Here is a 57,671-nt window from a genome sequence, read left to right as displayed (position 1 = left end):
TCCAAATGAAAATTTACTTCGTTTAGGTAAAAATACCGACATTTTGATTAATGAAGTGATGGATGTAAATGCAGCTGTAGCAGTGTTTGCAGGCACACCTTTAGAAAAAACCATGACGACTCAGATTCTAGATGGTCATACAGCGATTATTTCAGGAACAGATCCTCGTAATCATAAAGCAACTTTAGGTGTGGGTGCCTTTGCTACGAAAATGGGGGCTAAGGGATTGGTATTAAACCATATTTGGCCCGATAATGAAAAAATTAATAGTGAATATTTACAAACCACAGCAGGGCGTGAGTTTAAAGGTCCTGTTCATGCGAGTGAGGATCTTGATGTAATTAATATTGCTGAATTTATTCAGAATCAAGGGAATATTCATAAAAAATAGTTTGATGACGATATGCAATCTAAAACCGAATTGGTTATCCATTTCGGTTTTTTTGAAAAGAATAAACCAAGAGGAATTTGGTGATTAATAGCACATAAAATCGATGAGATGATCCTAAAGTCGTATTAATATATTTTTCTAAAATTTCTAATAAATGTGATATTAGGTTTTAATAATCCGCACATTAATAGGGAATTGTCGAATAAATTATTAAAAACACTCTAGTAGTATAAGTAATTCTAAAATATTGATGCTTTGAATATTTTGCCGTAAATGTGATTGTAATATTATGTTTGTTGAAGTTCTGACTTAAATGAATAAAAATTTCAGAAAATTTTAATCATAATTTAAATATTACATTGAAATATACGGATAATATTTAATTGTTATAAATTTCATCATGGTTAGAAAGGATAATCTAACGATTTAAATCTGAATAACAAGGATGTAGAAATGTTAAAAAATACATTAAAAATTGCTTGTTTCACATGGGTAATACTAAATGCAACAACAGTATTTGCTGAAGTTGAGCTGATTCATCAAGATCAAATTTTTTCTGATCAAGATAGTTTAACAGTTAAAACACATGGCAGCATGCGCTTACAAGCTTTAAACTTTGATCAATATAATGCGAATAATCAAAGTCAAAAATATCGTAGAAATGGTTATAGTGCTGCCAGCCGTATGTATTTAGATCTTGATTATAAATTGGATGAAAAAACACATTTAATTGCAGGGTATCAAAATTATTTTAATTTGCCAAAAATCTTGGATTGGGATGGTCATTATGCGAAGAATGATGAAGAGTTCACAACGATTCAAGCCTATGTGGGTATGGAAAATTCTCAATATGGCACATTCAAGTTTGGCAAAATGTATAGCATTTACCATGATGTCGTTGGAGTAAAAACAGATCTTTGGGATTACGATATGTTGGGCCAAGTTTCTACGTGGAGTCCTTTTTCATTTTTTGATGGAACCTTAGTTTCAAGTAAAACATTGCGTTATGAAAAGAAAAATCAATATGTTGATTTTTATGCAGCGTATTTATTTGGAGATGAAACCTCATTGAACAACTTCCACTATAAATTGAAATCAGGTGAAGAGATCGCAACGGATGTTCATTTGAGCAAAAATTTAAATTGGGGAACTTCTTATAAACATAATCAAGTCAGTTTATCTGATTCACAAGATAATCATGATCTATCTCAACATGTAATCGCTACAGCTTTATATTATTTTGATGGCCAGTGGATGTGGGGAGTGGGAGCAGGATGGTATAAGAACTTAGTGCCGAATAATCTTGCGCGCAATCAGCCAGCGCCTTATGGTGTAGAACATTATTTGGATACTGAAGCCTATGGTATTGAATACTATGCAGGATATAAGTTTAAAGTACAAAATTATGGCATTCAATCGATACAGCCTTATGTTATGGGAGATCACATTAAATATACTCAAGGTGAAGATTTTTCAAGGCGTGATTTCGGAGTAGGCGTGGCTTTGCGCTTTAATTATGGTATTGGTTTTGACTATGAACGATTATATACCAGTGATAGTAAAGCAACGCCTGATCTGCATTTATTTAGGCTTCGTTATCAATGGTAATTATCAGCTATTTTGTTACATAAGTTCTTTTAAAGCATAAATCTATATTAAACCTATCATTCTAGCCTTCTTCAAAGTGGAGAAGGCACTTTGAATAGCAGTATGATTTTCTTAACATGCTTATTTTTTGATTTATTCAATAGAGGTCGAATTATTTTAAATAATTTTGAGTATTAGATGTAAGCTTTAATAAATAATGATAAGTATTGCAGGTTATATTGAGTATCGCTACAAGTTAAGGTGAATTAGAGTCAATAGCCTCATAATTTTTCATTATGTTGAAGATAGCTTAAATAAACAATATAGATGATGGGAATTCTGGTTTTTTGGATATCTTAATATCTATGCTTATATTTTTAATCACAAGCTAAAAAAAATAATATTTTTTACGTTGTAGTCAGATTTTAAAATGCTGGAGAATTTTTGCAAGGGGACTTATTTTAGTAATAATTTCATACTCAAATAGTATATAAGTTCTCAATTAAATTTGTTATAAAGAAAGATACAAAATTGATTTTGTAAATTGTTTATGAATGGACATAGCTTAATATTTTAAGTGAAGGAATTGGCACGTAATTTGCCCCCTTAACAAGTATTGAGCGTTAGCTAGGTGAAAAGAATATGTTATCACTAAGCCAAGAGATGGATCTAAATCACTATTCCCGTCAGGCAGAATTTGCACACAGTTTAATGTCCTCAATATGTGGGGAGCATTACTTAGATACATGCGGTCGAAATGTCTTAGATTTTCATTATGAAGGGATTCGATTACCCCACAAGCGTATGGCGATCGGTAAGATCAGCTATGGCGCAAATGTACTGATTAACACGTCTAATTTAAGGGCATATAGTATTAGCTTGCCGATTCAAGGTAAGCAGACTTTAGCAATCAATGGCACCAATTATATTTCCAGTGCTGATAAAGGCCTAATTTTATCTAATGCAGATTTACAAGATTTAGCGATTGATAAAGATTGTAAAAAATATCAAGTGGTTATTCCTGAAAAAAGTATGCAGAAGGTGTTAGGCGAATTACTACGTCAGTCTGTTGAAGAACCCGTGGTTTTTAATCCTGAAATGAGTTTGAAAATTGATCAGGGTATCGGGATGTGGTGGCAAAATATTGATCATTTTTTGTTGCTTCGATCTCAATACAAAAGTATGCAGGGCTTACAACTTTGGTCAGAGGATTATGAAAATTTTCTGATTAAAGCTTTATTACTCTCGCAAGAAAATAATTATTCGAGCTTGTTAAGATCCTTATCTGATCAACAAGCGCCAGAATACTTACGTAAGGTGTGCGACTATATTCAGAAGTATGCCCATGAAGAGATTCGTGCAGAAGATCTGTTAAGATTAGCTGGCGTATCAAAGTCTAAATTATATGCTGAATTTCAACAGTACTATGGAACAAGTCCTTTGACTTTTTTACGTAGATATCGTTTACAACAAGTTTATAAGACTTTAAGTACCTCTATGGATAAAAATATTTCCATTTCAAAATTAGCTTTTGATTGGGGATTTAATCACTTGGGCCGTTTTTCACATGAATATCGTGAAGAATTTGGAGAGAATCCAAGTGAAACCAAGAATCGAGTAAAAATATAATCTGTGAATATATTCGCGCTTTTAACCTGATTCTTTCCAAAATGGGAAAGCGTTTAATAAACTACTTTAGTCTCTTGCTTAAAGTGCGAGTCGTTGATTATTTTAAAATGGAATTACACAGCATTATTTACAAGCACGTGCTTTGATCATCCGTTTTAAACTTGTCATATCAAGAGGCAATTTTTCTCTATTTATTCGCTGTATTGGGTCATGATCTAACAAATTAACAACAACCTATACTCGCCATCCTTTTCAACGGGTGCTCGATGAACGCAAGGTAAAACCTGTTGTGTTGGATGATCTACCGCTAAGCGCCAAAGATGTCCTGAGCCTAAATTTACAGGTTCTGAGTTGGGTTTCGGCTGGTAATGCAGATCAAAAAAATACTCTTGCAGAAAGGTTTCAAATTCTGCTTCAGGACCGTCATGTAATGCTTTAAGCTGTTCCCTGATTTCTGGGATCAAAATCTTTTGTTCCACTTGATCATTGGAGATGATGTCACTGGCAGCGCCATGATAGGTACATAAAAAAGTATCTGTTTCAATGGGCGAACGATCAACATGATATGAATATACATCTGTAGAAATGAAATCCAGATCTTGATCCCGTTCATAATGTTTAAGTAAGTTCAGTGAAGGTGATGCACCGAAATCAGTTAGAAGCTGCATATCCCTTAAGATGATATCTCTTGCCAAAATGCCTTTTTCTGAAAGTTGTAGTGCTAAAAGATCTGCAGTGGAAACTTCGGTAATATTTTCTTTTAACTCAAGTTTAGACACAATTTCTTTAAAATCACCCAGCAAATCTCTGTTCCAACAAATGGCATTTATCTCGCCATGAAATGTCGTATTTACAAGTTCAGAGAAAGTCGTTACAACACGAACTTGATTGTTGTCAGAAAATGCAGGCTGCATATTAGAATTTAATAAATCAGAAACCATGTCTAATATATTCACTCAGCTTGGTGGAATCAGCTTTATAGAAGTTGGGACGAATCGCACAGAAGCGTGCATTACATGTAGCGTTAGACATAGCTTACTGAACAACAGGGTATTGTTGCAATGTATTGCTGAGAGAGTTGGTTTTAATAATGAGTTCAATTGAGAACTTTTGCAAAATTGCAGGTTTACTTATTTAACTATGGCTTACTGATGTGGTGAGCAAAATCTTGTTTAAGATAGTGTTGTTCAGAATAGTCGGTGCCAACATATTTATAAAAAGTGGCAATCGGCTTCTATCATAAGTCCTTATTAAAACCATAATTCAACATAAAAGCCCTCTCATCCTCGCCTCAGCCCAAAGGCAATTTCAATATCAAAATGATTCGCTCAATATACTCATTTTTTTTTATGAAAAAGATCTAATGATTTCTAAAATAAATTTTATGCATTGAATTTTCATCTTTCACAGTATTCCGCACTGATTGGATAATCCTCGCAGATTTTGGACAGACGTTAAATACCTTTCACAGACATGATAACGCTAACGGTTAGGTCGGGAGTGGATGAAATGTCAGGTCAATATATTGAAGTAAAAACACAAACAGGGAAGTCATTTGCTGGGTATTTGGCAATTGCAGAAGGCGGAAAAGGGCCTGGAATTGTACTGTGTCAGGAAATTTTTGGTGTGAATGCAGCAATGCGTATCAAGGCTGATTTTTTGGCTGAGGAAGGTTATACCGTATTGGTACCAGATTTATTCTGGCGTACTGCACCTCGCATTGAACTGGGTTATACCGAGCAAGATTTTCAAAAAGCCTTCGAGCTTTATCAACACTATGATGAAGATCAAGGTGTCGAAGATATTCAAGATAGCTTGAATTTTCTCAAAGCTTTAGAGAGTTGCGATGCCAGTGCTGGATTGGGTGTCGTCGGATATTGTCTGGGTGGAAAACTGGCGTATCTGGCAGGTTGTCGTATTCCTGAAGTGGCCTGTGCTGTGGGGTATTACGGGGTAGGAATCGAGAAGACACTCGATGAACTTGAAAATGCCCAAGGGCGAGTAGTTTTACATATTGCTGAATTAGACAAGTTTACACCGCCAGAGGCACGCCAAAAGATATTGAATGCTGCCGCCCAATATAGCAATGTTCAGGCTTATGTCTATGAGGGTGTAGATCATGCCTTTGCCCGACCAAACAGCGAACATTATCACAAACCTTCCGCACGTTTTGCTCATGAACGCAGTATTACCGCACTGCATCAAAGTATCGGACCAGTCTATGATTTGGTTGCACTTTGGGAAGCGCATATCCGTTATGAATTTGATACACGCGATGTACCTGCCACTATGGCAACCATGGTAGCACAACCCTATGTTAATCATATTCCAACATTGACAGGCGGTGTGGGATATAGCCAACTTGCCCGCTTTTATCAATATCACTTCGTTCATCAAAATCCAAAAGATATGAAGATCACGTCGATCTCACGCACTGTCGGCTCAACACAGGTGGTGGATGAATTCATTATGAGTTTTACCCATGACAGTGAAATTGACTGGTTACTGCCGGGTGTCGCGCCAACAGGAAAGTATGTTGAGATTCCAATGTTGGGTGTGATTCAGTTCCGTGGCCCAAAACTCTGCCATGAACATATCTACTGGGATCAGGCATCCGTTCTGGTTCAAATTGGATTACTCAATCCTAAAGGACTACCTGTTGCTGGTGTAGAAACTGCTCAAAAACTACTGGATGAAGATCTGCCATCCAATACCCTCATGCCGTCTTGGTCAAGCAGCGAAGGCAAATCGTTTTAACTATCAGGAGTGGATTATGGATATTCAATTGAATCAGAAAATCGCTGTGGTCAGTGGCGGCGCAACCCTGATTGGTCAGGCCGTGGTTCAAGCATTGGTCGATGCAGGTGCAAAAGTCATTATTCTGGATATTGACCAACAAGGGCAGCAAGTGGCAGATGCCATGCACGGGCAGGCGCAATTTATTCAAACTGATTTAAGCAGTGATGTGGCGATTTTAAACGCAGTGAAAACAATTAACGACAGCTTTGGCAAAGTTGATTACTTGGTCAATCTGGCCTGTACCTATCTGGATGATGGCTTTAAATCCTCACGTGAAGACTGGTTACAAGCATTGAATATTAATCTGCTTTCGGCAGTCGAATTGACCCGTGCGTTTTATGAGGATTTAAAAACCAAGCATGGTGCGATAGTCAATTTCACCTCGATCTCTGCCAAATTTGCGCAAACAGGACGCTGGCTTTATCCCGTTTCAAAAGCAGCGATGCGACAACTCACCCAGTCCATGGCAATGGATTTTGCAGCAGATGGGGTGCGGGTTAATTCGGTATCACCTGGTTGGACATGGTCACGGGTGATTGCCGATGTCAGTGGCAATAACCGAAGCAAAGCTGATGCCGTAGCAGCTGACTACCATTTACTGGGACGTCTAGGTCATCCCGAAGAGGTGGCCAATGTGGTGCTGTTTTTACTCTCGCCAGCCGCAAGTTTTGTGACAGGCGCAGACTATGCCGTCGATGGTGGTTACTCCGTCATGGGGCCTGAAGGGAATCAACCAGCTATTCCACGTTTAGCTGATGAAGCGTGATAGCAAATCAAACATTTAAAACACTCAATGAATTAAAAAATATGGGAGAACCATGATGCGTCGTATAGCTATAGTAGGAGCGGGTCAATCTGGATTGCAGCTCGGTTTAGGATTATTAGACACAGGTTATGAGGTGACGATTGTCACCAACCGTACTGGTGATGAAATTCGTCAGGGCAAGGTCATGTCGAGTCAGTGTATGTTTCACACGGCCTTGCAAACAGAGCGTGATGTTGGACTTAATTTTTGGGAAGAGCAATGTCCAGCGGTTGAAGGGATTGGATTTACACTGGTCAACCCAGAAACAAAACAGCCTGCCTTTGCATGGAGTGCGCGATTGGAGCGTTATGCACAATCGGTAGATCAGCGCGTCAAGATGCCGTACTGGATGGAAATGTTTGAGCGTCGTGGTGGTCAGTTGATTATTCAAGATGTTGGAATAGATGAACTGGAACAGCTCACTGCTGAATATGAGCTGGTCTTACTGGCCGCAGGTAAGGGGGAAGTGGTTAAACAGTTCGAGCGTGATGAAGCGCGTAGTTGTTTTGATAAGCCACAACGCGCGCTTGCTTTGACCTATGTAACAGGTATGAAGCAAATGTCGCCGTATTCTCGTGTGACTTTTAACGTGATTCCAGAAGTGGGTGAATATTTCTGTTTTCCTGCGCTTACAGTTACAGGTGCTTGTGAAATTATGGTGTTTGAAGGCATTCCCGGTGGGCCGATGGATTGCTGGCAAGATGCAAAAACACCAGAACAGCATTTGCAAATGAGTAAAGATATTTTAAACAAATATGTGCCTTGGGAAGCAGCACGTTGTGAAAATATTGAATTAACCGACGCTGGTGGCTATCTATCTGGACGTTTTCCACCGGGAGTGCGTAAACCGATATTAACCCTGCCATCTGGTCGTAAAGTTTTTGGTATGGCCGATGCGTTAGTGGTGAACGACCCAATCACTGGGCAAGGTTCAAACAATGCCGCCAAGTGTAGCAAAATTTATTTCGATGCCATTTTAGCGCATGACAATCAAACATTTACAGATGAATGGATGCAACAGACATTTGAACGTTATTGGGCATATGCCGAAAAAGTCGTGGCTTGGACCAACAGTTTATTGTTGCCACCACAACCGCACATGATTGAGCTTTTGGCGGCGGCTGAGCAGAACCATGCCATTGCTTCGAGTATTGCCAATAATTTTGATAATCCACGCAATTTTGCTCCATGGTGGTTTGATCCAGAACAGGCGCAACGTTTTATCGAATCGAAAAGCTGTCAAAAAGTGGCTTAATAGGGAAGCAAAGTCAAAGGTGAATGGTATGAATATCAACACATCGCAGGAACTGGATTTAAAACCAATTGATACGGAAAATCCAAGAGAAATCCGCAACCTGTTAGGGCAGTTTGCTACAGGGGTTACGGTGATTACAACCCGTGGACGAGATGGACGAAAAATTGGGATGACAGCCAACTCGTTTTCTTCACTATCACTCGATCCGCCGCTGATTTTATGGAGTTTGTCAAAGACTGCACCAAGTTTATTGGATTTTACTGAGGCCGAATATTTTGCGATTCATATGCTGGCACAAGAACATCACTCACTTTCAGGGCATTTTGCTCGTGGTTCAGAGGATAAGTTTGCCAACATTGCACATCGTGAGTGTGAGCGCGGTTTACCGTTACTAGAAGATGTATTGGCAACATTGGTATGTAAAAACGTAAATCAATATGAAGGTGGGGATCATCTGATTTTTATTGGTCAGATTGAACATTATCAACATCGTATTGGTGAGCCTTTGGTGTTTCATGCGGGCAAGTATCGTATTGCTGCAGCACATCCAGAACTGAGTATTTAACAGCAACAATCACGATCAATTTTGATCGTGATTTTTTTCGGGGATCGAAAATGAAAAATAATGTGATCAAAAGAGGTTTTCTTGCTGGAACAGTGGTCTTAACAGCGGTTGCAGCACAAGCCTATGATTTGCCGACAGTGAATCTGGGCATGACCAGCTTTCTGGATGGTGGGCTGCCTGCTGGGCCGGGGTGGTATTCTCAAACATATCTGCAAAATTATGATTCGAGCAAGTTAAAAGACAATCAAGCTCATCGGTTAGCTTTACCCAAGACTGATTTAAATTATCAAGTCATTGTTGAACAAGTCAGTTATCTGTCCAATGTGCGTGTAGGTGAACACGCATCGTTAGGATTGAATGTGCTGATTCCATTTGTCAGTAAAATGGATATGGATGATGGTTTAAATAATGCCGCGATTAAAGCCCAAGGGGGTTTTGGTGATCTGATGATTGGGCCATTTATCCAGTTTGACCCAGTCATGGGCAAAGATGGGCCCAAATTCGTACAACGTTTTGAATTTCAGGTCAATCTACCGACAGGGAAATATGATCAGAATAAAAATATTAATCCGGGCAATAATGCCGTCTCATTTGATCCATACTGGGCAGCAACTTATTGGTTTAATCCAAAGTGGACGGTTTCTACACGTCTGCACTATTTGTACAATTTTAAAAATGATGATCCAAATTATAGCTTTGGTCTTGCAGATGATATTCAGGCAGGGCAAGCGATCCATGCCAATTTTGCAACAGACTATGCGCTTACACCACAATTACGCTTAGGGATCAATGGTTACTGGCTCAAGCAAATGACTGACACGGAAGTAGAGGGTGAAAAATTAACAGGCACACGTGAACAAGTGTGGGCGATTGGACCGGGGGCGATGTATAGCTTTTCTAAACATGATCATATCGTGACAAATGCCTATTTTGAACAGGATGCAAAAAATCGTCCTGAAGGAACTCGTTTGCAATTACGCTATATTCATCACTTCTAATTTGAAACGCTATGGCAACATACTGACAGATATACTTGACCTATTTAGATACTTCTAAATAGGTTTTTTAATTTTTTATAATGAATAAAATCTCTTTAACTAAAAATCATCGGTTGTTTAAGAATACGGCTTAAACCTAAGATCTTGCTGTTCAAGGGTGCTACGGCGTGTACAAGAGGGTAATTCACCATAACGACGTTTATATTCCTGAGAAAAACGCCCAAGATGACTAAAGCCCCATTTAAACGCGACATCTGTGACTGAGACATGCTCATTTTGTAGCAGTTCCATATGCGCTTGTTCAAAACGCAACTCTTTTAAATATGACATTGGCGTGGTGTTTAAAAAGCTTTTAAATCCTGCAAACAACGTACGTACGCTTACGCCTGCTTGTTCAGCCAATTGTTCAATAGTTAAATTTGCGTGTAGATTTTCACGCATATAGGCTTCAGTACGTTTGACAAAATAAGGTGAAATGGCTTTTTCTCTGTACTGATCGATTTGATGCAATAAGCTGTTGGCTTGGCCGTAAATCAGGGCATTAAATAGACTGGATTCAAATTGCTTAAATGCCATTGGGTGATGCAAAGGATGCTGTTCACAAGCAAGCGCATCCATCAATGTACGCATCAATTGGAAAAAATAAGCACCGCCTTGGGTAGAAAGATCAAGCTTGGGTTCAAAAATAGGAGGGTGCTGCTGTGCGTCTGGAAGATGCTGGCGGCAGTGCTGTAAAAGGTCATCTTTATCAATTTTGAGAATCAGCTGTGGTGAGTTGGCATGCCAGCGCATTTTTAGCGATTGTTCGGGTGAAATTAGAGAGGCAACCTGTGGATAAGAAATAAATTTTTGTTGATTCATTTCAATTTCTGCATATCCCTGTGTTGGGATTTGAATCAGATAAAATTTTTCTAAATGGTCAGGTTCAATATAGACATCGGCACTGTATTCCAGACGACTGATGGATAATCGTCCTGCTTTAAGATGGTGCATGGATGAGTGAAAATCGTTTTGTTGTTGTACGATTTTTAATAGATGTGGTTTGAAGATTTGCCCAACACTTTTGCAGGTTTCGCCCAAGTCTTGATGCTGAAAGACTAAGTTTTGTGATGAAAAAATGGGGCATTGCTGTAAATGACGTCCATTGAATTCCATAGTAGGATCGACCTGACTCATAAATATTCCTTTTGGCTGGCTTGTTTATTACAGCTAATCTTTATGTCACATGATGACCTGATTAAAAATGCACTAAACAATACTTAAAACTTTAAGTGGCTGGCAGTGATATAAAGAGTTAAGCAAAAAATAGACCAAATAAAATACCTCGATACAACATATTTTTAGTCTAGTTTGGCGTGATCAAATCAATAAAAACGTCATGGTATTTTAAAAAAAATAAAGGATAGCGTTGATCATGCTTTGTACTCTTTATATGATCCTATTCCTTAAGATCTATCTCTATGTATAGCAAATCTGACTAAAATGATCAATTTATTTTTAGTTGTTTTTAATGGTATAACTTATTGAATAATATAATTATATTAAAACACCTCATATTATTGCAAATATCAGGATATCACCAAACTGAAATATTCAGACGACGTAGAAAAAATATCCAAATTCCATCAATAAATCATTCTATGATTTCTCTATTTAATAAGTTTTGTTGCCCAATTAAGATTTGAATCATCTTGAGCTTAACCCTGCTGTGAGTTAGTGTCATATCTTAAGATATGACACGCATTTTGTTGTTAAAACTAAGTTCTAACCGTATTGCTCTGTAAGAATTTCTCACTGTAAATCGAACAATCTTCGATAGACTGCTCATCTAGCCAAGATTTGACGGCTTCGATCATCGGTGGCGGGCCACATAAGTACATATCAAAGCACTGTTGTTGAAGTTGTTGTTTATCCAGATGTTGATGGATATAGCCTGATTTTCCTTGCCATAGTTCTGAGGCGCTTGAAATGATCGGATGATAACTAAAGTCTTTGATCTTTTCTGCATAGGCGATCAAACGCTTTTGTTCACATAGATCGGCTTCTGTATTGACACCATAATAGAGTTGGACTGAGGGTTGATTTGGTTGATCGGCAATATTATCGAGCATACCTAAAAAAGCCGATAAACCTGTACCACCTGCAATAAAGATCAGAGGGCGTTCAGCTTCACGTAGATAAAAACTACCTAAAGGCGCTTCCATCATCAGGCTTTGTCCAATCTGACAACGTTCTCTGAGATAATTACTCATTACACCATCTGGCAGCAGACGAATTAAAAACTGAAGTTGATTGTTGGCATTGGGACGATTGGCAAATGAATAAGAACGCCAATCGTCAGTCTCTGGAATTTGTAAACGTGCATATTGACCTGGTAAAAAATTCAGTTCCTTGTCAAAACTACTGGCATCCAGATGCAAGATCGCGGTGGTTTCTGAAACCAATTCAACAGCAGTAACCACCGTGGTGATTTTTAAAGCCTCACCCGCATTACAGATTTCGGAACTATGATCGAAATAAAAAGCGGCATTAGATTTAACCCGTGTCTGGCAAGCCAGCATTTTACGTTCAGCCAAATCACGTTCGCTTAATGCATCCTCATCAACATATTCTTGTTCATAAATACCCGTTTCACATTTCCCCTGACAGGTTCCACAAACACCTTCACGGCAATCGAGCGGGAGGTGGATTCCTTGACGAACTGCTGCATCTAACAGCAATTCGTCTTCCTGTACCGCGATAAAAAATGTTCTACCATCGGCAAAGTTGAGTGCAACAGAATGACTCATTGTATTTCTCCTTAAACGTGATAGAAATCGAGAACCGAATCTATCTTGTCATTAAGCAATACGCTGTGTTGACGACGAATACGGAAGCTATCTTCAGTTGGACGGAGCAAATAAGTGGCATGACCATAAAAGCATCCTTCAAGGCCCTGACGATTATAAAGCGTGCGCCAGCTTACCTTTGCCTCGACCAAACCATCTTCTTGAGTCTTTACTTGTACATTGTGAATATTATGTTGAGTGCGCGGTAAAGGCATTGCAGAAGCTGCTTTTCCAGTGCGGATACGGAACACACGATCTTCAAGTCCTGAACGATCGGGGTAATAAATATAGGACAAGCCTTGATTGGGATCCTCAACGTAGTGATGGTCATCAATCCATTGTGGGATATGATATTCGCTGTCTTCATCATAGAGTTCGAGATAAGCATCCCAATCATAGCGATCACACAGTTCCGCTTTTTTATAAAGAAATTGAGAAACTGCAAAATGAAGTTCTTGAGACATGGTTACACCTCATCCGTAACAGATTGATTTAAAAAAGTGACTTCTTGCATCTTAAGTGCTTTTTTATTGAGTCCATTGAGGAGCAGGCGTTGCCAGTGACCATGCTGGTTGACATATAGTCCTTCATGGGTAATTTCACGTCCTGTGATCACCGGTTCAATACCAAGGTCTTGTGAGTTTTGTGATGGACCATAATTCCATTGATGATAACCGCGTGAGATATCACTCCAGCGTTCTAAACGGCCCTGAAAGCCTTTTTGTTGTTCGCGGAATTCCACCAGATCATCTGGTGTACCCAATCCAGATACATTGAAAAAGTCTTCAAACTGACGAATACGGTTACGACGTGCCTCCGCTGATTCACCTTTGACACCAATACATTGGCTGATGACTTCAGTTTTATTCCACGCCACTGGGCGGACAATACGCAGTTGTGAACTGATCTGATCCATAAAGAACAGGCTTGGATAAAGGTTGAGGTTACGTAAACGATGCATGGCCCATTTAGCGCGTTTTTCCCCAAATCTTTCCAGCAGATATGGCATCACCACATCATAACCAGGACGTACTGCTGAATTTGGCATATCGCTGAACAACACACTATGCCCATTTTTAAAGCTAAACCAGCCATCGTCAGTTTCGGCATCACCCGCACCTAATTTACTGTAATCGAGTGTGTCGAGTTCACTGCCATTGGCTGCGTTGACTTGCTGGCGATGTTGAACGGTGGAAACATAGTTATAATGCACGGTACTAACGTGATAGCCATCCAGACCATTTTCATTTTGTAGTTTCCAGTTGCCTGCAAAAGTATAAGCAGATTTACCTTGTAATACTTCAAGCTCACCTGTTGGTGATTGATCAACCATCAAGTCAAGAAACACTTTAGTATCACCTAAAAAGTCTTCCAGTGAATCTGTAGCCTGAGTATCCAGACTGACAAAAACAAATCCACGATAGCTGGCAATACGGCCTTGTTTTAAACCACGGCTGGATTTATCAAAATCTTCACAATATTCATTTGGCGCTTTGACCTTGACTAAACGGCCATCCGACTTATAACACCAAGCATGAAACGGGCAGGTGAATACAGACTGATTGCCTTTGGCCACACGGGTCAAGGTTGCACCACGATGCTCACAGGCATTGACCATGGCATGTAGTTCGCCTTTACCATCACGGCTGATAATGATCGGTTGTCGGCCAATCTGTACTGTAATGAAATCATTGTTATTGGCAATTTCACTTTCATGGCAAGCATAAATCCAGACCTTTTCAAAAATGAGCTCCATTTCGAGATCAAACAGTTCTGGTTCGGTAAACATATCGCGAGCAATCCGATAAACACCATCATTTGGTCGAAAATCGATACAGCTGTGTACAAAATTTTGCCATTCGGCGAGGTTACGTGCAGTCATGGGCTCTTCCTCTATCCAATCAGTCCTTTGTTTGATTGAACCGCGATTTAAAGAAGGGCTCTATCCAGATTTTCCATGTGTTTATCCACTTTATGCAGATTAAATGCTTGGATACATTTTTGTTGAGGAGATTGCGATAGGATTGTTGAATCAGTTTTATAAATCAAAGCATGTACACTTTTGAAATAAATAATATTTTTTAAGTGAGCTTCGCCGTAATTTTGTTTTTAAGTAAAATTTTAATGATGGGGATGAAAATGGACAAAGTGTTTGCGAAAAACGGGGGACTCAGCTTTAAGTCGCAACTCAATCATTTATATTCTAAATTGATATCTTATTGAACTTAAAGCGTTGCATTGAATAATGGAGTTATTATGACTGACCACTATTTAAGGTAAAAAGGTTTCCTGTAAATAACTCCACTGCATTTTTCCTTGAATTTCTTCAATCAGCGCACAAGAACGTCGAACTAGAATTCCTGATTCCTTAGTGTGTTTTTCAGTATAGGTGAGAACAATGCTTTGTTCGCTTTGCATCAAAATTTGTTCATCATAAATTTCGATCTGTAGATTTGGCATCTTGCCCTGATTATTGCTAAACAGACCTTTGACATCGGCTAAGGAAAAGCGCTTTCCAGCTGCGCCGACCATCTCAAAATGATCCGAAAAATATTCAATAAGTAGGGGAAGATCTTGTTCTGTATGTTTCCCGTTAAAAATACGTTCAATCAGTACGTGCATGCTATGTATACTTTCAATTGCATCTTGTTTTGACAGCGGCATATCCATTTCCTATGAGGGGAGTATTTTCTATATTATGTAAAAATAAATGTAAAATTCAATATTATTTTAAAATTAAATTTTTAGCGTATGTTTCGAGAATGCTCCCAAAAGTAATTTACAATTTAGAAAACAGAGTATCTTATTGATATATAGTATTTTAAATAAAATAAATTTGTTCGAGTTGAGCATTGTGAAGTAAAAGGTATAACTATATACTTAAAATAACATGGAAAATTCCATGTAAAAATAACTATAGTGGGTTAAGCTTTTATCAAGAAGGTGGATAGGAAATGGATATTTCCTTAAATACGCGACATCTTCTTAAAGATACCAATCATAAAAATGCATGGACAAGGAAGAAAAATGGATACTCATTCACCAGAGTCAACAGGCTCTCATTCAAATACATATGCATGGTATGTTGTTTCACTTTGCATGTTGGCTTATATATTTTCATTTATAGATCGGCAAATACTGGCACTGATGATTGAACCGATTAAGGCTGATCTAGGTTTGTCAGATACCCAATTTAGTCTATTACATGGTCTCGCCTTTTCGTTGTTTTACGCCTTTATGGGGTTGCCACTGGCCTATTTGGCAGACCGATTTTCTCGACCAAAAATTATTGCAGTCGGGGTAGTGTTTTGGAGCATTGCAACTGCATTCTGTGGCTTAAGTAAAAACTTTATTCAACTGTTTTTAAGCCGTATGGGGGTTGGAGTGGGCGAAGCTGCTTTATCTCCAGCAGCGTATTCAATGTTTAGTGATATGTTCAGTAAGGACAAATTAGGCCGTGCTGTTGCAGTATATTCAATTGGTTCATTTGTCGGTGGAGGGATTGCTTTTCTGGTCGGCGGTTATGTGATTGGCTTGCTTAAAAATATGGACACCATTCAGGTTCCTTTATTTGGTGCATTAAGAGCATGGCAGGCGGCATTTATTATCGTGGGCTTACCTGGAGTGTTTATTGGCTTACTGGTGTTGCTTACGGTGAGAGAACCGCAACGTAAAGGTCAGCGTTTAAATGCACAAGGTCAAGTTGAAAAGACCAATATGAAAGATGCGTTTAAGTTTATCAAAAAACATAGTCGTACTTTTACTTGCCATTATTTAGGTTTTACTTTCTATGCAATGGCACTGTATTGCTTGATTAGTTGGTCACCAGCATTTTACATGCGTAAGTTTGGCCTTACACCGACAGAAGCAGGCTATATGCTAGGCACGGTGTTATTGGTGGCAAATATTCTTGGCGTATTCTGTGCAGGCTGGCTTAATGACTGGTTTATTCAAAAAGGACGTAAGGACGCGCCAATGATTACCGGCGTGATCGGAATCGTGGGATTAATTTTACCAATTATGGTGTTTACCCAAGTCAATGAGCTGTGGCTTTCTGTGGTATTTCTGGTCCCTGCCATGTTTTTTGCCTCTTTCCCAATGCCAATTTCAACCACAGCAATGCAAATGCTGGCACCGAATCAGTTGCGTGCACAAATCTCAGCCGTATTTTTGCTGATCAGTAATTTGGTTGCAGTTGGAATCGGTACCACGTTGGTGGCATTGATTACAGATAAAATCTTTGAAAATCCACTGATGGTGGGGATGTCTTTGTCTATCGTGGGTACGATTTCATGTGTGTTGGCATTTATCTTATTGAAAAAGGGCTGTAAGGCATTTAGCGCCAGTATGCAGCAGGAACATGCCTCTTAATTTAATGGTGTTCTCAATCAGTCACAACGCCCATTCTTTGTAATGGGCTTTGTGACTTGTTTGTTCAATCCATAATCAGGGAGTGAAAGGATGGAACAGTTTTTCAAGTTGGATTATCTAAATGAGCTGTTGTTGTTTAAATCGGATGATTATCAAACCATTAAAGATCAGGTCAGCTATTATTTAAGCCCTCATCGTTTTGAGGTGGAAGTGCGTGAACCGCTAAATACCCGTTTAAATGGTTTTCGCTTTGGAAATTGTGCCTTGTATGATCTTAAATATAGTGCCCCTGTGATAATCACCATTGATGAGGTTTCTGATTTTTATTTATTTCGTTTGACACTGGAAGGCCAATGCAAAGTCGGTATAGAAGACCAACAGGTGCTACAGTCAGTCGGGATAATGTCGATTACGCATCCGCATACTCAACAGCAAATCCAGACCAATCAGCATTGCCGAAATATTATTTTAAAACTTGCTCAACATGATGTAGAAACCCAATTGTTTAAAATGTTGGGGCATACCAGTCATGAACCAGTTATCTTTGATTTGAGTCTGTCCTGTACCGAGGAAGGCATAGACTCGATTATTGAAACCCTCAATTATTTGTGCCATGCCTATTATCATATTCAAAATTGGAGCTTTATCTCTGCGAGTTTTACCCAGTATTTAATTGAACTGATTTTATTAAAGATCCCAAATAACTATAGTGAACAGCTCAATTTGCAAAGACAGCATATTTTGCCCGGCTATCTAAAAAAAGCACAAAAATATATTCACAATCATTTAGAACAACCGATTTCATTAGCAGATTTAAGTCAGTGTTGTGAGGTGTCGATCCGCACATTGCAAAAAGGCTTTAGCCAGTATTTACAACAAACCCCAGTCGAGTATATCCGCGATCAGCGACTTGAACGGGTACATTTGGCTTTACAGCATGCTCAAACCAATGAAACAGTGACGGATATTGTGTTGCGTCATGGCTTCCAAAGTTTAGGGCATTTTTCTACGCTGTATAAAAAACGTTATGGGTGTTTGCCTTCTAAAACTTTAAAAATGAGTCCTGTTCAAATGAGTACAATGCTTTCGTAAACTGAACAGGTGTTGCGTGTTTGGATAAGCCAGCAGGTTATTGCGCTTCTATGATGAATTGAAATAAATCAGGAAGAGCAATGATGAAAATTACAGTTTTAGGTGGCGGTCATGGATGTTATGCAGCTGCGGCAGAAATGGCTGAAAAAGGGCATGAGGTGCTGTTATGGCGCCGTGATTCAGATGCTTTACAACAACTTGCTGCCACTGGGCAATTAAAGATTAAAGATTATCAGGGCGATCGCACTGTGACGGTGGGTTTTGAAAAGAGTCAGATTAATTTGTCTGATGATTTGCAACGCGCCATTGAACATGCTGAGTTGATTATTATTCCATTACCTGCGACCACACATGATGATTTAGCCCGTCAAGCAGCGCCATTTTTTAAAGCAGGGCAAGTGGTGTACTTGCCACCAGCGACATTTGGTAGTTTTATCTTTGCCAAGGCGATGCAACAAGCAGGCAACACTGCGCAAGTGGCATTTGCAGAAACGGGAACTTTGCCTTATTTGGTGCGTAAACATGGGGTGAATCAAATTGTGATTAGTGGTTATGCAACCCGTTTACCCACAGGCGTATTTCCAAGTGTATTGTCACAACATGCATTTCACGTGCTTAAACAGGCATATCCTAGCGTTGAACCCGTTGAGGACAGCTTAAGTGGTGCATTGATGAATGCTGGACCGATTATTCATCCACCTCTGATTTTGATGAATGCGGGTCCACTTGAACATTTTGAAGCGTGGGATATTCATAACGAAGGTACTCAACCCTCAATTCGCCGTGTCACCAATCAACTCGATGCGGAACGAATGCAAGTACGTGAAGCATTGGGATATGCCGCACCACATTTTCCTTTGGCGGATCATTATAATCATGAAGGTGAGGGTGATGAATGGATGTATGGACGTGGGGCACATGGAAAATTAACCGACAGCGGTGACTGGCGTGAGGATATCGACTTAGATTCACATCGCTATATGTTAGAAGACACTCGTTTAGGATTATCTTTTTTAGTTTCTGTGGGACGTTGGGCAGGTGTTGCAACCCCTGTTGCTGAGGGCTTATTGAATATCGCGTCAGCAGTCACGGGTAAGGATTTATATCAACAAGGACGTACTTTTGAGCGTTTAGGTCTTGCGGATAAAAGCCCAGCAGAACTGCAAGCGATTTTGCAACAAGGAGTCTAAAATGCAGATGATCGAAAAAATTGCGGTGCTTGGTGCTGGACGTATGGGCAAAGCCATTGCGGTTGCATTTGCCTATGCAGGACTAAACGTTGATTTGATTGATGCAAAACAACGTAGTGAAGCTGAATTTGAACAATATCAAACTCAAATTCGTGCTGATTTACAGCAAGAGTTACAGTTGCTTGAGAAAATTCAGTTTATTCAAGCGGAGCAGCAAGTTTTTATTTTGGATAAGATTGCGATTTTATCTAAACAGGCGGCTACAGGCATATTGCCAAACTGTGCGTTGATTCTTGAGGCTGTACCAGAAGTAAAACAAGCCAAACAAGAAATTTTTGCTTGGCTGGATCAATATCTTTCACAGCAGTGTATTGTGGCTTCGACCACATCGACATTTTTAGTGACGGATATTGCGCAAATGATTTCGCATCCTGAGCGAGTGGTCAATGCACATTGGCTAAATCCTGCTTATCTCATGCCTTTGGTGGAGTTAAGCCGTTCTGACCAGACCTCAAATGAGGTGCTGACTCAGCTTAAGCAATTTCTACAGGCGATTGGTAAGGTACCTGTGGTTTGTAATGCCAAGGCGGGTTATATCGTGCCAAGGATTCAGGCCTTGGCAATGAATGAAGCGGCACGTATGGTTGAAGATGGAGTCGCTTCGGCAGAAGATATTGATATTGCTATTCGTACCGGTTTTGGTTTGCGTTTTTCTGTTTTAGGCTTATTGGAGTTTATTGATTGGGGCGGTGGCGATATTTTGTATTATGCCTCGCAATATTTGCAAAAAGAGCTGGGTGAGCGTTTTCGTACACCTGAAATTATTGCGGAAAATATGCGGCAGCAGCGTAATGGCCTTCGTGAAAAGCAGGGCTTTTATAATTATGCGGATGTGGATATTCATCAATATAAACAAGATGTCTTACGAACCTTTTCAGATCGAATTGAAAAAAGTAAGTTAAAACCACCGTTTAATATTTTACAGTCCACAACGTGATGAACCGAACAATTCGCCCATTGCATTCAGCTAATGGGCGTTTATTTACAGCTTTTAGCTTGATGGCATCAAATTGAATAGCTTTTTCAACTGTGCATTTAACTGATGCAATTCTTCATCTTCAAAGGCATTTAAAATCCCAGATAAAGTCACTTGGCTGATTTGATTGATCTGCTCCACCAATTCTTTACCTTTGTCTGTCAACTTGACCATCGAGATACGTTCATCAGACTCTGAAGAAAAAACCTGCACAATATCATCTTCAACTAGGCGATAAATGGCTTTGGTTGCTGTGGTCAATTTAAGGGTAGAGAGGTTGGCAATTTCGGTAATACTGGCTTGTTGCAAAGCATTGGTACTTAAAATGATTTTACGACGCGTATTGTCGATACCTAGTTTTTTTATTGATTTTTCAATAAGTTGTGTGTATTTACCATTCACTTGAGAAATCCAAAAGAAAGGATAGCTTTGTAAACTGCTAGGTTCATTATTAGGTAGAAATTGTTCTAAATGAGTAAGCATAGCAAAGTGATAACTTTATAAAGATGAATATTCATCATTATACAAAAATTAAAGAAAAAATCTTTGCTCTTTCTGATAAAAACATCTTGACAATTACATTACTTTTTCCGATATTGGTATTAAGTACAAAAATACATGGAAAAGTGAATGAATATTGTTGTACAAGACGTACAAATAGGACGCGGTGCTTTAAAAGTCATGGTGAAAGATTCCATTGATATTCAAGGTCTAAAGACCATGATCGGGAGCAAAGCCTTGATGGATAAGCCTTCTGCAACAAAAAATGCAGAAGTGGTAGAGCGTATTTTGGCAGCGGATTGCCAAATTACTGCAAAAACCAATCTACATGAGTTGGCTTTTGGTATTACCGGGATCAATCCTGTTTTTGGCACTGCAATCAATCCTCAATATCCTGATCTTATCCCAGGTGGTTCATCAAGTGGGTCTGCTGCTGCCGTAGCCGCGGGTCTGGCTGATTTCACTTTAGGTACCGATACTGGTGGTTCAATTCGTATGCCAGCGGCATGTTGTGGCGTGTATGGTTTTAAACCGACATTCAATCGCGTCAGTCGTCAAGGGATACATCCAGCCATGAGTTCGTTGGATTGCGTGGGACCATTTGCCGCTTCGGTTGCAATGATTGAAACCGCGATGCAGATAATTGACCCAAGTTTCCATGCTTTGGAAAAATTAGCGCATACGCCAAAACTGGCTTGGCTTGAGGTAAACGCGAATCCGACGGTATTGAACTGCATTCAGCAATTTCTTGCTCAGGCGAATCTGTCAGCTACACCAGTGAAATCTGAATGGTTTGAACCTGCTTATGATGCAGGGATGCAGATCATTAATTATGAAAATTGGCAGGCGTATGGCGAGTTAACCAAAACCGATTTATTGGGTGACGATATCCATGCTCGCTTGCTCAAATCTGCGCAAACCACTGCGCAACAAGTAAAAGAGGCGGAAGCGGTCAAAGCACAATTTATCAATGAAATTGACAGCTTATTGGAAAAATATGATGCCGTGTTACTGCCAACCCTTCCGCAAATCCCACCCAAATTAATCGATGCAGAACATATGGTTGCACTGTTGAACTTAACTTCATTGGTGCGTCCATTCAATTTATCTGGACATCCGGCAATTTCAATACCGCTCAAAACCAGCGAAGGGCAACCCGTGGGTTTACAAATCGTGGCGAAACGAAATTCGGATGAACTGCTGTGTGCAATTGCGAAATATATCGTGGATGCAGCGCAATAAATGACAAGGAGTTGGGTAATGAATAATTTATCGACAAAGGAATTTGTAATGGACACAACAATAACGGAATTAGAAGCACTCTGTCAGGAGATTCGAGAACGTGCTTGTACAGGCGAGTTCGATAACCAAGCGTATGTGAGTCAAGATATCATCGATAAGTTAAAGCAGATTGGTGTCTATCGTGCATTGGTACCGAAACGTTTTGGCGGCAATGAATGGTCACCTCAACAGTTTTGTGAGTTGATTGAACGCTTGTCTAAAGCAGATGGGTCCGTGGGATGGGTTGCGAGTTTTGGGATGAGCCCTGCTTATTTGGGTAGCCTGCCTGAAGCAACACTTGAAGAATTATATAAAGAGAGCCCAGATATTGTATTTGCAGCAGGTATTTTTCCACCGCAACCCGCAGATTTAAGAGCTGACGGCGTGGTGGTAAAAGGTCGATGGAAATTTTCAAGTGGTTGTATGGGGGCCGATATTATTGGGGTGGGGATTAGTCCACAGGTCAATAACACCACACAAGGTCTGCCACGTTTAGCAATTATCCCTGCAAAACAAGCGCAAATCGAAATGACTTGGGATACGGTCGGTTTAAAGGGAACAGGCAGTCATGATCTGTTGGTGGATAATGTCTTTGTAAACAATGACTGGACTTTTATCCGTGGTGAACCGTCCAAACTTTCGGAACCATTTTTTAAATATCCATCACTGTCATTGGCAACACAGGTGTTAACTGTGGTCGGGATCGGTGTTGCAGCAGCAGCGTTGGAAGAATTCCAAAAGTTAGCACCTGGCAAATCATCTATCACAGGTGGTGCTGAAATTGCCAGTCGTCCAGTCACCCAATACGAATTTGCCCAAGTCGAAGCTGAGTTTAAAGCAGCACGTGTTTGGTTCTACGACACTATGCAAATCGTTTGGAATGAGATTATTGCAGGTAGTACGCCAACGCCAGAACAGATCAGTGAGATGCGTTTGTCTTGTACCCATGTTGCTCGAGTTTGCGCACGTGTAACGCGCAAAATTCAAATGCTGGCGGGCATGACTGCAATTTATACCCATAATCCATTTAGCCGTTTTGTGAATGATACCAATGTGGTGACTCAGCATGCCTTTATGGGTGATGCCACTTTACAAAATGCCGCTTTGGTGAGCTTTGGTATGCAGCCAGCACCCGGTTATTTATAAGCCAAATTTAAATAATCACGAGATGTCCAAGGATGAATATGACATGAATAGCCAGATGGATTTGACCGTTATCTTACAACGCTTAGAGCAGCTCGAAGCGCAAAACGCGATACGTAATTGTATTCATCGTTATATGGAAATTTGTGATGGATTAAATGCCAAGACTGACCTCAATGAATTAATGGATTTATTTGATCAGGACAGTATTTGGGAAGGAATTGGTGAGAAATATGCGCAATCTTTTGGTCGCTATGCTTCATGGCAAGCCATTTTTGACATGTTTAAAAGCTATACCCAAACCGAATCACATTTTGTGATGAATGCGCATTTTGTCAGTTCAGAACAAATTTATATTGCAGGCGATCAGGCCAATGCAAGCTGGTTGATGTTGCAAACCTCGACCTTTCTCAATGGAGATAGCCATTTAAATGCCGCAAAACTCAGTGTGAAATTTAAACAGCAAACCGATGGTCTATGGAAGATCAAACATTTTCAGACTGAAAATATTTTTAGTCGCCCCGTGTCTCACTGGAACAGTACAGCGATATTGCCAGTACCGTCTCAGCAATAAGTTATGGATAAATTGAAAAGGATAATGGATATGAACAGTATTATTCCAATGCAGAATATTAACATTGATTACAGCGAGTTAGTTCAAAGTGATCGTGCGCATACCTCTTTATATAAAGATGCGCGTGTCTTTGATGATGAAATGGAAAAGATTTATTACAGCACTTGGGTTTGGGTGGCACATGCCAGCGAAATTCCAGATGGTGGTAGCTATAAAACCATTAATATTGGTAAGCAACCTGTGGTCGTTGTACGTGACCGTAAGAAAAAAGTCCATGTATTGCTCAATCGTTGCCGCCATCGTGCAGCAACTGTATGTGAACATAAAAAAGGCAAAACCAACAGTTTTGTTTGCCCATATCACGGATGGAGCTATGCACTGGATGGTTCATTGCGTGGTGTACCTTCGCCTGAAAGTTACGGTGAGTGTCTGGATAAATCAGAGTTTCCATTGATTAGCCTACGTGTTGAAGAATACAACGGTATGATTTTCGCCACCTTTAAAGATGATATTGAGCCTTTAGCGGATTTCTTGGGCGCTGCGAAAAAATGGATTGATTTGTTTATGAAACAAGGCGCAGGTTATCCAATTAAAGTATTGGGTGAACATCGTTTCCGTTTCCCAGGCAATTGGAAAATCCAGCTGGAAAATACCACCGATGCTTATCATTTCCCCTTGGTACATAAGTCATTCTTAAGTTCAGTCGATGAGAAGACTGAAGAATTGTTTAATTTTGAAAATCAACCTGGCTATGTTGAAGACTTAGGCAATGGTCACAGTGTCATGGTGATGATTCCTGAGCTGGTGGATTTAGATGAAGAGTTGATGGAACGCCCAATTCAGGAACGTTTTGAAGAGCTTGCTCAAGCGTTACGTGATGACGGACATGAAGAACTTGAAGTACGCCGTATTGTACGTGCTGTGGGTGGTTCTGGTTTTAACTTAAACCTGTTCCCGAACATTGCCTGTTCAATGGCGTTCTTCCGTGTTATGCAACCGATTTCAGTCAATGAAACTGAAATTCACCATTCTGTGATTACGATGGATGGTGGTCCACAGATTGCCAATCAATATCGCTTACGTCTACATGAACATTTCCAAGGTCCATTTGGTTTCGGTACGCCTGATGACTCAGAAGCGTGGGAACGTGTGCAACATGGTGCCAATGCTGGTCATGATTTATGGATCATGTTGAACCGTGGTTTACCCGGCGAAGTAAAAACTGAAGATGGCTTAAAGAGCGATGTCAGTGCAGAAACTGGAATGCGCGCTGCTTATCAGCAGTGGAAAAAGATGATGACAGCTTAAGGAGAGTAGCATGAACATGAATTTGCAATTATTAAATGAAGTGACTGCTTTTGTTTGGGCTGAAGCTGACATGTTAGATCACAGTGAATACCGTGAATGGCTCAATCTCTGGAATGAAAAAGGCGTGTATATCATTCCGATTGATCCGACACTCAAGGATTATGAAAATAATTTGAACTATGCCTATGACAACAATCATATGCGTACATTACGGGTAGAACGTTTGGAAAATGGTGAAGCGATTTCGACTGCACCCAAAGCCAATACCGTCCGTAGCGTGTCACGTATCCGTGTCGTAAAAGATGAGGATGGTGAAATCATTTTACGCTGTGCACAAAACCTCCGTGAATTCCGTAAGGAAAGCTTAAAACATTACACCGCAGATGTGATTTTTCATTTGGTTCGTGATCCAGAACAAGGCTTTAAGATCAATCGTAAAATTATCAACTTAGTCAACTCGACCGATACTTTGGCGGGTATCAGTTACATCCTCTAGGAGCGCAAAAAATGAAACAGGTTGTTTTAGTCACGGGCGCAGCATCTGGTTTAGGGAATGTGATCGCCGAATATTTTGCAGCACAGGGGCATCAAGTGATTGTCTCTGCTAGCAGCTTAGAAAAGGCTGAAAATGCCAAAGCACGTAGTCCTAATGCCGAGAATATGTTTGCGTTAAAACTGGATATTTCAGTTGAGCAAGATTTTCATGCTGCAGTGCAGTGGATTCAACAAAAATTCAGCAAATTGGATGTGTTGATTAATAATGCGACGGTCACCAAGGCAACCCCTGTTTTAGAGATTACTGCAGCTGACTTTGACTGGATCACTCAAGTGAATCAGCGAGGAACCTTTCAAGCGTGTCAGATTATTGGCAAATATATGGCAGATCAAGGCTATGGCCGTATCGTCAATATGGCTTCATTGGCAGGGCAAAATGGAGGCACTGCAACAGGAGCACACTATGCTGCAACCAAAGGTGCAATTGTGACTTTGACCAAAATCTTTGCCAAAGAGTTTGCTGCTAAAGGCGTGACTGTAAACGCCATAGCACCTGGGCCAATGGAATCACCGATTGTACACAGTGTGGTATCTGACGAAAAAATGGCGCAATTTATTCAAAATATCCCAGTCAAAGCATTAGGTAGTATGGAATTTATTGCTGAAACCTGTGCCTTGTTGGCAAGCCCAAGCGCTGCATTTGTCACTGGGGCGACGTGGGATATTAACGGTGGATTATTTATGCGTTAAGCCTTGGGCGAGATGCATAAAAGGGAGATAAATCATGGCTACACTCTATAACGTGGTTGTCAGAAACCGTCATGTAGAAGGTGGGAATGTTGCAGTCATGGAGTTTGAATCTGCAAATTCTGCCACATTACCAAAAATTGAAGCAGGTGCGCATATTGATGTGCACTTACCCAATGGTATGGTGCGTCAGTACTCACTATGCCAAAACCCAAAAGATGTTGGCATATTCAGACTGGGGATTTTACGTGATCCAGAATCGCGTGGTGGTTCAGTCTCGGCTTTTGAGGATTTAAAAGATGGTATGCAAATACAGGTCAGTGAACCGAAAAACCTGTTTCCATTAGTCAAAGCCAATCATGTTGTACTGGTGGGTGGGGGGATTGGAATTACTCCTTTGATCACTATGGCCTATCAATTGGTACAAGAAAATGCATCTTTTGAACTGCATTATTGCGGGGCAAGCCCAGAGCAATGTGCCTTTGTTGATGAAATTAGAAATAGTGTATTGGCGCCCTTTACCACCTTTCATTTTAAATCGGAAGGGGCCAGCCATCGCGAGTTTTTTCAATCTGCCATTCAGGACATAGACAAAGCAAGCCATATCTATACCTGTGGTCCCAATGGATTTATGGATTGGGTGATTAATTTGGCATTGACGCAAAATTTTCCTGAGCAACAGATTCATAAGGAATATTTTCAGGTTGAGGTTGAAACCAACGGTGATGCATTTGAAGTTGTTGCTGAGCGTAGCGGCAAGATCATCATGGTCAATGCCGAAGAAACCATTCTGCAAGCACTGGCACGTGAAGGGATTGAGATTGAAATGTCTTGCGAACAGGGCGTCTGCGGAACCTGTATGTGCGATGTGATCGAAGGTGAGCCTGATCATCGTGATGTGTATTTTACTGATGAAGAAAAAGCCAGTAATGAACAAATACTGGTGTGCTGTTCCCGTGCAAAGTCAGCACGATTGGTACTGGATATTTAATTGCTTTTAACAGGACTAAGCAATTTCAGATACCGAGCTAAATAGGATAAAAGATTCAGGAGAGAATAATGAATTCATTAAAATCAATGGATGAAATCAAAATAGATCCAATGCAATTTAGACGGGCATTGGGTAATTTTGCTACAGGTGTGACCATTGTGACGGCACAAAATGAGCAAGGCGAGAAGGTTGGAGTCACTGCAAATAGTTTTAACTCAGTGTCTTTAGACCCACCACTCATTTTATGGAGTATCGATAAAAAATCATCGAGTTTTTCTGTATTTGAGCAAGCTACACACTTTGCGGTAAATATTTTATCGGGTTCTCAAATTGAGTTATCCAATAAGTTTTCCCGTCGCAATATCGATAAGTATGAAGGTACAAGTTATCAGGTTGGTGCAGGTCAATCACCAGTTCTAGACCATTGTTCAGCAGTGTTTGAATGTGAGCGACATGAAATTATTGAAGGTGGTGATCACTGGATTATTATTGGCAAAGTCGTTAAGTTTCATGATCAAGGGCGTAGTCCGTTGGTGTATCACCAAGGCGCGTATTCAGGTGTGATTCCTCATCCATTATTACAGCTTAAAGATACTGTAGAAGCAGAAGACTTAGGCGAATTACATCAAGGGCATTTATATAGTAATGTCTGTTATTTAATGAGTCGGGCGTTTAAATTTTATCAGACTGATTATATTCCGAAGCAGTTAATCACTGGATTTCGCACCAGTGAAGCAAGATTATTATTGGTGTTGGGCAGTGGTACCGCATCCAATAAAGCAGATTTACCACGTGATATTGCCATGCCGATGCGTGAGATCGAACAAGCTGCGCTTATCTTAAAAAAAGATGGTTTATTGATTGAAACGGAAGGTTTTTTTAAGTTAACGGAAAAGGGCAAGAAAACCGCACATTATCTGTTTGATATTGCCGATAGCCATCAAAATGAAGTTTTTGAAAAATATCCTGAAAATGAAAAGGAAATTTTTATTAAAATTTTAAAGGATATTGCGGGGATTGTATAAGGCTTAATAAGCTGATAGGTTGAAAGGGTCTATCAGCTTTAGACTATTCGCTATTTATATAATAAACAAAAGAATTTATGAGCGAGAAGTATATTTAATATCGATTTTTGAACAGTTTAAACCGTAAAACAAGGAAGTGAGCGGATGAACCAATATGTACGTGATGCACTAATAACTTGGACGCGTAATATCAAAAATGTTTGCGGTAATTTTGAAACAGATTTTGATGGTACACGTGATTTGTTCATTGGCGAAGTCGAATGTTTTTTATTGGGCGATACTGAGATCGCTTTTATTAAAAATAATGCAAACAAAATTGTCCGAAAAGCGGATGAAATCGATCGAGTAAATAATCGTTTTTGTTTTTTGATTTTGCAGTATTCGGGCAAAATACAGTTGAACTATAAAAATGAAACCTTGAGTCTCAATGAGGGCGATATTGTATTACTCGACCCAGTTGAAACAATTTCTATGTTTCCACAAGGCTTAGTCAGTCAAATTTCTGTGCATCTGTCGCGGGAAAAATTGTTGAAAGAAAATATTAGTTCTGAATATTTTGGCAAACTCATTACGCAAAATATGAGTGGTTTTTTACTTAAAAATATTATGAAAAATATGTCTGCTGAAAACATTAAACTTTGGTATGCAACTGAAGATGGCAATGCTTTTGAAGATGCCTTGATTGCTTTAATCAAACCGACAATTAATTATAAAAATATGCATGATTCAAATAATCTTATGGAAAAAGCAGAGCGCTATATTATTGAAAATTTAGCCAAACCTGATCTGACGCCTAAGCTGATTGCTGAGCATATTGGTGTATCATTACGGCATCTTTATCGATTATTTCTGCAAGAAAATTTATCGATTAACAAGTATATACAGCTCAAACGCTTAGAAAAAATTAAAGCAGATTTGCTTGATAAAAAAAATAAGCAAAGCTCGATTACCCAAATTGCCTTGAAATGGGGATTTTGGGATGGCGCGCATTTTTCAAAAATCTTTAAAAAGAATTATGGCGTCTCTCCTAAAGAATTTAGAGAGCATGTCTTGACTTAAGTCTTTTGTTTTTTTGATGTCACTTCTAGACAAGTTCGAGGTCATTCCTGAACAAGCTAGCCCCATGCAAGTGTGTTGAAATTAAATCGATGAGAACAGTTAGGAACGACTGAATAAACTTAAAAATATTCAGTTTATCTCACGAATTTCACACATAGGAACGTGCATTTAACTATCTGTCTTAGATAGTTTAGGGATAGATGAAAAGGATGAAACTGATGCGTAAACAACGATTATTCAATGATATACAAAAAATATTGGCGCTTAACTTATCTATAGCTGCGAGCTTTTGGGGACTGAACACACAAGCTTATGCGCATGGTGGACAGGCAGAATTAGTCCCTTTATATCAAAACATGAGCGAGCAAGGCGCTAAAGTTGTAAAAGATGATTTTACCAATACGTATATGATCAGCAAAGGCTCTATAGTGGTGAGAGCTAAACCAAATTCAGATCAGGTTTTAGTCAATGGTAAACCGTTAAAGTTAAGTGTGCCATTAGTTATTAAAGAGGGTAAGCCTGTTATTGGCAAAGACTTTTTCAATGAAGTATTTCAGTCTGGCTTAGATCAAACATTTAAAATTGAAAACACGTTTCACCCACTCAATAGTTTAAGTACAGAAGAAATCAAAAAAACATTTGAAAGTATTAATCGCTCAAAATATGCCTATAAAAATATGCGTTTTGCCGAGTTAAAGCTGAAAGAACCTGAAAAAGCCAAAGTGTGGGATTATTTTATTAACCACAAAGACTATAAAGAAGACCGTATAGCATCTTTTATTTTATTAAAAGGTAATCAAGCGATTGAAGGTGAGGTGAATCTTCATACTCAGCAAGTTACAAAATGGAATGTATTAAAAGATACACATGGAATGATCCTGCTAGATAACTTCGAGACAGTCCAGCGTGTGATTGAGTCAAGCAAAGAATATCAGGAAGCTTTACGTAAACGAGGTGTAACGGATGTTAAAAAGGTCATTACCAATCCTCTAACTGTTGGATATTTTGGCGGTAAGGATGGTTTAGACAAACAACTGAACGTTTTAAAAGTCGTATCATATCTAGATACAGGCGATGGCAATTATTGGGCACATCCTATTGAAAATTTAGTTGCTGTGGTTGATCTAGATAAAGAAAAAATTATTAAAATTGAAGAAGGGGCAATGATTCCCGTTCCGATGGCAGATCGGCCTTATGCGACTAAAAATACGCAACCCCCGAAAATTAAACCACTGAACATTATTGAACCTGAAGGTAAAAACTTCACAATTACTGGACAGACTGTACATTGGGGAAACTGGTGTTTCCATGTTGGACTGGATTCTCGTGTTGGCCTACAGCTTTCAACCGTGACTTATAAAGATAAGGGTGTAAAGCGTAAAGTCATGTATGAGGGTAACCTTGGTGGAATGGTTGTTCCATATGGTGACCCAGATATGGGATGGTACTTTAAATCTTATCTAGACTCAGGTGAGTATGGTATGGGAACACTCACTTCATCGATTCAACTGGGTACAGATGCGCCAGAAAATGCGGTTTTACTGGATGCCGTGATTGCTGACTATAAAGGGCAGCCTCAAGTTATTCCAAATGCGATCGCAATTTTTGAGCGATACGCTGGACCTGAGTATAAACATCAAGAAATTTTTGGTGATCAGGATGCAAGTGAAGCCCGCCGTGAGCTTGTGGTGCGCTGGATTAGTACGGTTGGAAATTACGATTATATGTTTGATTGGGTATTTGCTCAAAATGGCGTCATTGGAATTAATGCTGGTGCAACAGGAATTGAAGCTGTTAAAGGGGTTAAAGCGCGAACTATGCATGACAGTACTGCCAAAGAAGACACTAAATACGGCACGTTAATTGACCATAATATTGTTGGTACCACGCATCAACATATCTATAACTTCCGTTTAGATCTGGATGTCGATGGGGAAAATAATAGCTTTATGCATATGGACCCTGTCGTGAAGGTAAATGACAGAGGTGGTGTTCGTACAAGTACGATGCAAATTGACAGTCAGGTGATTAGCAATGAGCAAAACGCTGCTGAAAAGTTTGATCCGTCGACTATTCGTTTGCTAACCAACTTTAATAAAGAAAATAAACTCGGTAACCCAGTTTCTTATCAGCTGATTCCGTTTGCTGGCGGTACACACCCTGTGGCGAAGGGGGCAAATTTTGCCAAAGATGAATGGTTATTTAAACGTCTGAATTTTATGGATAAGCAAATTTGGGTGACGCAGTACAATGCTGATGAACGCTACCCTGAAGGTAAATATTCAAATCGCTCAACGCATGATACTGGTTTAGGACAGTTTATTCGTAACAATGACAATATTGAGAATAAAGACCTTGTGGTCTGGATGACGACAGGAACAACCCATGTAGCACGTGCTGAAGAATGGCCAATTATGCCAACCGAATGGGTTTATACCTTAATCAAACCGTGGAATTTCTTTGATAATACACCAACCTTGAATTTGGGTGATGAAAAAGAAAATACCCAGCATGAGCATCACTAAAGATGCCAATCAGCAAGTATGGGTAACCAATAAGTTACCCAAAACTTAGCATCTTGTAGACCGTTCACAAAAAGGAATTTTGTATGAAAACGCTACTTTCTCAAGTGATGAGAGGGACTTTCTTTGTCTCAATTTTTTCAACTGTCTATGCAAGTGAAATAGAAATTAAACCGATTTTTGAAGTCACCTTGGGTGCTTTTAGCAGTGGGAAAAGTTATAACGGTGAAAATATAGCTGAGCAAAGAATAAATTGGCAAGAAGGGCATCTTAAATATGGTGCAAAAGGACAATACACATTGAATAACAACCAACTCTACGCAGGTTTGAGTGGGATTAGCTCAGCCACATTTGGAGAGGGGGATGCAGGACAAAATAGTAATGGTAAAGAACGTAAAACTGATGTGAATGAATGGGTTATTGGTTTTAAAGATGGTACTCATAAAGATCAATTGACCACATATGATTTAAGTATTGGTCGACAAAATATAATGATTGGAGACGGTTTTTTTATTGCTGGTGATGCATTAAACCTCGGAAAACTACCCGCAGATGGCGCATTAGACCGTGGAGGGGCCTATTATCTGGCGGCACGACGCAGTTTTGATTTTACCAGTCTGCTGCAATATAAATTGCAAGATCATACAACCTTAAAACTGGCCTATTTAAAATCGAATAATAAAGCACAATTTTCATCAGAACTCTTTGTAACTGATCTGATGTATCAACTTAATGATAAAGGTATCGGATTTACTTACTTAAATGTATTAGATCTTGATGATGCCGAGCATATTTCAGGGCGGAAAGATCTTACAAATTATGCTTTACGTTTGAATTATCAACTTTTACCAGAGTTACAAATTAAATCTGAATTTGTTGTTCAAGACAAAAAGGAACACCAAGAAAATGCAGGTTATTTAGGACTGAACTATAACTTTTTATCTTCAAAATATACGCCTTCGCTAGGCTATCGCTTTAGTCGTTTTTCAGACCAATATGATCCCATGTTTTATGGAAATACCGTGGGATTTGGAACATGGTTTCAGGGGGAGGTTGCTGGAAACTATGCGGGTCCTTTCAATAAAAATGCCGATATTCATCAAATATCTTACATGATGAATTTAAAAGAAAATTTTATATTAGGTGCTTTGGCACATAAGTTTAAAACAGTAAATAAAGCTTTAACAAATGTTGATGGACATGAGTTGGATGTGTTTTCGGTCTGGTCTGTAAATAAAAACGTTACCGTTATTCCGCTCATTGGGCTGTATAAACCGAAGCAAGATATCCATAGTGGCGGTACTCAAAACTATGATGATAAGACCAATCTATATGCTCAATTGATTTTGCAATATATCTATTAATTAAGCCTTTTAAAGTTAAACGTGAGGAATAAAAATGAATGAAGTCAAAATATTAGATAGCGTACAGACTTTTTTGAATAGAGCGCATGGACATTTTATTGATGGGAAGTGGGTTGCTGCTCAACATTCAAATAAAGTTGATATTGTGAATCCCTCTACCGAACAAGTCATTGCTCAGATCAGTATCGCGAGTCAACAAGATGTTGTAGATGCAGTATCCAGTGCAGATCATGCTTTTCAAAATGCTTGGGCTGAAACGACACCGTATCAACGTGGTGTAAAACTGAATAAATTGGCAGATTTAATTGAGCAATATGCTGAGGAACTTGCGCAACTAGAGTCTTTGTCTACTGGAAAGTTAATTCATATTTCCCGTCATCTTGAAGTGGCGCAATCTATTATTTTTTTAAGATATTTTGCTGGTTGGGCCACCAAGATTCATGGTCAAACGATGCAACCTTCTATTCCTTCTACACAAGGTGAAAAATATACCGCATTTACCTTGAGGCAGCCTGTTGGGGTCGTCGCGGGTATTGTTCCGTGGAATTTTTCACTCATGATTGGCATTTGGAAAATTGGTTCAGCTTTAACAACAGGCTGTAGCATTGTGCTGAAACCCAGTGAATTTGCCAGTTTGTCATTGCTACGTTTAGCTGAGTTAGCAATTGAAGCGGGTATTCCAGCAGGTGTGATCAATGTTGTGACGGGTAAAGGCGAAACTGGGCAATATCTGATTGAGTCACCCTTGGTTAAAAAGGTTTCTTTCACAGGCTCAGTACCTACGGGGATTGCTATTGGTAAGCTTGCGATGAGCAGTGATTTAACTCGTGTTAGCTTGGAGTTGGGGGGTAAAAATGCGATTGCTATTTTGGCTGATGCAAATATAGATGAGATTTTACCTACCTTGATACAAGCAACTTTTGTGCATCAAGGCCAAGTATGTGCATCGCCAGAGCGATTTTTTGTGCATCAGACAAAATATGATGAGCTTGTTGCAAAGTTTTCTAAAGCATTATCTCAATTTAAAATTGGATCGGCGATGGATGAAAGCAGTATGTTTGGTCCGCTGTCTAACCGGCCTCACTTTGATAAAGTAAAGCATTATTTAGATTTGGCTAAAGCCAATAATCAAATTATTGCTGGTGGAGATACTTTGCAACAAACAGGCTATTTTGTCGAACCGACTTTAATTTCTTTAAAAGCGATTGATGATCCATTATTTTTAGAAGAGACCTTTGGTCCAATTGTAGGATTAATGCCATTTGAAACGGATGAAGAACTCATTCAGCTGATGAATCATTCTCGATTTGGTTTAACCGCAAGTATTTGGACCAATGATTTGTCCAAAGCTTTGCGTTTAATACCGAAAATTGAAGCGGGTACTTTATGGGTCAATATGCATACTTTTTTAGATCCGTCGGTTCCATTTGGTGGTGTGAAAGCTTCAGGAACTGGTCGAGAGTTTTCAGATGCATTTATTGAAGATTTTACTGAATTAAAATCAGTGATGATTCGCTATTAAAAATGTGCATAGATATTTAAAAGCAAGTAGCACAGTCTAAAAAGAGTGGTATCGCTTCCAGTGATCTACTGATTGTGAATATAGGCTTGATACGTTCTGAAAATATATAAGCTGAACAAGCTTTAAAATCCAAACAGCCCAATATATGCATATATTGGGCTGTTTCGAGTAAAAATTAATAGGTTAAAGTCATACTTTGCTGTGTTGCTTGATCAATTTGCTTTTGGCTTACCGCATCATCCTTACATTGATAGTTCTCAAATAATGGCAGCTGATCGGCAAAGTGTGGATCAGTCTTTCCATTGCGATGAATAAATCCACTTTGACCAGGTGCAAGAATTGAACACATGCTGACTTGATTGGGATTAAGTACCACTCTAAAGGTTGCACTCCCTGTATTCCCATAGGTGCTCAGCTGTTGTTGATGTGCCTGATCAGCCCATGGAATACCCACTGAGTTTTTGTTGGAGAATCCCATTGTGGCAACAGGAATTTTCCAATCATTGGGTTGGTCTGAATGATATTGTTTTGAAAGCTGAATTAAGGTGTTTTCTAAGGCAGTTAACACCACATCATCTGCTGATTGTCCTTTTAAGAAATCAACGGTTTGAACAACGCTGGCTTGTTTGCCTTGCAGTGCATTCCAGATTAGTTTGGATGCATTGGCAGGTTGTGTACTCCGTGGGTCATTATTTACTGGGTAAAGGGTATCTGTGTAACGTGCATAAATATTTTCGGATAGATTTGGTTTAAGCACCAATTCAATCATTTGATTGAGCCATGTACGCATAATGACAGGTGCTGCGCCTTGATAGAATTTAGCCTCACTGTCAGGACGAAGTTTGAAGTCCCAACTCGCCAATATCGGTGCGATTTTCTTTGCTAAAGGTGATGCGTTCGGGCTTTGCGCAGCTTTGACCATATAGGGAATAAAATAACGCGCATTCAGATCCGACCAAGCGCCCATTTTATTGATATCCCAAATGTCTTGTTGGCTTAATTTTGCTTTACTTTCTAGGGGTTCAATCAGTTCATTGACACGGTCAACATGAGAGAAGTTGGAGGAATCGGAACGTAAATCCGCATAAGCTTTATTGTTCCAACTGCTAATATAGCCTTTTTCAGGGTTATAGGCTTTGGGATTATCTGAGAAATCATAGAAACCCTGCCATTCCATTGAGCCATCACCTTGAGCAGGCAGTTGAATATGCTGGTTTTCAGGGCGGATCGGTAAACGACCCAATGCAGCGACACCAATATTATTTTGGGTATCGGCATAAAACCATGTAATCGAAGCCGCGACACGTTTGGCTTGATCTAGGAATTCTTGCCAGTTGCTCGCTTTTGCTGCATTGGCCCAGCCCAATAAAGTTTCAATCTCTACACCTTCCCAGCTACGTTTTTGTGCATAGGCGGTATGATTTTTTTCATCCCATGTGCTGACAAAGCCTTGTTTACTTTGATACACATCTAAAACGTGGTCTGGTTGATTACGGACTTTAATCTTGATCTGTTGATGTTCAAAGGGAATATAACTGCCTTGATAACGGTACTGTTTTGGATTGCTCGGATTTAAGCTAAGTTGATAGACGTCATTGGTATCAAGCGAACCGACAGTTGAACCCCAAGCAATTTTTCCATTGGTTCCAAATAGAATTGCAGGTAGACCGACAGGGGTAATCCCAGTGAGATTATAGCCAGCACCATGTAACCCAACCGCATAAGTAATTGCAGGCGTGTACCAGCCTTGTTGAGGCCCATTATATAAAACCGTTTGGCCTTCTACCGTTTTATCTCCTTTGACCACCCAAGCATTACTGGCTGTAGGGACGCCATCAACCACACTTTTACCCAATGCAATACGCGCTTGAGCTAAATAGTTTTTGGCTGCTTGGTTTGAGATAGGCGCTATACCTTTTAACATGTGTTGCTGATGTGCTGAAACTTGTGGTTTTACTTTAGATTGAATAATTGTGGGAGCGCTCGGATCATCTAGCCAACGTAATTGCTGATAAACTTTTAATCCTGTTTCTGGACCTTTTTCTTTTTGTAGTTGAGTCAGTAAATCTAAGTTTGAAACTTCTGAACTGGCTGAAAAAAACCGATTGAGAATTAAGCCGACCCAGACCATTGCGATATCTTCTGGCTGCCATGTTGATGGTTTAAAATCGTAATCAACAAACTCTTTAGGCATCAGCTCTGGATTGGCTAAGACCTCTTGGACACGCTTATTAAAACCAGCGGCATAGCCATCGAAAATGGCACGATCTTCAGGAGAAAGTCGGGCAATTTGTTGTTTAATCTGTTCAGGATTAAAACGACTATGGGTTGCAATATCATACTGTAGATAGTCAGGACCGAGCACTTCAGCAACAGTGCCTAAACCTGTACGTTTTGACATTTCCATTTGAAATAAACGATCAGTTGCGACTGCATAGGCATAACCATAAAAAAGACCATAAGTATCCTTGGCATAGACATGCGGTGTGCCAAAATTGTCACGTTGAATCGTGACCTGTTTTTGCACTGGGTTTGATTCTAAACGAGAGGATGAACTACATCCTGCAAGCAATAAACAACTTAAAACACCTAATTTGATTAAGTGGTGTTTATCGCTCAGTTGATTATTTGAGGGGCTTTTTTTCAATTGAAATATCCTTTTCATTATTGTTGAGAAATAGAGTGTTGGGAAAGAAATGCTTTTAGATGTTTTCTAAAAACAACAGATTTATCGATATGCAGGTCCTGATTAAATAAAATGATTGTTATTTTTATATGTAATTTTCTATTACTTTGTGGGTATATATTTATACTTTTAAATAAATACACTTAATTTTATCTCAACATTTTATTTTAAATATGCTTTATCAAGTCTTGGTGAAATGCCAAAAAATAAAGGGATATGTTCTATCCCTTTATGCTGCTTCAAAAATTAAGTGTCAAAGATAAAGTGTCAAAGTTCAGTCGCAAAAATTGCTGAGAGAAATTTTTCAAGTACAGCATTGAAAGCTTCAGGACATTCAATATTTGAAATATGCGATGCTTGAATTTCCACAAGTTGGGATTCTGGAATGTGCTGTTGCATAAATTGCCCATCTGCGACTGTAGTTACAGGGTCTTGCGTCCCTGCAATGACCAAAACTGGAATCGTGATATCTTTGAGTTGATTGCGGACATCCGCTTTAGCCAAAGCCTCACAACAATTGGCATAACCTATTGCGCTGCCAGCACTTAAGTCGTTACACAGATTATTGACAATTGCAGGATGACTTTGGATAAAGGGATCTGTAAACCAACGTGATGCAGCGGTTGCTGCGATGTTGGTTAAACCTTGTTCTCGGACAAGTTGGGCACGATCTAGCCATGCTTGTTCTTGTCCAATTTTTGCTGCGGTATTACTGATAACAACAGCATTAAATCGTTGTGGATAATGGATGGCTAACCATTGACCTGTTAACCCCCCCATAGAAATGCCACAGAAACTGGCTTTTTCAATATTTAAATGATCCAGTAATCGAATCACATCTTCAGCCAATTGGGGCAAGGTATAAGGACCTTGTGGCGCAGATGAAGAACCATGTCCACGGGTGTCATAGCAAATGACAAAAAAACGTTCTTTAAAATAATTGAACTGCTTTTGCCACATGCCATAGTTGGTCCCTAAGGAATTTGAAAAGACCAGTGCAGGGGAGTTAGGGTTTCCAAAACTTTGATAATTAATTTGTGCATCCGCTGATTGAAAAGTTGGCATTGCTCGTTCCTTAATTTTGATCAACACGTTGAATAATGAGTGCGATACCTTGTCCCACCCCAATACACATTGAACATAAGGCATATTCACCCTTGATTTGTTCAAGTTGATTTAAGGCTGTGGTCACCAGTCTGGCACCTGATGCGCCTAAAGGATGACCTAAAGCAATCGCACCACCATTAGGATTGACACGTGCATCATCATCTGCCAAACCTAAATCACGGGTTACGGCCAAAGCTTGGGCGGCAAAAGCTTCATTTAGCTCAATCACATCCATTTGCGCTAAACTAAGATCGGCTTGTTTAAGCAGTTTCTTAATCGCAGGCGCTGGCGCAAAGCCCATAATTCGTGGCTCAACACCTACAGTAGTTGCTGCAATAATTTTGCCACGTGGTTTTAATTGGTATTTTTCTACGGCTTCATCTGAGGCGATCAATAATGCTGCTGCACCATCATTAATCCCAGACGCATTTCCCGCCGTGACCGTACCATCAGCTTTGACCACACCTTTAAGTTTTGTCAGTGCAGCTAAAGTGGTTGATGCACGTGGATGTTCATCTGTATCCACAAGCACAGCATCGCCTTTACGCTGTGGAATAGTGACAGGCACAATCTCATTTTGGAAAAAGCCTTGAGCTTGTGCTGCCGCAGTACGTTGTTGGCTATTCAGCGCAAACTGATCTTGATCCGCACGGTTAATATTGAATTGTTCTGCCACGTTTTCAGCGGTTTGTGGCATGCTGTCCACACCATACAATTCTTTGAGTTTTGGGTTGATAAAGCGCCAGCCCATGGTGGTGTCTTCAATCTTTTGACTGCGTCCAAAAGCACTGTCCGACTTACCCATCACATAGGGCGCACGGCTCATGCTTTCTACGCCACCGGCAATGATTAAATCTGCTTCATTGGCTTTAATGGCACGAGCTGCCATGGCAATCGCATCCAGTGATGAACCACATAGACGGTTCACAGTGGTTGCTGGCACTTGGTATGGCACACCCGCCAATAATGCTGACATACGCCCAACATTACGATTGTCTTCACCAGCCTGATTAGCACAGCCATAAATCACATCATCAACTTGCTGCCAATCTACCGTTGGATTACGTTGTATCAATGCTTGAATTGGAATAGCACCGAGGTCATCTGCACGGACTGGTGCAAGACCACCGGCATAACGACCAAATGGGGTACGGATAGCATCTATGATGTAAGCGTTTTTCATGTGTCTTTCCTTTTATATTGAATCCCCCTATATCCCCCTTTTTCAAAGGGGGACTTTCTTTCTTATCTTAATGAAAGAGAAGAACCCCTCCCTTTCTTAAAGGGAGGTAGGGAGGGATTTATTATCCCTGTGTCGCATCAATCAATTGAGCACCCGTCAAAGCCTGTAACTCTTCAAAGCTCAAACCTGCAACTTTTTCAAGCACTTTTAAACCCTCTGCGGTCACATCAATTACGCATAAGTCAGTATAAATACGATCAACACAATGCTTACCTGTCACGGGATAGCTTAGTTCTTCAACAATCTTAGGTTCACCTTGCTTGGTCACATGATCTGTGGTGATAAAGACTTTCTTGGCCCCTACAGCCAAATCCATTGCACCACCCACCGCAGGAATCGCATCTGGCGCACCGGTATGCCAATTGGCAAGATCACCATTGGCTGCCACTTGGAATGCACCCAATACAGCAATATCCAGATGTCCACCACGCATCATGGCAAAGGAATCACCATGATGGAAAAATGAGCCACCTGTTAGCATAGTCACATATTCTTTGCCTGCATTAATCAACTCAGGATCTTCTTCACCTTTGGCGGGTGGAGGACCAAAAGCCAATAAACCATTTTCAGAATGTAGAAAGACATCTTTGTCTGTTGGCAAATATTTTGAAATCTTGGTCGGTAAACCAATGCCTAAATTGACATAAGCACCATCGGGAATATCTTGGGCAACACGTTCAGCAATTTGGTCACGGCTTAGTTTTTGGTAGCTCATTGTTATTCTCCATTACCATTGGCTGCATCAACTGCAACCACATGCTGAACAAAAATCCCTGGGGTAATAATGTGTTCAGGATCTAGCTGACCTAATTCAACCACCTCAGAAACCTGTGCAATGGTGACATCTGCAGCCATCGCCATAATTGGACCAAAGTTACGTGCTGATTTGTTATAAACCAAGTTGCCCCAACGGTCGCCTTGATGTGCTTTAATCAGTGCAAAGTCTGCTTTAATTGGATATTCAAGCACGTAGTCTTTGCCATCAATATGACGGGTTTCTTTGCCATCTGCCAATAAGGTGCCAAAACCTGTTGGGGTAAACACTGCACCTAAACCCATCCCAGCAGCTTGAATACGACACGCGAGATTGCCTTGAGGAACCAGTTCCAGTTCGATCTTGCCCGCATGATAGAGTTCGTCAAATACCCAAGAATCAGACTGACGTGGGAAAGAACAAATGATTTTACGGACTGCACCCGATTTAAGCAGTTTAGCCAGACCGTAATCGCCATTGCCTGCATTGTTATTGACAATCACCAGATCTTTAACGCCAAGTTCAATCAGCCCATCAATCAGCTCTGCGGGCTGTCCTGCTGTTCCAAAGCCACCAATCATAATGGTTGCACCATCTTTGATGTGTGACAGAACCTCAGACAACGAGAGCTTACTTTTATCAATCATAAGACGAACCTTTTATCCATGTTTTTAAATTTCTATACATACCGCATTAGCAAAGATAGACATGTATAGAAACTTAAAAAACTGTGAGAAAGAACTTATCTCACAGTTATTTGGTCAATGAATTTACACCCGCTGCTTAATGGTCATCTTCTCGAATTGAAGACGGATGACGGTTTAAGGCCGTCACTTCGATATTCATATAAGGATATAAAGGCAATCCCTGTAAAATATTGTGGAGTTCTTCATTGCTCTCTACATCAAAAATACTGGTGTTTGAGTATTGGCCTGTAATACGCCAGATATGACGCCATTTCCCTTGACGTTGTAAATCTTGTGAATAAGCCTTTTCAATTGCTTTAATTTCATTGGCTTTTTCGACGGGCATATCGAGGGGGATGTGTACATCCATTCGTACTTGGAAAAGCATGTCAGCTCCTTGAATTATTGACGACGTAGGTTGTCGATTTTGTCTTCATCTAGTTCAATGCCGAGGCCCGGACCAGTTGGAATTTTGAGCTCAAAATTGCCATATTGAAGCGGTGTTTTTAAAATCTCTTCGGTCAGCAACAGTGGGCCAAATAATTCAGTTCCCGCTGCGAGATTACTAAATGTAGAGAAGGCATGTGCTGAGGCAATTGTTCCAACAGGACCTTCAAGCATAGTGCCACCATAAAGATCAATACCTGCCAGATTGGCGATTTTGCCAACTTCGCATGCTTCAATCAGACCACCAGATTGCGCAACTTTTACCGCAAAAACTGAGGCTGCATTGGTTTTTGCCAAGTTATAAGCACTTTGCGGACCTGTTAACGACTCATCTGCCATGATCGCGATATCAAACTTACGGCTAAGACGTTGCATAGCATCAATATTATGTATTGCACAAGGCTGTTCAATCAGGTCAACGCCACCATCTTGAAGCATTTGAATCCCTTTAATTGCATTCAGTTCAGACCACGCACGGTTAACGTCTACACGAATTGAGATGTCTGCGCCCAAGGCTTTTTTGATTGCCAATACATGCTCAACATCTTGTTCAACAGGACGTGAACCGATTTTTAACTTAAAGACATTGTGACGTTTTAACGCAATCATTTTTTCTGCTTCGGCAATGTCTTTTTCGGTATTGCCCGACGCCAAAACCCAAAGCACAGGAATACTGTCACGTAAGCGACCGCCTAAAATTTCACTCAGGGGTTGACCTAAACGTTGTGCTTGAATATCTAATAATGCAGTTTGAACAGCACATTTCGCAAAACGATTACCGTTGATATTACGATGGATCACTTGCATTGTTTGGGCAATATTGGCACCAGACAGTGTTTTTAACAATGGCGCAAAATAGGTTTCGATATTGGTCTTTACACTTTCAGGACTTTCTTCGCCATAACCTAAACCGCCAATTGTGGTCGCTTCACCCCAGCCAATTAAACCATCTTCAGTCGTGACTTTAATCAGGACCAAGGTTTGGGTTTGCATTGTCGCAACGGCCATCTTGTGAGGACGTATCGTTGGAATTTCGATTAACAGCGTTTCTATGGACTTGTACATCGTGGTTATTTCTTAAGTATTAATCTATTTATATACCCTAATTTAATGTAATATCTTTAACTAGGCCGATTTTGGTATTTTTAGATACTTAAAAGGTATATAAAAGGGATTTAGAGAGATGGAATTAAGATATCTTCGTTATTTCGTTACAGTGGTTGAAGAGCAGAGTATTACCAAAGCTGCAGAAAAATTATGTATTGCTCAACCGCCATTGAGCCGTCAGATTCAAAAGTTAGAAGAAGAACTCGGTATTCTTTTATTTGAGCGTGGCACACGTCCAGTAAGAACAACAGAAGCAGGGCAATTCTTTTACCAACATGCGGTACAAATTTTGACTCATACTGCGCAAGCCACCTCTATGGCGAAGCGTATTAGTTCAATGAATACAATTGTCCGTATTGGTTATGTCAGTTCATTGCTGTATGCATTACTGCCTCAGGTAATTTATTTATTTCGTCAAAATAACCCTGACATTCAGGTTGAGCTGATTGAGCACAGTACCAAGGATCAAATCGAAGCACTCAAACTCGGTAAAATAGATTTAGGCTTTGGTCGTTTAAGAATTAGTGATCCATCGATTAAGCGCATTTTATTGTACAAAGAGAAATTAAAATTAGCCGCGCATAAAAATCATCATTTAACCAGTTATATCGATAAAGGTATTTATTTATCGCAAATTATCAATGAACCTATTTTTTCTTATCCAGCCACACAGAAGCCCAATTTCTCAACCTTGATTCAATCCATTTTTACCGAATTAGGCTTGGTACCGAAAGATATGGTTGAAGTTCGAGAAATCCATATGGCTTTGGGTTTGGTGTCGTCAGGGGAAGGGATATGCATTATTCCTGAAAGCGCCAGTGAAATAGGCATGAAAAATCTGGTCTATATTCCGATTTTGGATATAGAGGCCTATAGTCCTATTTCATTAGCCGTGAGAAATATGGATCAAAGTCCTTATTTGCCTAAGATTTTAGAATGTATTCGACAAGTCTTTGAAGAAGAAGGGATTCCACTTCAACTCGATGGGGATTAATCGAGTATATGTCTGCGCTGAGATCAACCTAAAATCCCCTCATCCTCGCCTTCTCCCAATGGGAGAAGGGACTTTTAATACCAATCTAATTCACTCAATATGATCATTTTTTGATTTATGAATGAGACCTATTGAGTTAATGATTTGAAACCATGATTTTAACATATTGATTTTAAAATGACATTATCGGTGTTTATCCTTGCATTCTTAATGAATTCGCAATGTATTGCAGTTCCTGTTCGTCATTGATTAAGCCTTGCTGGATGATGGCAATTTGCTCTTGAAGATTGCTCAGCAGTTCTTGGCATTGTGCAGTAACTTCATCGCTATATAGATCAAGCTTTTGCCATAAACTATGTGAGATCTCAGTATATAAACGGTCATGGCCAATGGCCAAGATCTCAGTTGCATCATCAGCATGAATCACTTCATACGCCAGATGCTTAGCAAACTGTAACGGACTGAGAGGGGCATATTGCAGTTGATAATCCGATAAAGTATTTGCAATATGTTGTGATAGAAGCTGTTGAGCCTGTTGGGTCAGTGCACTATACAATTCATCCACCGCTTGCTGCTCGGCATGTTGCTCTAATAAGCTTGGCAGGGTTGCAATCATACTGCGCCATGTTTGCGTAATGATCTGCTGTTTATGTTGCAGCAAAGCGCTCATAGCATTGCTTAGCTGCTGCTGTAATTGATGCAGTTGTGGCACAACCTCAAGTTGTAAAGGCGTTAGAATTTGTTCTTGTAAATGATGTAACAATGCTTCCGCAGGTTTACGCTGTTTATAAGCCAGAGCAGGTTGGATCAAATGTAAAAGTGCATCAAATAAACGATTAAAACCTGCCATTTGCATGGCCTGATCATTGAAATCCGCATTTTTTAACATCTGAGAGGAGGTTGAAATTGGCGATTGCAACAGCACAGGATCAACTTGCATTGCGATCAGTTGGTCAATAGCACGGGTTTGAACATCGGTTTCTTGCAGATAACGTTGGTCAGAGGTTTTATTGCATAGAATCTGGCAAATGTCGCCATCGACTTCATCTTCTTCAAAATAATCACTGCGTGTCAGCACTGGCAATAACGGTTTATGTCGGCGTAATTCCTGCCCCAAAGCCGCTAATTCTTTGACTTGACCGGGTGAGGAGGAACTACTGAGCCAAAGGACACCATCCGCACTATCCATAAAGCGTTGGGTTAATGCTGCATTTTCTGGCGTAACGGAATGAAGTCCTGGGGTATCCAATAAAATGAGGTTGTTTGCTAAACAAACCCCTTGTAAGCGTGTGGTGGTTTCTGTGGCACCTTCTTTAAAACGCTCCTGACTATGGATAATTTGACCTGAGTCGAGATAAAAATATTCAACGCTTTGCTGGCGTCTGTGAAAACACTCTGCCAATACATTACAGAATGAACTTTTACCCGCATTGAATTTTCCGAAAATCAGCAAAATAATCTTATCGTCAAAATGATCTGCGATGGATTGTGCAGCATGTAGGGTTTCTAATTGTGTTTCCCAATGGCTGAGATAGCTTTCAAGCTGAGAATTGAGTACTGCGATGTCTTGGGCAATCTGACTATATGATGTCAGTCCAATGGGATTGATACGTTGTTTATTGAGATTGATCGCCAGTTGCTGATGCCAAGTGTGCATCTTATTTAAATGCAGGATGATGTCCTGTTCCTGCTGATCAAAAGCTTCGGTGCTCGCAATCAGCGTCTGAATCGAATCATGCGAATCATGGACGGTCATTATACCTGCTCCAAAGTGGTTGATGCCTGTTGGGCTTGTATGATGAGTTGCTGTTGCTGCTGCAAATTAAGTAATTGCTGTTGCAACTGCATTCGATCAGAAGACAATTCAAAATAATGGGCAAATTCACCACGTAAACGCTGACGACCTGATTCTTCGACAAAAATAAGATTGAGATCTTTACGCAGTTTGACCGAGACACCCATCACCGCAACCATGACCGTATCTAGACTGCGTACATTACTTTTTTGCGTATCAGGTAAACCCACCACACCATAGCGCACCAGATGGCTATTGATTTCGATACAGGCACGAGAATAAGCCACTTGAATACGGTTACGATCACGTTTGCCCGCGGTTACTTTATACATATTGGCAAAAGAATCTGGTTCTAGCGAATTATCCTGCCCAGAGATCTGTAGGACCGGTTGTAAATCTTGACGCACTTTATCTAATATTTGATTGAGATCACGCTCAAAATTTTGGCGTTGCTGCTGTAAGCTTGTTGTAAGTTGCTGAATGTTGCTTTGAATGGTTTCTAGGTGGTGGGATAAGCGCGTTTTTAGATCAACAATGATCTGTTTTTTTTCAAATTGACGTATTGCGGGGACTTGCTCAAGCATCCGATGAAGTGTGTGTTGTAGTTCGGGGATACCACTGCGTTGTACCAGTACGGGTTTGGAATTTTCGATACCTTGACGGTGCCGTGTAGCTGATACAGGTCGTATCGTTGCAGTTGGTGCTTGATTTTGAATGCTATCAATAATCTGTGTTAAAACGGCTTGATCTGGAATCTGGTCAATTTGAGTAAGCAGCAGTAAGCTTTGACGTTGGGTCTGCTTTGCATCTTGCTCGAATTGCTGGAATAAGTGTAATTCATAAGGATCAAACTCACCTTCACGTACCGAATGCACCATGAGGCGAATATCCGCTTTGTTCCACATCGCATCTTGAGCAAGTTGATCATCGATTGTCGCCACATCAGCATCCAAACCCGGTGCATCTAACCAGCGGATTTGATGTTGCAGATGTTCGGATAGGGCCACCGTTTCTCGTTTATCCGCAACTGAGAAAATATCTTGACCAATAAGCTCATTTAACAGTCGGCTTTTACCATGATTATATTTGCCAATCACTGTAACCGTCGGAAATTGACCTGCCTGTAGAATGGCACGCAGTCGAGCCAGAGCTTTCGCATCTTCAGGTACAACGGCTAAAATAGTATTGCTTGCTGCATCAAAAGTATGAATATCCATCTAAATATCTTTTCCATAAAATAAATCAGGCTAAACCGTTACAGCTCGCCTGATTTCAAGATTCACAAAATGACTTTTAGCTGAATTAAGCTTGTAGGCGAGGGCGGTCAACCACATGGTTATCAATACCATCTACAAGGCGGCTAAGTCTGAGGTCAAATACCATTTCGGCAAATGGACCTTCAACACCGTTGGCTTGGATCGCTGCTGCATCTGTATGTTCGATTGCGTCAACAACAAGGCCTTCACGTGTTGCGTAGGCGAAGTCATCATAGGTGTACGGGTCGCCAGCAACGTTAATTTGCGTGGTTAGTTTGCGATGACCATCTGCAGATACAAAGAAATGAATATGTGCAGGACGATTACCATGACGGCCTAATTGATTTAACAATTGTTGAGTTGGGCCTTCTGGTGGACAGCCATAACCTGCAGGCAGAATCGTTTGTACACGGTATTGACCTTGAGCATCCGTCATAATGGTACGACGCATATTAAAAGGCTGTTGTTCGCCAGTTGGGTCAAAGTGTGAATAAAAACCTTTGGTATTGGCATGCCAGATTTCAACTTGTGCATTTGGCAGTGGTTGACCATCTGCAGCGTAAATTGTACCGTGCAAAATCAGGGTATGACCATTTGGATCACTGCCATCATCCATACGAGCAAAACCTTGGGCAACAGGTGCACCTGCGACATAAAGTGGGCCTTCAATGGTACGCGGGGTTGGGTTCTCAATACCCAAAGCGGCATCAATTGCATCCATACGCATATCAAGGAAGTGGTCAAAGCCTAAACCAGGAGAAAGTAAGCCTGCTTCATGACTGGTACCTAGCTGGTTTAAATATGCAATTGCAGCCCAATATTCGTCAGAAGAAATCTCTAAATCTTCAATGGTCTTAAATAAGTCAGAAACCACCCGATGAATGATTTGCTTAGTACGAGGATTTCCACCGTCTTGCTCAAGCCCGCTGAGTAGGTTAATGAAATTCTGTACTTCTTCCGTCTCGAAAATTCTAATATTATTGGCTGTCATGGCTATCTCCTTAATCTTGCCATAATGCTGGTTTGCGTCATATCTTTTAAGATATGTTGTGCGTTGAGCCAGCATCATTCCTAATCTTGCTTGGTTCATAAATCCTTCTATATACCTTAATTGAATGTAATCCCCTTATCTAGACTGAATTCGGTATCTTTAAATACTTAAAAGGTATATTTAACCCGCTCAAATGATAAAACTGTGATGCTGTCATGCTATAGCTTGAAAATAACAATGTTGTTAGATCATTAAAAATAATAAAAAATATTTATTTTTCAATATCTTAATATGGGGTTTTATACAGCAAAAAATTGTTTATCTAGGTTTAAAATAGCAGTGGTATGACTGAAAAGGTATAAACATATACCATATTATACATGGAAAATTACATTAATAATTCTGATAATGGGGAGTGCTGATGTATTCCCTTAATTATATCGTTTTGAATTTATTTATATTTTAAGGAAGTGCAAAAGTTTTTGTCTGGAGGATAAGACAAAGAACACCCTAGAACTTACACAACAAGAATTTCAAAGATTCAGGAAAGGATTTCCCATGTTAAAGCTAGATCTGCTTTATAGAACTCAACGAGTTGCACTTTATACGCTGTTTGGATGTCTGAGTATAGATGCTGCTTATGCCGAGTTTTTAGAAGAGAGTAACACCAGTATTTATTTACGTAATTTCTATAATGAACGTGACTACGAAGATACCAAACATGACCTCGGCAGTTGGTCGCAGGCGGCATCTGGGCGCTTTGAATCTGGTTATAGCGACACTGCGCTACAAGTCGGTTTGGATTTTGGTTTTCAATATGCCCTACGTTTAAATGATCGTTATGATGAACGTTTAGATACCGTTTTTAAATATGACAAAAGTGAAGCCCAACAAGCACGGGATTATTTAAAATTAGGTGCCACCTTAAAACTTAAATATCAAAATACAGAGCTTAAAGTGGGGGAGCTTTTTCCAAAAACACCAGTTTTATTTATTGATGATTCTCGACAATTGGTGACGACCTATGCTGGGGTAATGTTAGAAAGCCAAGACATTCAAAATTTAAAACTGTCCGCAGGCCGTTTTACCCATGTTAATGCCCGAGATGATGATGAATATAGAAAATTCACTTTGGGCAACTCCACAGATCCCAACAAAAGAAGTGATGGTTTAAATTTTATCGGATTAGACTATAAGTTTAGCCCAAACTTCACTGGTTCATACTGGTTTGGTCAGTTGGAAGATATTTATCAACAACACTATTTCAATGCGGTTTATACAGAAAAAGTCAATGAGACCAAGCTAAAAGTAGATGCGCGCTATTTTAATTATAAAGAGGATGGCGATGCTTATTTTGGAAACATCGATGTCCAGTCTGTAGGATTACAAGCGAGTGCACAACATGGTCCAAATACCTTTTTAGCGGGTGTGCAAAAACATTTCGGTGAGGATAATATTCCACTTTTAAATGGTTATGTCCCGCAAGGATATTTACAGACTTGGTCTGCAATTGCATTTTATAAAGCGAAAGAGTTTACTTGGCATGCCTTATATAGTTATGACTTTAAAGATCATGGCGTACCGGGCTTGAAACTGACCTTGCGTTATTTAAATGGTAGTGACATTTATCGGGCTGGCTTTAAGGATAATAAAGAAACCGAGAAGAATTTGATTGTAAACTATACTGTTCCAGAAGGACGGTTAAAGGGGCTTGGAGTGGAATGGCGCTATATTGATGCCAATATTAAATATGGGGTTGGAAACATGCCAGGCAAAGATTTTGTGGAAAATCGTTTTATCACAACCTATACCTTTAAATTCTAAATTTTTGCTTAATCCGATAAATTAAATGGTGCCCCTATTAAAAACAAGGGGTATCATCTTTAGTAGTCAGGACATTTAAGCGTCCAAGTATAGTTAACCTGTAAAAACTGAGACACAAGAATATAATTTCTCTTAATTAACATTTTTAATTAAATCAATTGTATGGAGAAAATAAATTGTTTGATTCTAAAAAGCTTGCATTGCCACACCTTACATTCAAAGTTTAAATATCTTTGCGTAGGCGATGCCTCCCTTTTTAGAGATAAAAAGGGACAAAAATCTTTCGTTTAACAGGGCTCTTGCGCTGCAAACAAAGCAGTGCTCTATTTTTGCTCATATACCCCCGCTCAACGGCGACATCCTTGTCGCCCCACGGTAGGATAAGTATCTATGCTTCAAAAGCACAAAAAGTGAATTGATAACCAGCAGTTTCTAAAAGTTTATACAAATACTTAAGCTTCATTTCTGATCAATGACTTGATGCAAATCAGTTGTATAAATATTTAGGTGGTTTGGCTATAAATAAGGATAAGCATAGTTAAATACTTATCCTTTCTTCGCTAGTCAGATCATCAATAGGTATATGCCTAATAGGCAAAACTAAGCATCAATCTAAATAAACCCGCAATTAAAGCCAATGCCGCAAAACCGAAACACCACAACAAAATAAACCATGTTACAGGGGTGAGTTGTTTGATGTATTTGTTCATCTAAAACTCCTTGATCAGAGGTGGATCAGGAAATTTGAACAACACTTATAAGTGATATTTTGCTCCCCAAATGATGTTATAAACATCAATATATGGAGTATTTTATGGCACGTAGACCAAGAAGAAATCATTCAAATGATTTTAAAGCTAAGGTAGCACTTGCTGCGATTAAAGCAGAAAAAACACTTGCTGAATTGAGTGCTGAATTTGATGTTCATCAAAACCAAATTATCGACTGGAAAAATCAACTGATTTCAGCTTCCTCGCAAGCTTTCGATCAATCAAAAGCTCCAACAGAACCACCCATCGATCTAAAAAAACTACATGCAAAAATCGGTGAGCAGGCATTAGAAATTGATTTTTTAGAAGGTGTGTTGAAGAAACTGGGCCGCTTCAACCACAAAAGTTAATCGATGACTCACTTCAGATTTCAGTATCTAAGCAAGCTCAGCTGCTGAAAGTCTCCCGTGGTTGTTATTACTATCGCCCAAAACCTGTGAGTGCATCAGATCTGAAGCTGATGCGGTGTATGGATGAGTTACATATGCAATACCCTTTTGCAGGTAGCCGTATGATGCGTGATTTGTTGAATCGTCAAGGACATCATATAGGACGACGTCATACACGTACTTTAATGAAGAAAATGGGCATTAATGCGTTATATTGCAAACCAAATTTAAGCCAGGCTAATCAAGCTCACCGCAAATATCCATATCTGCTCAAAGGATTGGCTATTCAGCGCAGTAATCAAGTGTGGTCTACGGATATAACGTATATCCCTATGGCAAAAGGCTTTGTTTATTTATGTGCTGTGATTGATTGGCATAGCCGCAAGGTACTTGCGCATAGAGTATCGATTAGTATGGAGGTTACATTTTGCATAGAAACATTAAATGAAGCTATTGAAAAATATGGTCGACCTGAAATATTTAATACAGACCAAGGCAGTCAGTTTACCAGTGATGCATTTATTGATGTATTGAAATCAAATGGCATTCAAATCAGTATGGATGGTAAAGGTCGATGGGTTGATAATGTGATGGTTGAACGATTATGGCGGAGCGTTAAATATGAAGAGGTGTATCTCAAAGCCTACAGCAATGTTTTGGATGCGAAGAAGCAATTAAACGCATATTTTGAATTTTATAATTTGAAACGACCTCATTCGAGTCTGGACAAAATGACTCCAGATGAGTTTTACTATGACCAGCTACCACAACAAAATAAGGTAGCTTAACTAGAGCAGAGTATCACTTATAAATAAGCTTTTAGTTGTTCAAACATGTGGGACCACCTCTATCAATGGTAGCCTTCATCACCAATACGGACTTTGTCTCGGAAAACCCAGTAAGACAAGAAGGTATAAGCGATAATAATTGGGATCAGAATTGCCGCACCGACCAAGGTAAATTTAAGACTTGATTCTGGCGCAGCGGCTTGCCAAATTGAAACTGATGGTGGAATGATGTTTGGCCATAAACTAATTACAAATCCAGTAAATGCCAGAAAAACCAATGCCAGCGTATAAACAAAAGGTTTGACCTCATGTCGTTGCTTACAGGCATGTAAAATTAAACCAGAAAAGAGTACAACTAAAATAGGCACAGGGCTGAAATATATAAGGTTTGGTAATGCAAACCAGCGCTGGGCAATTTCAGGATGTGTGATCGGGGTATAGATACTGACGGCAGCAAAAATAATCATTAACGTAATTAACAGCTTTGGCATCAGCGTATACATGATGTCTTGTAAACGCGCTTCCGTTTTTAAAATCAACCAGCCACAACCTAAAGTGGCATACATGACAACAACACCTAAACCAGTGAAAAGTGAAAAAGGGGTAAACCAATCCCATACACCGCCACTATAAATACCCGCAGAGGTTTGAATACCTTGGATATATGCACCAAGGATAACCCCTTGGAAAAAGCTAGATAAGATCGATCCCCAAATAAAGGCTTGATCCCATAAGTATTTGGTTCGAGTTGCTTTAAAGCGGAACTCGAAGGCAACACCACGGAAAATCAATGCGACCACCATAAATATAATGGGAAGGTATAAAGCAGAGAGTACCGTAGAATAGACCAGCGGAAAGGCTGCAAATAATCCCGCGCCGCCAAGCACCATCCATGTTTCGTTACCATCCCAGACAGGGGCGACCGTATTCATCATGACATCACGTTCTTGTCGGTCTGGAATAAATGGAAAGAGAATTCCAATACCTAAATCAAAACCATCCATCACTACATAAATCAGTACACCTAAACCGATAATGCCGACCCATATTAAAGCGAGATCAATCATGATGTTTCTCCTTATTTTGATCTAGCGGCGCTTGTTGTCCATCGATTGGATCATCCACAGCACTGAGTGGTCGTAATGGGGTTTTAAAATGCCCTAAACCGGTTATTTCAGGATTTAAATGAGTTAAAAACTCAGGTCCAGATTTCATGAGTCTGAACATATAATAAATCCCAGCACCAAATACAACGGTATACACCAATACAAAAATGATCAGACTGAGTCCCACTTGGTCTGCTGTTACGGTATGCGATAACGCATCTTTGGTACGTAACACGCCATAAACCACCCAAGGCTGTCTTCCTACTTCTGTTGTAACCCAACCTGCGAGTAAAGCGATATAACCCGTTGGGCCCATCACAATGGCGAATTTATGAAACCATGTAGACTCGTATAGCCGATTCTTTTTGCGTAACCATAAGGCTGTTAAAGACAGCAGTACCATTAACATGCCAAGCCCCACCATGACACGGAAGCTCCAGAACACGATGGCTACATTTGGGCGATCTTCAGCTGCAAAATCCTTTAATCCAGTGACTTCGCCATCTAAGGAGTGGGTTAGAATCAAACTGCCTAAATAGGGAATACCGAATTCAGTTGTATTTTTTTCTTGTTGCATGTTTGGTGTTGCAAACAGCAGAAGTGGCATCGCATGGTCACGGTTGGTCTCCCAGTGTCCTTCAATTGCTGCCAATTTCGCTGGTTGATGTTTTAAGGTGTTTAAACCATGGTTGTCGCCAATAACCACTTGTAAACAAGAGGTTACCAGCACCATCCATAAACCCATAGAGAATGATTTTTTAATTAATTCATCACGACGACCTTTAAGCAGGTGCCAGCCCGCTGTGCCTACAACCAATAATGAAGACACTAAAAATGCAGCTGTTGCCATATGTGCAAAGCGATAGGGGAACGAGGGGTTAAATACAATTGCCCACCAGTCCTTCGGGACAATGATGCCATTTTCTATTGCAAAACCTTGTGGTGTTTGCATCCAACTGTTAGAGGACAAAATCCAGAACATGGAAATACAGGTTCCGATGGCGACCATAAGTGTGGCAAAAAAATGTGCTTTTGCGGTGACTCGGCCCCAACCAAAAAGCATGATTCCTAAGAAGCCTGCTTCTAAGAAAAATGCGCTTAAAACCTCATAGGTGAGTAATGGTCCCGTCACACTGCCTGAGATACGCGAGAACTCACTCCAGTTGGTACCAAACTGGTAGGCCATGACAATGCCTGAAACAACACCCATAGCAAATGCAACAGCAAAAATCTTAATCCAGTATTTGAAAAGGTCTTTGTAAACTGGGTTTTGTGTACGCAACCATTTCCATTCCAGCAGTGCAAGGAAACAGGCTAAACCAATGGAGGTTGCAGGGAAAATAATGTGAAAAGACACAGTGAAAGCAAACTGAATTCTTGCCAGTTCTAGTGCAGTTAATCCGAGACTCATCGCATGCCCCATGGTTGCTTGAGGCATTGGACCGCTATAGACCCCTGACTGTCATGATTAAGTTTGGAAAAAACCATAGATCGTTCCATAAAAACTACCTACTTAGAAATAATTATTATGATCTTGCACCATTATTTAGTTGGGATGTAGGTACAGAAAATGAGGAGAAAAAATATAACAGATTTTTAAAACATGGCTAAACTGTTATATTTTTATCGGCTGCTTTTGTAGCTATATTTTTTCTTTAATGCACTGCAAACTACGGATATATCACTCAATTTTAAGTTGAAAAAAGGTATGTACCGTTAAATTTAGCTTGAGTCATGATGAATATACGGATGTAAATGACAGTGTTTTATACAATATCTGAGTTAACCACCATTAAGCGCGCGAGCTACCAAATCAGCTTGATTATAGCGATTTGGGGTTTTGCATATATGTTGCAAAAACTGTTGAATTTACCCATTGCATCAGGTGTTTTAGGTTTTTTTATATTGCTGATTTTATTGCAAATGCAATGGCTTAATTTGGAAAAGGTGAGTCTAGGTGCAGATATTCTGTTGGGTGAGCTGTTACTGTTTTTTATTCCGCCAGTGGTCGGTGTGATTCAGTATCAGCAATTGCTTTTGATCAGTGGTTGGAAAATATTTCTGGTGATTTTACTCAGTACCGCTTTGGTGATGGCAAGCTCTGTATTGATGGTGAAAATATTCTTGCAACAGGATGATATGGAATGACGGAGTTGTGGGGAATTTTTTACTTGCTTTGGACGGTACTGTGTTACTTCTTGGCAAAGCGTGTATTTGTTTTTACCCAGAAAATATATTTTTCTCCGATTAGCGTGGTGCCGAGTCTCAGTATTATTTTGATCTTTATATTTCAGCATCGCTTTCAAGACTATTACCTATACACCCAATACTTGGTTGCCATGTTAGGACCAATTACAGTGGCATTTGCGATTCCTGTATTTCGTTATAGAGCGATCGTCAAACAATATTTTTTCGTTTTAATCGTCAGTTCTAGTGTGTCTATGCTGGTGGGGATCTTAAGTAGCTGGCTATTGGCAAGTATGTTCAATTTCGACGAAATTTTGAAAAATAGTCTTTTGGCACGTTCGATTTCTATTCCATTTGCCTTGGAATTGACTGAAAAAATTGGCGGCTCAATCAGTTTAATTCCCTTGTTTACGGTCATAACAGGCTTAGTGGGGATGTTATTTGGTGATTTTTTACTGTTATGGATGCGCTATAAAAACCGTATTGCACAAGGCGCTGCTCTAGGAAATGCCGCTCATGCGATGGGGATTGCGCGAGCAAGACAACGCCATGAATTGGAAGGGGTGATTGCCAGTCTATCCATGATTATTTCAGGAATCATCATGGTGTTATTTGCGCCCTTTATGATTTCATTGATTAAACATATTGTTTGATTTTATTTTATTTAGATTGAAAAATAACATTTAAGAATGAAGTCTAGACTGCATTTAAAGACAGTATGCAATGTGAAATATAATTGATTTACATGAATATTTATTTTAAACCTCCGTATAGGATTTTGTGATGGTGCTGGTTTTGCGCTACATATTTAATTGTATTTAGCCCTTGTCATATTCTAGAGAGGGTGATTTTATATTGGGATCATCAAGGGGATGATCGAAAGCAACTGCTGGATTTGGAATAGGCTTATGGATGGGTTATCTGAATTTTCTTGGCAAAATATTAAATATAACTTTTACAATACTGGAGAACTGCCAGAGCTTGTGCAACGAGATTCACCTATTTTACAGCTTTGGGAAAGTGCAAAAAATTCGGGCTTAAGCCCTTTCTCCAAAATCACTGACTTAGACGAGTTTCCTGTCGCTGACCTTTCACAGGGTGATATAAAATTAGCTGCATTGGCTGAAGGTGTATTAAATGATGTCTGGCGCTTATTTGGGCAACAGGATGTTATCGTTTTCTTAATTAATCATCAGCTTAAAATTATTGCTGAACGTCACAATCCTGATTTAGATGATCAATATCATTATTTATGCACGGGTCGTATTATTGAGCCCTCTGTGTTTGGTGCGATTGCACCGACATGTAGTGTGATGTCTAAACAGCCTATGATCATGACAGGGCATCAACATTATCTGGATGAATTTTCAAATTATTCTTGTGCATCGGTTCCGATATTCAATGGCTGTGGTGATGTACTCGGTGCTTTAGATATCACTTCACCACAAGGACTTTTGGCGAGCAATTGGTTGCGTCACTTACTTTACCAAAGTTATATTTTGGAAAATAAGATTATTCAGGCAGCGCTACAACCTGAACAACGGGTCCTTTATTTTCAACATTCCAAAGATTTGCTGGATAATGCCTATACGGGCATGATGGTACTGGATCAATCAGGAAAAATCCTCAAAGCCAACCAAATGGCGTTGAAATTGCTGAACTGTTCTATTGAGCAATTGTTGCAGCACCCAATGGATCATTTTTTACTCACTGAGCATTCGAATCCGTTAAATTTGAGTGATTGTTTTTTAATTCAAAGTTTTGACCATGCATTTTTTTATGCCCAGCTACGTAGTGTGAATGGGCAGTTGCAGAATAAAACAAGCAAAATCACGACACAGCATTTGCTTGATCAAGCGCTGAAAGCATTAAAAGCCGATATTCCTGTATTGATTACCGGAGAAACTGGCACAGGTAAGGATCATTTTGCTCAGCAGTTACATCAGAAGCTGGATGTGGATTTACCTTTTATCTCGATTAATTGCGGTGCAATACCAGATCATTTGCTTGAAGCAGAATTATTTGGTTATGAAGGCGGCGCTTTCACAGGTGCTAAACGGCAAGGCGAAAAAGGTTTAATTGAACTGGCGGATCAAGGCATACTCTTTCTCGATGAGATTGGTGATTTACCTTTACATTTACAAGTGAAAATTTTAAGAGTGTTACAAGATCAGCAGTTCTATCGGGTCGGAGGACGTAAACCGATCAAGTCAGCATTTAAACTGTTATGTGCAACACATCAGGATTTAAAAAGTAAAATACAACAGCAGTCATTCCGCCGTGATTTATATTATCGTATTTGCGGTTTTCAGGTACATTTACAACCCTTACGCTTACGTCAAGATAAACAGATCATTTTACATCACGTTCTGGATCAATTTGGTATAGCGCAATGGTCGAGCCATGTAGAACAACAATTTAATAGGCACGCATGGGAAGGAAATATTCGTGAATTAATTCATG

Annotated in this window: 50 protein-coding genes (2 of these 50 only partly in view); 30 read left to right on the top strand and 20 right to left on the bottom strand. The window is 39.8% G+C overall.

The genetic code is table 11. The features are described from left to right. The 3 genes from L3V46_RS13705 to L3V46_RS13695 form a co-directional block, all read left to right on the top strand. Positions 1–391: the 3' end of an MBL fold metallo-hydrolase gene (locus L3V46_RS13705; RefSeq protein WP_239045999.1), read on the top strand. It extends 872 nt beyond the left edge of the window; 391 of the gene's 1,263 nt are visible here — the last part of the coding sequence; the start codon falls outside the window, past its left edge; the stop codon is at positions 389–391. A 453-nt stretch (positions 392–844) separates the two neighbouring features. Next, positions 845–1,999 carry a porin gene (locus tag L3V46_RS13700; protein WP_239045998.1) on the top strand — a complete coding sequence of 385 codons (1,155 nt, stop codon included), beginning with the start codon at positions 845–847 and terminating at the stop codon, positions 1,997–1,999. Between the two features lie 621 nt (positions 2,000–2,620). Further along, a complete protein-coding gene (locus L3V46_RS13695; RefSeq protein ID WP_239045997.1) occupies positions 2,621–3,607 on the top strand; it encodes an AraC family transcriptional regulator in 987 nt (328 codons plus the stop codon). Between the two features lie 215 nt (positions 3,608–3,822). Here the strand turns inward: L3V46_RS13695 and L3V46_RS13690 are convergent, their stop codons facing one another. After that, positions 3,823–4,521, bottom strand: coding sequence for a DUF1826 domain-containing protein (locus tag L3V46_RS13690; protein WP_239046775.1), 699 nt, complete (start codon positions 4,519–4,521; stop codon positions 3,823–3,825). Positions 4,522–5,116: 595 nt separating this feature from the next. On the opposite strand from L3V46_RS13690, the gene L3V46_RS13685 reads away from it, so the two are divergent. From L3V46_RS13685 to L3V46_RS13665, 5 genes are read left to right on the top strand one after another with little or no spacing between them, the layout of a single operon-like run. Beyond that, the gene (locus L3V46_RS13685; RefSeq protein ID WP_239045996.1) at positions 5,117–6,364 is read left to right on the top strand and encodes a dienelactone hydrolase family protein; all 1,248 of its coding nucleotides are present in this window, start codon (positions 5,117–5,119) and stop codon (positions 6,362–6,364) included. A 16-nt stretch (positions 6,365–6,380) separates the two neighbouring features. After that, a complete protein-coding gene (locus L3V46_RS13680; protein WP_239045995.1) occupies positions 6,381–7,172 on the top strand; it encodes an SDR family oxidoreductase in 792 nt (263 codons plus the stop codon). Positions 7,173–7,227: 55 nt separating this feature from the next. Then, positions 7,228–8,466, top strand: a complete 1,239-nt coding sequence (locus L3V46_RS13675; RefSeq protein ID WP_056515442.1) for a styrene monooxygenase/indole monooxygenase family protein — start codon at positions 7,228–7,230, stop codon at positions 8,464–8,466. 34 nt (positions 8,467–8,500) lie between these two features. After that, the gene (locus tag L3V46_RS13670) at positions 8,501–9,031 is read left to right on the top strand and encodes a flavin reductase family protein (protein WP_035371150.1); all 531 of its coding nucleotides are present in this window, start codon (positions 8,501–8,503) and stop codon (positions 9,029–9,031) included. Positions 9,032–9,081: 50 nt separating this feature from the next. Next, positions 9,082–10,029: a transporter gene (locus L3V46_RS13665; protein WP_239045994.1), complete on the top strand. Its 948-nt coding sequence runs from the start codon at positions 9,082–9,084 to the stop codon at positions 10,027–10,029. A gap of 117 nt (positions 10,030–10,146) precedes the next feature. Here the strand turns inward: L3V46_RS13665 and L3V46_RS13660 are convergent, their stop codons facing one another. From L3V46_RS13660 to L3V46_RS13640, 5 genes are all read right to left on the bottom strand, one after another. Next, positions 10,147–11,205, bottom strand: coding sequence for an AraC family transcriptional regulator (locus L3V46_RS13660; RefSeq protein ID WP_004721620.1), 1,059 nt, complete (start codon positions 11,203–11,205; stop codon positions 10,147–10,149). 581 nt (positions 11,206–11,786) lie between these two features. Further along, positions 11,787–12,818 carry an anthranilate 1,2-dioxygenase electron transfer component AntC gene (gene antC / locus L3V46_RS13655; protein WP_239045993.1) on the bottom strand — a complete coding sequence of 344 codons (1,032 nt, stop codon included), beginning with the start codon at positions 12,816–12,818 and terminating at the stop codon, positions 11,787–11,789. 11 nt (positions 12,819–12,829) lie between these two features. Then, positions 12,830–13,321 carry an anthranilate 1,2-dioxygenase small subunit gene (antB, locus tag L3V46_RS13650; RefSeq protein WP_239045992.1) on the bottom strand — a complete coding sequence of 164 codons (492 nt, stop codon included), beginning with the start codon at positions 13,319–13,321 and terminating at the stop codon, positions 12,830–12,832. A gap of 2 nt (positions 13,322–13,323) precedes the next feature. Further along, positions 13,324–14,739: an anthranilate 1,2-dioxygenase large subunit gene (antA, locus tag L3V46_RS13645; protein WP_034614163.1), complete on the bottom strand. Its 1,416-nt coding sequence runs from the start codon at positions 14,737–14,739 to the stop codon at positions 13,324–13,326. Positions 14,740–15,128: 389 nt separating this feature from the next. Further along, positions 15,129–15,521, bottom strand: coding sequence for a DUF4440 domain-containing protein (locus L3V46_RS13640; RefSeq protein WP_239045991.1), 393 nt, complete (start codon positions 15,519–15,521; stop codon positions 15,129–15,131). A 363-nt stretch (positions 15,522–15,884) separates the two neighbouring features. Here L3V46_RS13640 and L3V46_RS13635 point away from each other — a divergent pair, with 363 nt between their 5' ends. From L3V46_RS13635 to L3V46_RS13620, 4 genes are all read left to right on the top strand, one after another. Next, positions 15,885–17,228, top strand: coding sequence for an MFS transporter (locus L3V46_RS13635; protein ID WP_004721612.1), 1,344 nt, complete (start codon positions 15,885–15,887; stop codon positions 17,226–17,228). A 90-nt stretch (positions 17,229–17,318) separates the two neighbouring features. Further along, the gene (locus L3V46_RS13630) at positions 17,319–18,320 is read left to right on the top strand and encodes an AraC family transcriptional regulator (protein WP_239045990.1); all 1,002 of its coding nucleotides are present in this window, start codon (positions 17,319–17,321) and stop codon (positions 18,318–18,320) included. 83 nt (positions 18,321–18,403) lie between these two features. Then, positions 18,404–19,510 carry an NAD/NADP-dependent octopine/nopaline dehydrogenase family protein gene (locus L3V46_RS13625; RefSeq protein ID WP_239046774.1) on the top strand — a complete coding sequence of 369 codons (1,107 nt, stop codon included), beginning with the start codon at positions 18,404–18,406 and terminating at the stop codon, positions 19,508–19,510. A 1-nt stretch (position 19,511) separates the two neighbouring features. Further along, positions 19,512–20,507 (top strand): 3-hydroxybutyryl-CoA dehydrogenase, encoded by a 996-nt coding sequence (locus L3V46_RS13620; RefSeq protein WP_239045989.1) that lies wholly within the window; start codon positions 19,512–19,514, stop codon positions 20,505–20,507. A 54-nt stretch (positions 20,508–20,561) separates the two neighbouring features. Here the strand turns inward: L3V46_RS13620 and L3V46_RS13615 are convergent, their stop codons facing one another. Further along, positions 20,562–21,029, bottom strand: a complete 468-nt coding sequence (locus tag L3V46_RS13615) for a hypothetical protein (protein WP_004721604.1) — start codon at positions 21,027–21,029, stop codon at positions 20,562–20,564. Between the two features lie 147 nt (positions 21,030–21,176). Here L3V46_RS13615 and L3V46_RS13610 point away from each other — a divergent pair, with 147 nt between their 5' ends. The 12 genes from L3V46_RS13610 (at position 21,177) to L3V46_RS13555 (ending at position 35,078) form a co-directional block, all read left to right on the top strand. Further along, positions 21,177–22,289 carry an amidase gene (locus tag L3V46_RS13610; protein WP_239045988.1) on the top strand — a complete coding sequence of 371 codons (1,113 nt, stop codon included), beginning with the start codon at positions 21,177–21,179 and terminating at the stop codon, positions 22,287–22,289. Between the two features lie 48 nt (positions 22,290–22,337). After that, positions 22,338–23,474, top strand: a complete 1,137-nt coding sequence (locus L3V46_RS13605) for an acyl-CoA dehydrogenase family protein (protein ID WP_239045987.1) — start codon at positions 22,338–22,340, stop codon at positions 23,472–23,474. A 43-nt stretch (positions 23,475–23,517) separates the two neighbouring features. Continuing rightward, positions 23,518–24,045, top strand: coding sequence for a nuclear transport factor 2 family protein (locus L3V46_RS13600; protein ID WP_105714295.1), 528 nt, complete (start codon positions 23,518–23,520; stop codon positions 24,043–24,045). Between the two features lie 30 nt (positions 24,046–24,075). Further along, entirely contained in the window at positions 24,076–25,353 is a 1,278-nt protein-coding gene (locus L3V46_RS13595) for an aromatic ring-hydroxylating dioxygenase subunit alpha (RefSeq protein ID WP_239045986.1), read from the top strand. Between the two features lie 10 nt (positions 25,354–25,363). Continuing rightward, positions 25,364–25,849 (top strand): aromatic-ring-hydroxylating dioxygenase subunit beta, encoded by a 486-nt coding sequence (locus L3V46_RS13590; RefSeq protein WP_004721595.1) that lies wholly within the window; start codon positions 25,364–25,366, stop codon positions 25,847–25,849. A gap of 11 nt (positions 25,850–25,860) precedes the next feature. Continuing rightward, entirely contained in the window at positions 25,861–26,598 is a 738-nt protein-coding gene (locus L3V46_RS13585; protein WP_004820415.1) for an SDR family NAD(P)-dependent oxidoreductase, read from the top strand. Positions 26,599–26,632: 34 nt separating this feature from the next. Then, positions 26,633–27,586 (top strand): PDR/VanB family oxidoreductase, encoded by a 954-nt coding sequence (locus L3V46_RS13580; protein ID WP_239045985.1) that lies wholly within the window; start codon positions 26,633–26,635, stop codon positions 27,584–27,586. A 68-nt stretch (positions 27,587–27,654) separates the two neighbouring features. Then, complete coding sequence (locus tag L3V46_RS13575; RefSeq protein WP_034614186.1) at positions 27,655–28,611, top strand: p-hydroxyphenylacetate 3-hydroxylase reductase component; 957 nt, start codon at positions 27,655–27,657, stop codon at positions 28,609–28,611. A gap of 144 nt (positions 28,612–28,755) precedes the next feature. Beyond that, on the top strand, positions 28,756–29,670 hold the full coding sequence (gene feaR, locus L3V46_RS13570; protein ID WP_034614190.1) for a transcriptional regulator FeaR: 915 nt from the start codon (positions 28,756–28,758) through the stop codon (positions 29,668–29,670). Between the two features lie 209 nt (positions 29,671–29,879). Beyond that, entirely contained in the window at positions 29,880–32,195 is a 2,316-nt protein-coding gene (tynA, locus tag L3V46_RS13565; RefSeq protein WP_171077775.1) for a primary-amine oxidase, read from the top strand. 83 nt (positions 32,196–32,278) lie between these two features. Next, on the top strand, positions 32,279–33,556 hold the full coding sequence (locus L3V46_RS13560; protein WP_239045984.1) for a hypothetical protein: 1,278 nt from the start codon (positions 32,279–32,281) through the stop codon (positions 33,554–33,556). Positions 33,557–33,590: 34 nt separating this feature from the next. After that, positions 33,591–35,078 (top strand): NAD-dependent phenylacetaldehyde dehydrogenase, encoded by a 1,488-nt coding sequence (locus L3V46_RS13555; RefSeq protein ID WP_239045983.1) that lies wholly within the window; start codon positions 33,591–33,593, stop codon positions 35,076–35,078. Positions 35,079–35,253: 175 nt separating this feature from the next. Here L3V46_RS13555 and L3V46_RS13550 read toward each other — a convergent pair whose 3' ends face one another. The 7 genes from L3V46_RS13550 to L3V46_RS13520 form a co-directional block, all read right to left on the bottom strand. After that, a complete protein-coding gene (locus tag L3V46_RS13550; protein ID WP_239045982.1) occupies positions 35,254–37,743 on the bottom strand; it encodes a penicillin acylase family protein in 2,490 nt (829 codons plus the stop codon). A gap of 288 nt (positions 37,744–38,031) precedes the next feature. Then, on the bottom strand, positions 38,032–38,829 hold the full coding sequence (pcaD, locus tag L3V46_RS13545) for a 3-oxoadipate enol-lactonase (RefSeq protein WP_239045981.1): 798 nt from the start codon (positions 38,827–38,829) through the stop codon (positions 38,032–38,034). Between the two features lie 10 nt (positions 38,830–38,839). Next, positions 38,840–40,054: a 3-oxoadipyl-CoA thiolase gene (pcaF, locus tag L3V46_RS13540; RefSeq protein ID WP_239045980.1), complete on the bottom strand. Its 1,215-nt coding sequence runs from the start codon at positions 40,052–40,054 to the stop codon at positions 38,840–38,842. Between the two features lie 121 nt (positions 40,055–40,175). Then, a complete protein-coding gene (locus L3V46_RS13535) occupies positions 40,176–40,829 on the bottom strand; it encodes a 3-oxoacid CoA-transferase subunit B (protein WP_004820437.1) in 654 nt (217 codons plus the stop codon). Positions 40,830–40,831: 2 nt separating this feature from the next. Beyond that, the gene (locus L3V46_RS13530) at positions 40,832–41,515 is read right to left on the bottom strand and encodes a 3-oxoacid CoA-transferase subunit A (RefSeq protein ID WP_004721570.1); all 684 of its coding nucleotides are present in this window, start codon (positions 41,513–41,515) and stop codon (positions 40,832–40,834) included. Positions 41,516–41,651: 136 nt separating this feature from the next. Beyond that, complete coding sequence (gene catC, locus L3V46_RS13525) at positions 41,652–41,942, bottom strand: muconolactone Delta-isomerase (RefSeq protein ID WP_004820442.1); 291 nt, start codon at positions 41,940–41,942, stop codon at positions 41,652–41,654. Between the two features lie 14 nt (positions 41,943–41,956). After that, positions 41,957–43,066 carry a muconate/chloromuconate family cycloisomerase gene (locus L3V46_RS13520; RefSeq protein ID WP_004721566.1) on the bottom strand — a complete coding sequence of 370 codons (1,110 nt, stop codon included), beginning with the start codon at positions 43,064–43,066 and terminating at the stop codon, positions 41,957–41,959. Between the two features lie 118 nt (positions 43,067–43,184). Here L3V46_RS13520 and catM point away from each other — a divergent pair, with 118 nt between their 5' ends. After that, complete coding sequence (catM, locus tag L3V46_RS13515; RefSeq protein ID WP_004721564.1) at positions 43,185–44,102, top strand: cis,cis-muconate-binding transcription regulator CatM; 918 nt, start codon at positions 43,185–43,187, stop codon at positions 44,100–44,102. A 193-nt stretch (positions 44,103–44,295) separates the two neighbouring features. On the opposite strand, the gene L3V46_RS13510 is transcribed toward catM, so the two are convergent. From L3V46_RS13510 to catA, 3 genes are all read right to left on the bottom strand, one after another. Then, positions 44,296–45,858, bottom strand: a complete 1,563-nt coding sequence (locus L3V46_RS13510; protein WP_239045979.1) for a dynamin family protein — start codon at positions 45,856–45,858, stop codon at positions 44,296–44,298. Then, positions 45,858–47,114 carry a GTPase gene (locus L3V46_RS13505; protein ID WP_034617964.1) on the bottom strand — a complete coding sequence of 419 codons (1,257 nt, stop codon included), beginning with the start codon at positions 47,112–47,114 and terminating at the stop codon, positions 45,858–45,860. The genes L3V46_RS13510 and L3V46_RS13505 overlap by 1 nt, the downstream gene beginning before the upstream one ends. A gap of 85 nt (positions 47,115–47,199) precedes the next feature. Further along, positions 47,200–48,144, bottom strand: a complete 945-nt coding sequence (catA, locus tag L3V46_RS13500) for a catechol 1,2-dioxygenase (protein WP_034617966.1) — start codon at positions 48,142–48,144, stop codon at positions 47,200–47,202. Between the two features lie 558 nt (positions 48,145–48,702). Between catA and L3V46_RS13495 the strand changes: the two genes are divergently transcribed. After that, positions 48,703–49,968: an OprD family outer membrane porin gene (locus L3V46_RS13495; RefSeq protein ID WP_239045978.1), complete on the top strand. Its 1,266-nt coding sequence runs from the start codon at positions 48,703–48,705 to the stop codon at positions 49,966–49,968. A gap of 587 nt (positions 49,969–50,555) precedes the next feature. Here the strand turns inward: L3V46_RS13495 and L3V46_RS13490 are convergent. Further along, positions 50,556–50,678 (bottom strand): DUF2474 domain-containing protein, encoded by a 123-nt coding sequence (locus L3V46_RS13490; RefSeq protein ID WP_239045977.1) that lies wholly within the window; start codon positions 50,676–50,678, stop codon positions 50,556–50,558. A 104-nt stretch (positions 50,679–50,782) separates the two neighbouring features. Between L3V46_RS13490 and L3V46_RS13485 the strand changes: the two genes are divergently transcribed. Beyond that, positions 50,783–51,915 (top strand): IS3 family transposase gene (locus L3V46_RS13485; RefSeq protein WP_223235881.1). Its coding sequence is split into 2 segments (ribosomal slippage): positions 50,783–51,035 and positions 51,035–51,915, totalling 1,134 coding nucleotides; the frame shifts between segments, so codons are not numbered across the junction. A 62-nt stretch (positions 51,916–51,977) separates the two neighbouring features. Here the strand turns inward: L3V46_RS13485 and cydB are convergent. Next, complete coding sequence (gene cydB, locus L3V46_RS13480; protein WP_239045976.1) at positions 51,978–52,982, bottom strand: cytochrome d ubiquinol oxidase subunit II; 1,005 nt, start codon at positions 52,980–52,982, stop codon at positions 51,978–51,980. Continuing rightward, the gene (locus tag L3V46_RS13475) at positions 52,975–54,432 is read right to left on the bottom strand and encodes a cytochrome ubiquinol oxidase subunit I (protein WP_035371154.1); all 1,458 of its coding nucleotides are present in this window, start codon (positions 54,430–54,432) and stop codon (positions 52,975–52,977) included. The genes cydB and L3V46_RS13475 overlap by 8 nt, the downstream gene beginning before the upstream one ends. A gap of 344 nt (positions 54,433–54,776) precedes the next feature. Between L3V46_RS13475 and L3V46_RS13470 the strand changes: the two genes are divergently transcribed. The 3 genes from L3V46_RS13470 to L3V46_RS13460 form a co-directional block, all read left to right on the top strand. Further along, positions 54,777–55,169: a CidA/LrgA family protein gene (locus L3V46_RS13470; RefSeq protein WP_081409330.1), complete on the top strand. Its 393-nt coding sequence runs from the start codon at positions 54,777–54,779 to the stop codon at positions 55,167–55,169. After that, entirely contained in the window at positions 55,166–55,861 is a 696-nt protein-coding gene (locus tag L3V46_RS13465; protein WP_239045975.1) for an LrgB family protein, read from the top strand. Before L3V46_RS13470 ends, L3V46_RS13465 begins: the two co-directional genes overlap by 4 nt. 255 nt (positions 55,862–56,116) lie before the next feature. After that, positions 56,117–57,671: the 5' portion of a sigma 54-interacting transcriptional regulator gene (locus L3V46_RS13460; protein ID WP_239045974.1), read on the top strand. 242 nt of this gene lie beyond the right edge of the window; only the first 1,555 of its 1,797 coding nucleotides appear in the window; the start codon lies at positions 56,117–56,119; its stop codon lies off the right edge, out of view.

Source organism: Acinetobacter sp. AG3, from assembly GCF_022343575.1.
Classification (GTDB): Bacteria; Pseudomonadota; Gammaproteobacteria; order Pseudomonadales; family Moraxellaceae; genus Acinetobacter; species Acinetobacter guillouiae.
Note: the sequence above shows the minus strand (reverse complement) of the source record. Positions and strands in the feature narration are given on the sequence as shown.

Coding starts and splice junctions, on each gene's coding strand:
- L3V46_RS13550 (WP_239045982.1), bottom strand. CDS start 37,743: ATGAAAAGGATATTTCAATTGAAAAAAAGCCCCTCAAATAATCAACTG.
- cydB (WP_239045976.1), bottom strand. CDS start 52,982: ATGATTGATCTCGCTTTAATATGGGTCGGCATTATCGGTTTAGGTGTA.
- L3V46_RS13510 (WP_239045979.1), bottom strand. CDS start 45,858: ATGACCGTCCATGATTCGCATGATTCGATTCAGACGCTGATTGCGAGC.
- L3V46_RS13530 (WP_004721570.1), bottom strand. CDS start 41,515: ATGATTGATAAAAGTAAGCTCTCGTTGTCTGAGGTTCTGTCACACATC.
- L3V46_RS13465 (WP_239045975.1), top strand. CDS start 55,166: ATGACGGAGTTGTGGGGAATTTTTTACTTGCTTTGGACGGTACTGTGT.
- L3V46_RS13555 (WP_239045983.1), top strand. CDS start 33,591: ATGAATGAAGTCAAAATATTAGATAGCGTACAGACTTTTTTGAATAGA.
- L3V46_RS13630 (WP_239045990.1), top strand. CDS start 17,319: ATGGAACAGTTTTTCAAGTTGGATTATCTAAATGAGCTGTTGTTGTTT.
- L3V46_RS13635 (WP_004721612.1), top strand. CDS start 15,885: ATGGATACTCATTCACCAGAGTCAACAGGCTCTCATTCAAATACATAT.
- pcaD (WP_239045981.1), bottom strand. CDS start 38,829: ATGCCAACTTTTCAATCAGCGGATGCACAAATTAATTATCAAAGTTTT.
- L3V46_RS13695 (WP_239045997.1), top strand. CDS start 2,621: ATGTTATCACTAAGCCAAGAGATGGATCTAAATCACTATTCCCGTCAG.
- L3V46_RS13585 (WP_004820415.1), top strand. CDS start 25,861: ATGAAACAGGTTGTTTTAGTCACGGGCGCAGCATCTGGTTTAGGGAAT.
- L3V46_RS13535 (WP_004820437.1), bottom strand. CDS start 40,829: ATGAGCTACCAAAAACTAAGCCGTGACCAAATTGCTGAACGTGTTGCC.
- L3V46_RS13590 (WP_004721595.1), top strand. CDS start 25,364: ATGAACATGAATTTGCAATTATTAAATGAAGTGACTGCTTTTGTTTGG.
- L3V46_RS13580 (WP_239045985.1), top strand. CDS start 26,633: ATGGCTACACTCTATAACGTGGTTGTCAGAAACCGTCATGTAGAAGGT.
- catA (WP_034617966.1), bottom strand. CDS start 48,144: ATGACAGCCAATAATATTAGAATTTTCGAGACGGAAGAAGTACAGAAT.
- L3V46_RS13610 (WP_239045988.1), top strand. CDS start 21,177: ATGAATATTGTTGTACAAGACGTACAAATAGGACGCGGTGCTTTAAAA.
- L3V46_RS13505 (WP_034617964.1), bottom strand. CDS start 47,114: ATGGATATTCATACTTTTGATGCAGCAAGCAATACTATTTTAGCCGTT.
- antC (WP_239045993.1), bottom strand. CDS start 12,818: ATGAGTCATTCTGTTGCACTCAACTTTGCCGATGGTAGAACATTTTTT.
- catC (WP_004820442.1), bottom strand. CDS start 41,942: ATGCTTTTCCAAGTACGAATGGATGTACACATCCCCCTCGATATGCCC.
- L3V46_RS13680 (WP_239045995.1), top strand. CDS start 6,381: ATGGATATTCAATTGAATCAGAAAATCGCTGTGGTCAGTGGCGGCGCA.
- antA (WP_034614163.1), bottom strand. CDS start 14,739: ATGACTGCACGTAACCTCGCCGAATGGCAAAATTTTGTACACAGCTGT.
- L3V46_RS13625 (WP_239046774.1), top strand. CDS start 18,404: ATGAAAATTACAGTTTTAGGTGGCGGTCATGGATGTTATGCAGCTGCG.
- L3V46_RS13560 (WP_239045984.1), top strand. CDS start 32,279: ATGAAAACGCTACTTTCTCAAGTGATGAGAGGGACTTTCTTTGTCTCA.
- L3V46_RS13615 (WP_004721604.1), bottom strand. CDS start 21,029: ATGCTTACTCATTTAGAACAATTTCTACCTAATAATGAACCTAGCAGT.
- L3V46_RS13690 (WP_239046775.1), bottom strand. CDS start 4,521: ATGCAGCCTGCATTTTCTGACAACAATCAAGTTCGTGTTGTAACGACT.
- L3V46_RS13665 (WP_239045994.1), top strand. CDS start 9,082: ATGAAAAATAATGTGATCAAAAGAGGTTTTCTTGCTGGAACAGTGGTC.
- pcaF (WP_239045980.1), bottom strand. CDS start 40,054: ATGAAAAACGCTTACATCATAGATGCTATCCGTACCCCATTTGGTCGT.
- L3V46_RS13685 (WP_239045996.1), top strand. CDS start 5,117: ATGTCAGGTCAATATATTGAAGTAAAAACACAAACAGGGAAGTCATTT.
- L3V46_RS13620 (WP_239045989.1), top strand. CDS start 19,512: ATGCAGATGATCGAAAAAATTGCGGTGCTTGGTGCTGGACGTATGGGC.
- L3V46_RS13595 (WP_239045986.1), top strand. CDS start 24,076: ATGAACAGTATTATTCCAATGCAGAATATTAACATTGATTACAGCGAG.
- L3V46_RS13600 (WP_105714295.1), top strand. CDS start 23,518: ATGAATAGCCAGATGGATTTGACCGTTATCTTACAACGCTTAGAGCAG.
- catM (WP_004721564.1), top strand. CDS start 43,185: ATGGAATTAAGATATCTTCGTTATTTCGTTACAGTGGTTGAAGAGCAG.
- L3V46_RS13520 (WP_004721566.1), bottom strand. CDS start 43,066: ATGTACAAGTCCATAGAAACGCTGTTAATCGAAATTCCAACGATACGT.
- L3V46_RS13470 (WP_081409330.1), top strand. CDS start 54,777: ATGACAGTGTTTTATACAATATCTGAGTTAACCACCATTAAGCGCGCG.
- L3V46_RS13700 (WP_239045998.1), top strand. CDS start 845: ATGTTAAAAAATACATTAAAAATTGCTTGTTTCACATGGGTAATACTA.
- L3V46_RS13640 (WP_239045991.1), bottom strand. CDS start 15,521: ATGCCGCTGTCAAAACAAGATGCAATTGAAAGTATACATAGCATGCAC.
- L3V46_RS13575 (WP_034614186.1), top strand. CDS start 27,655: ATGAATTCATTAAAATCAATGGATGAAATCAAAATAGATCCAATGCAA.
- L3V46_RS13605 (WP_239045987.1), top strand. CDS start 22,338: ATGGACACAACAATAACGGAATTAGAAGCACTCTGTCAGGAGATTCGA.
- antB (WP_239045992.1), bottom strand. CDS start 13,321: ATGTCTCAAGAACTTCATTTTGCAGTTTCTCAATTTCTTTATAAAAAA.
- L3V46_RS13490 (WP_239045977.1), bottom strand. CDS start 50,678: ATGAACAAATACATCAAACAACTCACCCCTGTAACATGGTTTATTTTG.
- L3V46_RS13495 (WP_239045978.1), top strand. CDS start 48,703: ATGTTAAAGCTAGATCTGCTTTATAGAACTCAACGAGTTGCACTTTAT.
- L3V46_RS13660 (WP_004721620.1), bottom strand. CDS start 11,205: ATGAGTCAGGTCGATCCTACTATGGAATTCAATGGACGTCATTTACAG.
- feaR (WP_034614190.1), top strand. CDS start 28,756: ATGAACCAATATGTACGTGATGCACTAATAACTTGGACGCGTAATATC.
- L3V46_RS13675 (WP_056515442.1), top strand. CDS start 7,228: ATGCGTCGTATAGCTATAGTAGGAGCGGGTCAATCTGGATTGCAGCTC.
- L3V46_RS13475 (WP_035371154.1), bottom strand. CDS start 54,432: ATGAGTCTCGGATTAACTGCACTAGAACTGGCAAGAATTCAGTTTGCT.
- tynA (WP_171077775.1), top strand. CDS start 29,880: ATGAAACTGATGCGTAAACAACGATTATTCAATGATATACAAAAAATA.